The organism is Butyricicoccus sp. AM27-36, assembly GCF_003480945.1.
GTDB lineage: Bacteria > Bacillota > Clostridia > Oscillospirales > Butyricicoccaceae > Agathobaculum > Agathobaculum butyriciproducens.
On the sequence record NZ_QUJR01000010.1, the window covers coordinates 7838 to 64543 of the forward strand.

The window sequence follows — 56706 nt, forward strand, 5'->3', positions numbered from 1 at the left end:
CCTCTAAGAGAAAGGGGAGATACACAAGAGGGTGGAAACCGCAGGTGTCTACCCTCTTGTGCGCCCGCGCGGCGTCAGCGCACATTTCGTTCGCTTCTCAAGCGGCGGCTATATCTATATATAATAGGAATAGGCGAAGAAAAAAACACTTGAAATTTCCACACAATATGATATAATGGAAAAACTGAAATTTCAATGCCTTGCAAGCTTATGCTCGCAAGGCGTTCTTTTTTTGCCTTGCGGCATAGACGGTGCAGAAAAAACAATCCAAGTTAGACGAGTTAGGCTTTCTGCTGGCGTATCCGCTGCGGATTTTCGTGGTCGGTTCGTTCTGCCGCGCCGCATTCCGCAGCCGCATGGGCGCGCGCACGCACGCGGCTGATGAGGAGGAACAGGCGATTTCGGAAGGATTTGCTGGATAATGTCAGAAAATAGCGAAACTGGCAGAGTGCACAGAGATCGAATGCGCTGTTTGGTAATTTCGTTCAAAATCACGGAGCAAAAATTGAAATCTTAGCTGGTTCTTTGCGCGAAAAAGAGTATAATATTCTATGCAAAAGGTTATCACATTAAGAAAGGGTGGGAACAATGTCATATGACTTTCTGTTGACGATTGCGATCATCATGTTGTTCACAAAGGTATTCGGCCTTACTTCGGAGCGCGTGCATATGCCGCAGGTTGTCGGTGCACTGATTGCCGGTGTGTTGGTTGGCCCGAGCTGCCTCGGCTGGGTAGGCGAGACCGATTTTCTGGTAAAGGCCGCTGAGATCGGTGTAATCATCCTGATGTTTAACGCAGGTATGGATACTGATCTGGACGAGCTGAAAACCACCGGTTTTGCATCCTTCGTTATTGCGCTGATCGGTGTTATCGTGCCGCTGATCGGTGGTGTTGCATGCTATCTGGCGTTCGACAATGATCCGACCGACCCGATGAACATGCTGAAGGCTGCTTTCATCGGTGTCGTTCTGACCGCTACCTCGGTTTCGATCACCGTCGAGACCCTGCGTGAGATGGGCAAGCTGAAAAGTAAAGTCGGTACGGCAATCCTCGGCGCGGCTGTAATCGACGATATCCTCGGCATCGTCGTTCTGACCGTCCTGACCGCACTGACCGATCCGACTGTAAAGCCGGTTCTGGTGCTCGGCCGCATCGTTGCGTTCTTCGGTTTTGTGCTGGTTGTTGGTATCGTTATGTACCGCGTATTCCTCAAGATGGAGGAGAAGTGGCATCGTCATCGCCGTATCGCGATCTATGCGGTTGCATTTGCGTTCCTGATGAGTTACGTTGCGGAGCGTTACTTCGGTATTGCAGATATTACCGGTGCATACTTCGCAGGCATCGTAATGTGCCGTCTGTCCTCTGCGCGTGACTATGTTGCAAGCAAGACCAACGTGCTCGGCTACATGCTGTTCTCTCCGCTGTTCTTCGCTTCCATCGGTATTAAGACCAACCTGGAAGGTCTGACCAGCACCATGGCGATCTTCGCAGTGGTACTGACCATCGTTGCAATCCTGACCAAGATCATCGGCTGTGGTCTCGGTGCCCGCGTCATGGGCTTCCAGACCTATGATGCATTCTCCATCGGTCTGGGCATGGTATCTCGCGGTGAGGTTGCACTGATCGTAGCACAGAAGGGCGAGCAGGCCGGTCTGATCGACCCGCACATGTTCCCGCCGATCGTACTGGTCGTTATCGTTACTACGCTGGTAACGCCGATTCTGCTTAAGCTCGGCATGAGCAAGCAGACTCCGGCAAACACGGAGTTCAATGCACAGGAAAAGGTGCAGATGCCCAAGGTAAGCCAGCACTGATTGCTGTCGCGGAACCATGGTTCCGCCGGCAAGCAGGAACGGACCGCAGGCTGTTCCAAAGTTGTCCGAAAGTTCCCGTACGGAAATTTTCTCCCTCTCAAAGTCAAAAATCCTGCGCTATCCTTGCGCGGTTTCTCGGCCGCGCTGCGCCGGTACATGCTCCTGGATTTTTGGAATTTGCACGGCAAATTCTATTGAACACGCGCAATGCGCGAAACAACCGTCTGTTTTGAACAGGCGGTTGTTTTTATATGCAAATATCAATTATTCGCTGTATTGAAGCCTTGCGGCAAGTATGCTATAATAGTAGCGTTTAATACTATCTCTTAATGGAGGAAACAACATGAAAGCAACGAAGCTTCTGCCGATTCTGGCGGTCGTGCTGTGCGTTCCGGGGATTGCGCTGCGCGCGCTGCACCTGCTGAACGGTTTTGACGTAAGCACCGGCTTGCCGACGGCAGGCGATAAATGGATCTGGTTCGTGATCGCGCTGTTCGCTATCAGTGCAATCGTATATGCTGTGCTGGCGCTGCCGCTTAAGACGCGCAATAGGGTACCGTTTGAGCAGCTGCTCGGCACGAAAGAGGCGCTGTTCCGCATGGCAGCTGTCGTTGCGGGACTGATTGTAGCGGCGGGCAGTCTGGGTTACCTGTATCTGACCATCACCACGGTAGAGCAGGACGCGGCTGCATGGGCGCGCGTTCTGGAGATCGTCTACGCGATCATGGGCGTGCTGACCGGCGGCTGCATGATCGGTCTGGCCAAGGCACAGGGCGTACAGATGACGGAAAAGAGCGCCGCAATGACGCTCGTACCGCTGTTCTGGAGCTGCCTGCATCTGCTGGTCAACTACCGCATGACCTGCACCGATCCGAAGCTGGCGTCGTTCGGCTTTGGTCTGGTTGCCGATGTGATGATTGTGTTGGCGTTTTATGAGCTGGCGCGTCTGCTGTTTGGCAAGCCGGCTCCGGCTATGCTGGCGTTCTTTGCCGCAGTGGCGGTCACCATGTCGGTGTCGGATATCGGCGGCTACGGTCTGGCTATGCTGATGGGCATCCCGTCCATGTGGTCGATCAAAATGGTGCTGCGCGGCATTCTGGGTGCAGCAGCGTGCGTTATGTTGGCTGCTGAGCTGTTCTGCCTGTGTCGCTCGGACGCAGCGCAGACGGCAGCCGAGGATTAACAGAGGAGGACAACGAAATGCTGTTTGTATGCTATCCCAAGTGCTCGACCTGCCAGAAGGCGAAGGCGTGGCTGCAGGAGCGCGGCGTGGCGTTTGACGAGCGTGATATCAAGCAGGACAATCCGACCGAGCAGGAGCTGCGTGCGTGGCACGAAAAGAGCGGTCTGCCGCTTAAGCGGTTCTTTAATACGAGCGGCCTGCAGTATAAGGCGCTGGGGCTCAAGGACAAGCTGCCGGCCATGACCGAGGACGAGCAGTATGCGCTGCTCGCGACCGATGGCATGCTGGTCAAGCGCCCGCTGATCATCGGAGAGGACTTTGCTCTTCCGGGTTTTAAGGTAAAAGAGTGGGAAGAAAAGCTGAAATAAGGCACAAAAACAGACGAACCCTTGTGGTTCGGCTGTTTTTTTGTTGGCAATATGAGTTAAGAGTGGAGAGTTAGGAGTGAGGAGTTGGAAATTGAGAATTGAAAATGGAGAATTAAGAGTGGAGAGATTTAACACCGAGCAGTGATTATACCCGCAGGAAATGGATAATCTGCACAAACCAACGAGTTGCGCGGCACTGTCATACTTCAGAGTACCTTCTCTTGCACTTCGGGCAATTCACCTTGTGCCGCGCCTGCGTAGAGTAGCCGACCTGTGTAGCAGTACGGTAAGCGAAATGCGAATATGCGGATACAACGCGGAAGAAAAAATCCTCTGCCGTACTCCTTTTCCTGCTTACGCAGTCTACCATCTGCACCCAAGGTAGGCTACCAAGGGAAACGGGTGTTCAAAGAGGGTAGAAACCGCCGGTGTCGACCCTCTTTGCTCCCGCGGCGAGCGTCGCATCTCTGCATGAAATTGTGATAAGAAAAAAGTGAGAACAAATGTTCACATATGTGTTGACAAACACGAGGATCTGGTGTAAAATATATCTTGCTTATCGGGCAAGATACGGAACGGTATCGAAGTGGTCATAACGAGGCGGTCTTGAAAACCGTTTGTCCGAAAGGGCGCGTGGGTTCGAATCCCACCCGTTCCGCCAATCACGAGATTGCGCGCGGAGGGTTCGATCGAGAATAACTCCGCGCACAACTCAATACCTTGACATGGAGACATACCCAAGCTGGTGAAGGGGCTCCCCTGCTAAGGGAGTAGGTCGAGAAATCGGCGCGAGAGTTCAAATCTCTCTGTCTCCGCCATGAAAGCTGCACTTTTTATTACAAAAAGTGCAGCTTTTCTGTATTTATAAATGGTAAACGATAACTTTTAGAACGACTTAATTTTCCTTGACAGCAATCGTGACAGCAACGGGCTAATTTACGGCTCCCAGACTGGAGATCAGCTCCTCCATACGGGCGGCACTGCTGCGCTGCATTTGGTCACTGACATGAGCGTAGGTTTTCAGCGTAAACGAAGCCGTGCTGTGGCCTAAATTCGTCTGTACGGTCTTAATATCATCGCCGTTTTCCAGCGAAATCGTAGCGAATGAGTGGCGCAGAGAATGAAACGTATAATCCCCCATACCGCAGGAACGCAGCAGACGCTTGAGGTGCTTGTACACGGTCTGGTGGTTGAGTGCGCGGCCAAATTCATTGGTGAAAACCAGATCAAACGAATTGTTCCACAGCGGTCCGGCGGCTAAACGCTGACGCTGCTGCTTGGTGTGCTGCTTCTGCAAGGTAAGCATGGCGGTGTCAGCCAGAACAATGCGCCGCTGCTTGTTCTCTTTCGGAGCAATGAGCGCATAGCTGTAATCGCCCTTCTTGCATTTTTGCTGGAGCTGCTGACGTACAACAAGGCTGTTCTGCTTCCAGTCAATGTCAGCCCAGCGCAAGCCGAGAATTTCGGATTGGCGCATACCGGAGAAAATATCGAGGAAGAACAGATAATAGAATTCATCCTTGCGGATCAGATCGAGAAACTGATTCAGCTCGGCAGAGGTGATCGCTTTGGCGCGGGTTTGCGTTACACGCGGCAGAGAGCAGAAGTCAGCAACATTGCGCTGTAAGATCTCATCGCGCTGTGCGGCGGTCAACAGGGCGTGCAGCGTGCCGAATACGGTGTGTACAGTCTTGGGGGCAAGTCCTTTACCGCCTGCGCATAAAGACGAAGCAAAGCGCTGTACCTCGCGGTGGGTGAGGTCGGTCAAACGGCGAGTACCCAGTGCGGGAAGAATATGCAGCCGAAGATTTTTCTCGTAACTGCGCTGTGTGGAATCGGTCAGCGTGGCAACATGAGTTGTCATGTATTCTGCGGCATATTCGGCTACCGTGATTTTACGCGGTTCCTGAAAGGTGCCGTTGTCAATACTGGAGGTTGCAGCACGCAGTTTCTCTGCGACTTCTTTCTGTGTTTTGCCGTAAATGGTATGACGACGAGGCTTTCCGGTTTCCGGATCGTATCCGGACACATACTGACCCTGCCAGCGGCCATCTTTCCGCTTGGTAATAGAGCCGCTTCCGGCTTCACGCTTTTTATTTTTTCGTGCCATAAGTAAAAGAATACTCCTTTCCGGCACATACAGTTCGATTGTATGTAAATAGTATAGCATAGGTATGCAAGTTTTGCACAAGCTGGGGATAAATGCTGTGCGTGAGATAAGCAGAGGGTAAGGTTTTAGACCTTGCCCTCTGCTGCATATTCAGGCGCTTTTCTTGGCGGCATCCTCTTTGAGCCATTGCATCAGCGCATCGTGCGTTACAAGCAGGCGGCGGCCTATTTTGAGTGTTGGGAAATCCTCGCGGTGAAAGAGCGCATAGGCAGCGCTACGGCTTATGCCGAGCAGTTCAGCCAGATCACGGGCGGATAAGGTGATACATTTTACTTGTGCTGTCATAGAATCAGACCTCCGTATTGCCTAAGTACTGCTGCATGAGCGACCGGACCGTGATAATACGGCCAAGCGGCAGTTCGAGTGGAATAGGAAGACCGGGTGCAATCTCTCTTAGGTGGTTCAGCGCATCGTGCTGTGCGTCTAAGTAAGAGCAATGTGAGATTTGACGTTTAGGAGAGCAGATGTACTTCTGAAACATTCGTTTGCCTGATCCCAGTTGTAGGCGATCATAACGGCATTGCTGCCCTTGAGAACATAGTAGCGGCCATTTTTGCTTTTATAGTTATTTTTATGCTTACCCATAATTTGTTTCTCCTTATTGGTTCGATAGTTTAATTCCAATGTACCCATTGTGGGTCTTGTCACCGATCCGTATTTTTTTCGGCTCGACTTTATTCGCAAGCTGGCTGCGCAGTATGCGCGAAAAGCGTGTCCGATCGGTTATGATCGGCAAGTCGTGTTTCACGCAATAGGCGGTGCAGGCTTCATGCAGGTCTTGTGTAGAAGTAAAGCTGTTGTCACCGGTCAGGATACAGCAATCATTTAGAAATGCAGCGATATTATGGTTCTCGGCCACAGGCGATGCATAGGACTGGGATAACAGTTGATCGACTAAAGCCTGTCCTGCAAAAATGTACTTGTCCGCAAGCAGACGGTGATATGCGTGGATTGCGCGGAGAAAGATGCCGTCCCGCTCGGCGAGGATTTTCTGCGTGAGTAGATGATCCTGCTGTTCCGTAGGGATAGAGAACCGAAAAGGTATCACCACCATGCGGGATAACAGCGCCGTATCTTCTTCGACCATCCGAATCGGAAAGTTCGATGCGAACACGAGATTGATCGCTGGTGCCATGGTTGCAAGCGGCTTATACTTTTCCTCCACTGTCATAAGATCGCGTCCTGTGATCTGTTTGAGCGTTGCAACGGCCTGTGCCGAGAGCGTACGATTAGGAAGATCACCGCAGATATTGAGCTTCTTTTCAATCAGGGCTGCACCGGAAAAACGATCGCCAAGACGGTAAAGATCAAGTGTGCTCACAGCTTCGGGATTGAACATAGAGCGCAGCAGCTCAAGCAGCACGCTTTTGCCGCTGTTGCTGACACCTTGCAGCAGGAAGAATACCTTACCATCGGTATCACAGGCAAAAATATAGCCGAGCATTTGCCAGATACGCATTTGCAGAGCGTAATCATTGCCGGTGATAAAACCTATAAAATTGTCAAAGTGCGGCGTACCATGGCACAGAGTAGGCAGCGATACATTCAGACAATGCGTGAAAAAGCAGGCAGGAGTATGTGGTGATATGGTGTTCGATACCATATCATAGATACCGTTCTGGATGCAGAGCAGCGAATGGTTGCCTGGTGGTTCAGCAAGCAGCTTGGAATTGCTGAGCAGGAAGACTTCGATGTCCTCGAAAACCCGCTTGCTGCTGTGTTTTTCGATGTCATCAGCACAGAGCGCGCGCATTAGGCGGCGTAGCTCACCAATCTGCAATAGGTGATACCAGCCGTTCGCATACCAGTAAATGTGCTCTTGGTAGATGCGGATTTTTCCAGTTGCGGCAATGTGGTTGGCGATAGTCGCGGCATTGGCCGCTTTGGGACGCTCTATTACGGGTGGACAAAAGGCTGTTTCCGTTGGCGCAGGCTGATTCTGTGGAATCGAAACTGCTGCCTGCTGTGCAGGTGCACAGGAAACTGGTGCCAGAGCGGGAACGGATATAGCCTTCTCGGGACTGTCTGTATTGTTGGCACACTCCTGTTGTGATATAGTAATATCAGAGGAATTGGAACAAAATGCAGACAGGACATTGTTCATCACATCTTCTGGCGATGCTGTCGGTGAATCGGCGGGTATTGCTTTGTTGCTTCCGAAGTTGATCGCATCAAAGAGGATGGGAATAGCGTATCCGTTTTTGTCCAGTGGGTAATTGTTTGATGTCGTAGGAATACCTCCTTGTTTTTGTACTTGTGAGGCCTCGATGACATAATACACTAAGTAGTAAGAAATACAAAATCTACGAAATCAGCAACAATTAGAGGTGTTTGTGAAAAGAGAACATTGTGGGTTAGCGCGAATTAGACATCAAAAGAGAATTTAGTTGTAATGAACTTTGTGAATCGCAAAATAGGAGAATAGAAATTCATATAAGTTTATGGATCAAAAACGAAAAAATTATTGACAGGAAGGAGAAAAATAGTATGTCTAATGAAAATAAAGTGCAAATAGAATGGGAGCAGTGTTGTGTAGCACAAAGACCTCGCAACATAAGTGGACAAACACCTATACAATGGGAAGTTAATCCGGAACTCTTTGGCAAGCGGTATCATGAGGAGCGAACAAAACATCGCCTTTCACATGAGCAGGTGAGAGAAAAGATTATGGATATGACGGGTGAAGATGTATCGGTGTCCTATTTACAGGAAATCGAGCAGGGGAAATGCAACAGCAGGGAATGGTGTCATTACCTTGCTAAGGTTTTTGATGTATGTCCGGAATATTTCGCAGGTGTGGTAGATTTTCGCTGGATTACAAGAGAAAAGGCTCATAATAGCGTTTACCCTGAGAAACAGACAGAAGAAAAGCTGATAAAGGCTATTTCGTTTGAAGATGAATTGCGGCCATCGTTGCAAGCGCAGGAAAAGTTTGTTGAGAATTTTGTTGAAGAACAAAATGAAATGACATGGCAAAAGTCAAAAGGTCAGCAATCAGAATCTATATATGCAGACGTTTTTTATCGTTTAGCATATGCAACTCCTGAAGAACAGAAAAATTTTATGGATCTCTGGGAATTACAAAAGCAATATGTGAAAAACAGAGAGAAGGATCAACGTAAAGAAGATGAATTGCGAAAAAGTTTGACAAAGAAATATACATTGCATAAGGAAAATCCTGAAATTGAAAAGCGTATAGGATATGCTTTTTATAAGTTAGCAAAAGAAAATGAAGGATTGTTTAAGGTTCTGTATGAAGTGGCATCAGATTCCAATAGCAGAGCGCAGTTTCAAACGATTATGATGAGAAATTATCAATACAAGGAGTGGAGCGATTAACTGTTAAAAGAAATGGTCTGTTCCGCGTTCTGCGTTCCGCATAGATACTTTTTCCACAGTGTATATTAAGAATAATAGTAATAATAAGTATAAGTGTAAAAAGTATACCGTCAGAACGCGGAACGCGGAACACAGAAGATTTCCCCCCCATTTATGTGTGCATAAATGGGGGATTTGTACTATTTCTGTAAATAAGCGTATTTTCAATTATATATTATCTCCATGAAGTATCAGCAACCCAACAAATACTGAATGGAGGAAACAAAAATGAAAGATACTCGAATTTGCGACAACTGTGGTGCAGAGCACCCGATCAGCAAGATGTTTGAGGTAGAGGGCGACTGGCTTTGCGAGGATTGCGCCGACCGTTTGGCCGTAGTCTGTGATCACTGCGGCGATCGCATCTATCAGGAAAGCGCCATTGAGGACGATCATCACACGCTCTGCGAGGGTTGCTTTGACGAGCACTATGTCCGCTGCCACGACTGCGGCTGCATCCTGCGCAGCTACGATGCTTACTTCGATGACGACGATCATTCCTATTGCTCGGACTGCTGGGACGGTCACGAAGGCGCGATTCACGACTACAACTATACACCTGATCTTGTGTTCCACGGCAAGGGCCTGCGGCACTTTGGCGTAGAGCTGGAAATTGACGAGGGCGGCACGGTGAACAGCAACGCACAGAAGTTGCTCGACATTGCCAACGCAAACGCCGAAAACTTGTACATCAAAACCGATGGCAGTCTGGATGAGGGTCTTGAACTTGTTACACATCCCATGACGCTGGAATACCACCTGAACGAAATGCCGTGGGAACAGGTACTCTGTAAAGCACAGCGCATGGGGTATCTCAGCCATGCCGCCGGCACCTGCGGCCTACACGTTCATATTTCGCGCTTGGCTTTTGGCTGTACTTACGAACAGCAGGAGGCCGCGATCGCCCGCCTGCTCTACTTTGTAGAGAAATTCTGGGCTGAGCTTCTGCGGTTCAGCCGCCGCACGCAGTCGCAGATGAATCGCTGGGCGGCACGGTATGGTATCCGTCTTACGCCGTCCGAGCAGATGAGCCACGCGAAGAACTCTTGCGCCGGACGTTACACGGCGGTCAACCTTACGAACTCTGACACCGTAGAAATCCGGATGTTCCGCGGAACCTTGAAGTTAAACACACTGAAAGCCACCTTGCAGATGGTAAATCATCTGGTCGAGGTGGCTGTTTCTTTGTCCGATTATCAGGTGCAGGACATGAGCTGGTTTGACTTCCTCGACGAAATCAAGGAACCGGAACTCATTCAGTATCTCAAGGAACGCCGCCTGTATGTCAATGAACCTGTCACCGCAAGCGAGGAGGAATGAGTATGTGCAGTCTGTTCGGCTTAATCGACTTCAAAGGTGTGCTCAACACCCATACGAAAAATAAAATTCTGAATACTCTTGCAAGAGAGTGTCAGGTGCGCGGCACGGATGCGACCGGCATCGCGTATAACTTCAACGGCCGTCTGCGCATTTATAAGCGCCCCCTTCCCGCTCGGAAAATGAAGATTCACATTCCGCACGGTGTAAACGTCGTGATGGGACACACCCGTATGACGACTCAGGGTAACGCGCAGTTTAACCAGAATAACCACCCGTTTCTCGGCAAAGTTGACGGAAACAGCTTCGCCCTCGCACATAACGGCGTTCTCTGGAATGATAAAGAACTACGCATGGGAGAAAATCTTCCGCTGACGAGCGTCGAAACAGATAGCTACGTTGCGGTGCAGCTTTTAGAGAAAAACAAGACCCTCGACTTTGACAGCCTTAAAGCTATGGCTGAAAAGGTCGAGGGTTCTTTTGTGTTTACCGTTTTGGATACAGACAATTCCATCTGGTTCGTAGTCGGAGATAATCCGCTGTGCATCATGTTCTATGATGGTTACTTGCTCTACGCTTCTACGAGGGATATTCTCTGCAAAACCATCAAGAAGTTAAAGCTGACCGCACCCTCTGACATTCTGGAGCCAAAGGAGGGTGAGATTTTGAAGATCGACCGAGCGGGACATATCACTACTAGCAGCTTTATGCCGAAAACCAGCTATGAACATTGGTGGCGACATTATCCATATTACCGCAGTTACTACGAGGACACGCCTGCGAACCACGATGATCTGTTCAGTGTAGCAAAGGCGTTCGGCATAACGGCGGATGAAATTCAGGCATTACTCGACTACGGCTGCTCCGAGGAAGAAATCGAGGAGATGCTCTACGATCCTACTCTGCTGCACGAAATGACCGGAGAACTGTTATACGCATACTAAGAGGGGAGGACGAACAACATGGGCTTATTCAGTGTAATCTGGGTACTCGGTGAAGTGCTGGAAGCATTGGACGAGTTACTCGATCTGACCGATGATGTGTAGTTTCAAAAACGCCTGACTTTTGGCACATTGCTTTTGAAACGAGTTTTGGCACAAAAACTGCCCTCGGAATACCACATTCCGAGGGCAAATTTTTTTGTTTCATAAACGAAGATTTTTGCAATAGGAGGACGATATGAAGCACTATAAATTCGGCTATGCCCGTGTCAGCACCGAACAGCAGAACCTTGCGCGGCAGCTCGATATGCTGTCGCAGTACGGCGTGGACTACATTTTCAATGAGAAAATGACGGGCACCAAACGCGACCGTCCGGAACTGAACAAACTGCTAGAGCGCATGATGGAGGGCGATACGGTAGTGATTGAGAGCCTGTCCCGCTTGGGCCGCAGCACAAAAGACTTGATCGAGCTGGTGGAGCTGTTCCGCGAACGTGGCGTGCATCTGGTCAGCCTGAAAGAGCAGATCGACACCTCCACACCGACGGGAAAGCTGCTGTTTACGCTGATGAGTGCCGTCGCGCAGTTCGAGCGCGATGTGATTGCCGAGCGCACCAAGGAGGGTTTGGATGCCGCCAGAGCACGCGGCCACATCGGCGGCAGACCGCGCACCAATGCACAAAAAGTCAAGCAGGCCGTGAAGCTCTATCATACCAAGCAGTACACCGTTCGGGAAATTGAGGAGCTGACTGGGGTGAAAAAGGCAACGCTGTATCGCAGCCTGCGCTCACTCTAACAACGGCTGGTTCTGTGCCTCCAATTTGGTATTGCACGCAATGATGCCGCATCGCTGGTACAGACACTCTATAATGACCACATCACGCGCGTTTCGCGGGTACAGCACAGCATGGCCTGCGGCTTTGAGAAGCGCCTGCGTTTCCTCTACCGTAAGCTGAAAGCCAAACGCAAGCTGTATCAGCTTGTCCCGTGTCGGTGTATAAGTACCGTCGAAAAGCTGGTAGCCATAGGTACGCGCCAAGCCTGCCGCACGGATTACTGCCGCCCTTGTCAGCTGTTTACGTTCCAGAAGGTCCGCTAACAGCTCCGGTACGGTTTTATTCTGCAACTCGTCAGCGTTCTCCTGAACAAAGGCTGCTGCATCTGGCTTGCTGCGCAGAATATCCATCAATTCGCCTGTGGTCTTTTCCATCTGTATCACCGTTTCTGTCATCTATTGATTCCCATTATAACACAGAACCTTTTCCGCTTAAAATCAAATTCTAATCTGATCTGAACTCATCAGTAAAACCGCATCGGAGGCATTACAGATGAACAACAATAAGAAGACTAAGAAAAAGCGTCACAACGGTGAGGGCAGTATCCGCCAGAAACCGAATGGACGCTATGAAGTCCGTATCTCCGGCCGAGATATGGAAACCGGTAAATCGACTCGTATTTCCAAGTACGCCGATACACTTGATGAAGCTGTTGATATACAACACGCTTTGAGTGTCGCTATGGTATAGACACCGCAGTATTTACAGAACAATACGACCGTAGGCGAGTGGCTGGATAACTGGCTGACGACTTATATGCAGCACACGCTCAAGCAGTCCACCTATAAGAGCTATGAAACCTATGTCCGCAAGCATTTCAAACCGTCGCTCGGCACTATCAAGCTGAAAGAGCTGACCCCGCGTACGCTCCAGATATTCTACAACTACAAGCAGGAGCAGGAGAACTTATCTCCCAAAACCATTTCCAATCTGAATATGTGCTTACATAAGGCTCTCGCACAGGCACAGTCAGAGGGACTGATTCTCTCCAATCCGTCCGGCAGTGTAAGCCTGCCGCCGCTCATCAAACCGCATATTGAGGTTTTGACCCGTGAACAGCAGGCCCGCTTGGTGCAGGCAAGCTATCAGTTCCGGTATGGCGTATTCGTGCGGATGACCTTGGTGACTGGCTTGCGATTGGGTGAGGTCGTCGGCCTGCGCTGGTGCGATATTGATTTCTATACGAATATGCTTCATGTCAACCAGACGCTCAATCGCTTACAGCGCTATGATGATGACGAGGCCGACAGCAAAACCGAGATCGTTACGCAGACACCGAAATCGCAGAACAGTATCCGCAGTATCTCTATGCTGCCCGAGCTAGTGATGGACCTCCAGAACTGGCGAACCGTGCAAATGCAGGATGCCGCCGCGCTAGGCACTGCCTACTTCGACAGCGGTCTGATTGCTACGCAGGAGAACGGCCTCTATGTCGAGCCTCGCCTTATGCGCGAATATTACCAGAAGATGCTTGCTGCGGCCAATCTGCCAAACTACAATTTTCATGCACTGCGGCACACCTTTGCGACCCGTGCAATGGAGCAGGGCATGGATGCGAAAACGCTTTCGATCCTGCTGGGACATTATTCTGTTGGATTTACGCTGGATACTTATGCTCATGTGCTGACTGACCAGAAATGGACTGCGATGCAAACGATGGCGAATATGTATAATATGGAGCCGCCGCTGCGTCAGCCGATCCAGTTCTTTTGAGAGAGAAATAAAGCTGCCCGAGCGGGCAGCTTTATTTTTTTGCCTAAATCTTATAGTAATTTCTTCAGCAATCGATCCATCTTTTCATACTGTCCTGCAGAATCTATTCTTTCTATTAAGGGGAATATTTCTATAAATGGATAGATTTCAGTGCCTAATATTTGCTTATCATATGCTGTTTGCAGTCGTTCCTTAGACTTGCATTTACCATACATAATACAAAGACCGCATACTAATTCATTTTCCTCGATTGGACTAATTGAAAATAAATACTTAAACACCAAATCTTTTACATAATAGCGTCGTACACTACTATAATCACTAAATTTTGCATCTACGATCATATATTGGGAATCGCCATTTTCTTCAATTTTAATCAGAAAATCTGGCACATAGTAATGACCGCCTTGCCTACAGTCATCTTCATTACCCGCATACACAGATATAGAATTATTTCTATACAACCCGATACCATTTACAGAGCGCTGATCTGTATCAAAAATTACAGGCTGATAATATAAAGTAATCCTTTTCTGACCATTTTTTAATACAAATGTATTTCGTACAGAAGTATTTTTGTATTTCCATCGTTTTGATACCGGATATACGCAACGTCTAGAAGACTCCAATGAATACCCTCTATCTCTGAAATAGCAAAGGAATTTCGCCAAAAGATAACTTTCATACAAAGCTGAAATTTTAATAAAGGAGAGCATAAAATGTTCTTTAGAAAAATTATATATTCCAAAACTAAACCATTGATGAATTCTAACGAATATTCGATTATATTGTGGAACGGAGAGAAAAATTGCAGTCGGTCTAGGGGGTACTATATGTTGATCTAGGGGGATACGAAGAATATCACTATACATTCCCCATAAATATGTAAATTTTTCAGACAATTTCTCCAACTGAGTCTTTCCATCTTCTATCATTTTTCTTGTTTCAGAAAACATAAAAAATGATGAATAAATGTACTCTGAGCTATAATCTTCATCATTGGGGATTTTACTTAATAGATTACAGCAATATCCTTGCAAAGATTGTACCGAATCAATCATATTCCTTAGAAATGCTAAAATCACTCTATTCTCATATATATCATATGAGCGTGTATTTTGAACAGTTTCTGTTTTCTGTGGTTGATACACACGATTTCCAATAAATATACCTTGCGTACTATTTACTTGCCGCAAGTACTCTGGATGCGTTGCTGTATATGACAGCGTTCCCTGCGTCACATATTGTATTCGCTCTAGTCTCTCAATTACAGACATCTTTTCCAACTTGAATCTGCTATTAGCTTTGAAATATCCATAACTACTCTCATATATAGCTGCAATCTCTTCTGCTAACAAAATCTGTGTCGCAAGACTACGGTACCCATTCTCTTTAAGCCCAGATGGTTTTTTCGGTTTGAGTTCTCCATTTAACAAAAGCCATTCTTGATTATTATAAACAAATCTAGCCATTGCTTCTACCGAATTATTAAGTTCCTCTCGTCGCACCAAAATCGGTAAATACTCTGAATTCAGCGTACATTCTTGTCCATCTACTAATATAAGCGTAATAGACAACTCCGCAAACCCATAACAATCTAGAAAAATTCGTCTATTGCTTATCCCTCGACTAGGAAAATAAATTCGTCCATTATTGTAAACAGAGGACTCAAGCACATCATTGACATATACACGAACATCAGCAATTCGGTTCAAATCTTCACAATTCAATCGCATTTCATAACTTAAATCAGCGAAAATTTTATTGTTATTGCCCGTAGAATTCTCTATAATATGCTCTAGTCCAGCTTGGCGATTATCTATCCACCTACAAACTTACCCCCAGAGAACTTGCAATGAAAATTATCCTGGATGTGATCGAGAATACCGGAATTACAGCCACCGCAGGTATTGGTACGAATCTTTATTTATGTAAAGTCGCAATGGATATCTTGGCAAAACATATCCCTGCGGATGAGAACGGCGTGCGCATCGCAGAGCTGGATGAGATGACCTACCGTCAAACCATGTGGTCGCACCAGCCACTCACCGATTTCTGGCGGGTTGGACGTGGATACGCCAAGAAGTTAGAGGCACACGGAATGTTTACCATGGGCGATGTTGCGCGAATGTCGGTATGCAATGAGGATCTTCTTTACCAGCTCTTTGGGAAAAACGCTGAGTTGTTGATTGACCATTCGTGGGGCTGGGAACCCTGTACCATCCAAGCGGTTAAGGCATATCATCCCAGTGAAAACAGCCTTGGTTCCGGTCAGGTCCTGCATTGCCCGTATTCCGCAGAAAGGGCTCGGTTGGTGCTGAGAGAAATGGCAGAGCAACTGGCACTGGATTTGGTGAGTAAGAAGCTGATGACCGACCAGATTGTTCTGACGGTCGGCTATGACATTGAGAACCTAACTGATCCGGCACGGCGAAATCGTTATCATGGCCCAATAGTCAAGGATCACTATGGCCGCGAGGTTCCAAAGCACGCCCATGGAACCGAGCGCCTGAACGATTATACCTCCTCTACAAAGAAAATCATGGGGGCAGCTACAGCGCTCTTTGATCGTATTGTGAATACCGACCTCATGGTGCGGCGACTTAACATCGTTGCGGGTCGGGTGATTTCAGAGAGTGAGGCGATGACCAGAGAGGGCGAATTTGAGCAGATGGATCTGTTCACCGATTATGCTGCCGTTGAGGCTCGTCGAAAACAAGAGCAAGCAGAACTGGATCGGGAGCGAAAAATGCAGGAGGTTATGCTCACTATTAAGAAGATGGTGCCCATACGAACTATGAATTATCGGCGCATAGACCGCACGGTTGCAGGACATATTCGACCCATCCGTTACATCTGTACCCTCAGTCTGTGAGGGGGAACATCGTATAGGAGAAGGCGGCAGCGGGATGAATCTGCTGTGGCTGCAGATAAACTTTGCGCGCTTCCAAGCTGAGGAGTTTACACTGAATTTGGGATGGCCGCTATGCCCGTGTCAGCCTGCCCAGTGGAAACTTCAGCAGCACACACGCTTCTGTAACGGCTGTGTCGGCTGACAGAAGCGTGGAATGGGCTGGAACTTTAATCAGTTTTTGTGGATACAGTGGTCAAAACATCCATAGACTCCCTTGAGCCGCTGGCGGCTCAAGGGAGTTTTTTACGATAAATTCAGATTCCTCGATAAATCTCGATTGAGATTTCACCTGTTTTAAGAAATTTAATAACTGTTATATTTTATTATTAAATTCTTCGCAACCCCTTGAAAACACTGGATTTGTCGCAGGTGAGCTTTCCCTTATTATTTCCCTTGTGTTATATCGTCCCATCAGTGTTTATGCACTCTGATAAGGGCAAATACAAGGGCAAGAAAAATCTATAAGACAGTATAACACAAAATAAAAGTGACATGGTGAACTGATTGAAATGCTTCTTAATTTTTGCTACTACTGATTGATTAAATGATAAGGAGATGGGATACGATGAGAACAATATTTGCAGAATACAATCCACAGTGCAACAGCATTGATGTATATACTAATACGGGCTATATACTCCGTATTGATTGTTGGGAAGCAGAAAAAAATTTAAGAACCACACCTGGATCTGATTGTGCTTTGACATCGCTTGCAATCGATGAGCCATTAGAATATGCAAGGTTATATCTTGATGGGAATTTACAGATGTGGGTAGATGCTGAAGATTCATTAGAGTTATGATTATTCCAATCAAAATCTACTAGAATTTATTAAAAATTAGCTTCATAATTTTAAAAGGACAGCCCTATTTCTATGAGGCTGTCCTTAAAAATACAATAGATAAACCTAGATTATTCTTGCTACTATCTGATTGTTAAATTTTCTGTATTCCATATTGCAAATCTCCCTTTTCGCAATATTTTATTAGTATGAATGCCAGAATCGCTGAAAAAACACGTGCCAATACCGTACTCCACCATATCATAATCTGTCCACCAAATAAAGGTGGTAAAACAAGCATAAATATCAGCATCAATACTGGTTCAATGAATGTAAGAATGTATGACAATCCACTTTTTTCAGTAGCATAAAATCCAGCTGTCGCTATTCTGGTAATCGCAACAAATGGTAATGACACTAAAAATATAGGTACAATTTTAGAAATCTCAATACTTACTTCATAAGAAGCTCCGAAAACCCCTCCAATATTTGCTCTGTTTACATACATGATAATTCCACCACAAACAGCAAGAATTATTGCAAAAATGTATGCCATTCTCTGAACTCCTCTCAGGCTTTCTTGATCCTTCTCACCATAAAAACGGCTCATTAAAGGTTGACTTCCATCACCTACGCCCTGCAATATGAGATATATGATACAGATAATATAGGATACACATGCATAAGTTGCAATAGCTTTTTCTCCCCCATAAGAAGCGGAGAATCGGTTTATAAACACCAATGAAATATTAGGAGTCAATGCTAGCCCAAATGGTGCAAGACCTACTCTGAATATAGCGCCACACATTTCTTTTACATTTTTTAAGGATACATACACATAAAACTTTTTATTATATAATGCGTATATGATTGCAATTGCTGCAGTCACACCCTGTCCGGCTATTGTAGCTGTGGCTGCACCTTTCATGCCCATTTCATATATCCATACAAAGATAAAATCCAGAACAATATTGGTTATGAATCCACCAACCATCGCAAACATTGACCAGAAAGAGTTTCCATAATTTCTAATGAATGGCATCATTCCAGTTCCAAGAATCTGCAATATTGCTCCAAGTGCTATAATTTTGATATAATCTGTCGCATTTGTTAATATAATTCCATCTGCTCCAAGCAATCCTAAAATTTTAGACGAAAAGGAGTAAATAATTATGGTACTGATAACACTTACTATTACAAGAAGCCACCAGCTTGTAGCAATAAATTCTTCTGCCCGTTTTCCTTTCTTTTCTGCTGCATTAATTGAGTAATAAACAGCTCCTCCCATACCAATTCCTGTTCCAAGAGCCTGAATCAAAGCCTCAATCGGATATGCAATATTAATAGCCGAAAGTCCAGCATCTCCTATGGTATTGCCTACAAAATATCCATCCACTATCGCATATATTCCTGATAATGCAAATGCTATAATAGATGGAATAACATATTTAAAAAATAATGATTTATGATTCATTTTTCTTACAATCTCCTTCCTTGAAAAGTCTGATAAACAGCTCTGTATTATCATTAAGACTTTCTATATTCTCTAATCCCATTTTTTCGATTACATATATTTCTTTTGAGTGCCGTTTTTCTATGATATCTTTCGTATATTCCATTCCTGATTCTGTGAGGCATATCAGCTTATTTCTCTTGTCTGAATCATCAGATACCATATTGATGTATCCTTTTTTCTGAAAATCTTTTAGTATCGTATTTACCGTTTGCTTAGGTATATTCCATTCTTCACTTATCATTTTCTGCGTGCATCTTCCATTACTTTCATAAAATGAATATAAAGCAAAAACTCCATTTGAAGACAGTCCCTGATCCTTTGACCATTCCTCATACATTGCTGTACATTCTTTCCATAAAGCATAATATCGTTGCAACTGTATTATCATATTATTATCTTTTCTCATCTTTTTCCTCCTTAAATTAGTACGAATCCGGACTTTTATATTATAGTCCGAGTTCGTACTAATTGTCAAGATTTATTTATATACTTTTTCTTTATATAAACAATCAATAGTCCCTTACTAAGGACAGGAAGATTATGAAATTTCCCTGTCCTCTTTTAATAATATCCTCGTTCTTCCATCCAGTCTTTCACATAACATCTGATTCCAATATAAATAATATGCGACAGTAATAGCAATACAATAAGATTTATCGGATTAGCGTTTTTAATCCATTCTCCAAAGTAAATTACAACAGCTGTACTCGTTATCGCTACTACGATACTGATGATATCCCAACAATATTTCCGGTAGATTTTTCCTACCTGATAACCAATCCCGATTATCAGCCACCCGGTTATTACGAATAAAATTGCCATGACAGTACCGGCAATCAGCCAGTACACAATCCCGGAAAGAATACTGTTAGGTATTCCACTGCTTAACTGTCCGAAAGAGTCTGCACCTGTCACAAACTCCCGAAATAAACTTCCCATTCCTTTTCCTAACGCACCGAAAAAGACGATACAGTCGTTAAGGAAAACCGGCGAAAGAATCGCAGTAAACAGTGTTGTTGTTATGCTGTACCATGCCAGTAGAAACAAGATACTTTCATAACCAATCGTCATATTTTTATATTTCTTTTCTAACTGGCTTTTACGGCTATCGCATTTTTCTTTTGCTTTCCGGTAAGCAGTACGGTCACATTTTTCACATTTCTCATAAGGCACTTTTTTCTCAACAGCTACCTCTACCGTCTTTTGGTGTGTCTGTGCATAAAGTTTTTCCTGCTCTGCTTTTTCATACTTAAATTTCCATGCCACGGCTTCTGCGTCGGCTCTTTTCCTGCTGTCTGTCTCGCTGGTCAATCGTTCCTCTGTTTGCCTTAATCTTGTCCGCAATGCTTCGATATTCTCGGCTCTGTTTTCGCTGTTCAATTTCTCGTTCAAGGTCAGCGATTCGCTTAGCTGCCTGTTTAGTTCCTGGATTGTCTGGTCTTTCTGATCCAGTTCGTCCTGCATCTGTTCGGTCATCAGCAGAAGTTCTTCCACCTGCCCGACGTTCTCTAAGTTTCTGCATTCGCTCATCGATCTCCCTCGCTTTCTCTATCTGCTGTTTAAGGTCAGCAATTCGCTGTTCTGTTTCTGCAATAAGCTGTTCTCGTTGTTCAGCTTCTGCGTTAATTTCTGCCATTGCTGATTCTCGTTTTCCAACTGTTCGATTCTGGTTTTCTGTTGCTCGATCTGTGAGAGCAGTTCTTCTGTATCTGGCAAAAGATTTAGCAGCCTGGATAATTCGCTGTTTAAGCTTTTTAAACTCTGGTTCTGCTCCTGAAAAGACAGGAGCTGCCTGTCCCGTTCCTGCAATTCCTGTACCATCTCTGCCATAAGATTCTGCTGTTCCTCGATCTGGTTTATCATTGTCTCCATCATGGGAATGACTTCCCGGCTTTCTTCTAATGTCACGCAATCGCTCCTTCCATTGTGTTAATGCACTGGATACTTTTCCAAAAGAAATCTGTATTTTATCCAGCAGTGCATTTTGTCTTTTTATGATCTGGTTTTCCTCTACTTTCCATGAAGTAGAGGATGTCTGTCCGTTTTGAAATTTCTCGTCAATTTTTCTGGCATCTGCGCCCTCATGGATCGTCGGTATCTCTAATTTTCCCTGCCTTGCATAAGAACGATGGTCAATGTGATTTTCCGTTTTCAAATGTGCATTACAGACGTTTGCCCATTCGCTCCGCCATAGCTCACAATTTTTCGGATTGTTCCACCCGGTAGCATCGGTTAATACACGTTTCCACTGTTTGCGGTTCCTTGTCCCGACTTTCTGGACTCCATTTTCATCAAGTACGGGGATTCGGATTCCATGACGGTCAGGGTTCTTTTTATCCTGCCACCAGTCCGGATGGGATTCATCCACCACAATATTTCCATTTTCATCTCTGACAAACTCCCAATCCTTGATTTCTTTGTTACCCCATGAGTGGTCTGAATTGAATGGTCGCAACGTCACCAATAAATGCACATGGGGATTACCATCTCCTTTATCGTGGATACTCCAATCCGCACACATTCCCTTATCTACAAAGGTCTTTTGAATATATTCAGTTGTATAATCAATCTGTTCCTGTCGGCTCCATTCTTTCGGAAGTGAGAACTCAAATGACCTGCCGAGTTGTGCATCTGAACTTTTTTCTATCCTCAAGACTTCATTCCATAAACGCTGCTTCTGAAAAGTAAGTTTGAATTTTTCCAGTGCAGCATTTTGGTTATCTGCCCTTTTATATCGGACAGATTTCTGGAACCGTCTGATATTTTCAGCAGGTACATTCTGCCATTCCTGTGGTGCATTTTCACACATCAGCAGGCTGGTATAAACGACTTCTTTTTTTGAAGTATAGTAGCTGATCCTGCCTGTTTCTTCATTTTTCATCACATCGCCATTGAGATAAGCAGACGCCGATATGATGGATTTTCCTTTGCTGCGTCCAACAATCTTTACTGTATAATGAAAAATCGCCATGCTCCGTTTCCCCCATTCTGCCGTATCCGGCTTTGATTTCCGGCAGGTAACGTTTTTCCTAAAAGAAAATGGTATCTGCCGGAGCACCCTCTGCGTAAGAGTGCCCTGTGCATAACAGCCTGCATGGAATGTGCCCCTCTGGCGAAGAGTGCCTCCTGCGGCATGAGCAGGTCTGGCTGAAAGCCCCGCCGACGGAACGAGCCCGGCAAGCGTAAGCGCAGACCGGTTGCCACCTGTGGCAAACTTATACGGACGACCTCTGGTTGTCCATAAGTGCGCCCTTCATAAAAAAGCAATGAAGGGAATGGAAACTCCACTCCCTCCGGCATTACACTTCCTCCGTATTCGCAACTGGCTCTTTTTGCATTGCCTTTGAGAAGAATTTCCCATTTGCTTCCTGCCTTTTTAAGAAGCCGACCAGCTTCGGAATATCTTCTTCCTCAATCGCAGAACCAATCACTGATTCCACCGCACCGCCAATCTGACAGAGCCTGTGGGTTCGTTTTTTTGTTTCCGCATCTTTCTGACGTTTCTTCAGTTCCCGTTTCTGTGCTGCGTACTGTTTCGCTTTTTCAAGGCTTTCCTGTTCTCTTTTTTCCAACTGGAGCAGACGCTCCTCATAACTCTTTGTTGATCTTGCCATAAATATCATCGTCCTTTCTTTTTTCTACCAAACATAAGTTTCCTGTTGTCTGTCAGACGAAGTACATGGTATAATCTGCTTGCGTGTAGGTATATCATGGCTTCGGTCTGATAAAACCTTTGGCGGTTTCTTCGGGAACCGCCTTTTTAAGTGGAACCGTTTCTTGTGACGGCTTTCACATTTCCTTTATCCCTTAAGTCCCTGCCCTCATTGGCTTCCATGAAAAGTTCCAGCATATCCGTTTTAATCAGGACTTTCCTCCCGACCTTTAATACCGGAAGTTTCTTCCACTCCACCAGTTTTCTCAGGGTGTTCCTGCCGATTCCCGTATAATCCGCAGCTTCCTCAATAGATAAGGCAATCTTTCTTTGCGTCATGTGACCACCTCCTTATAAATTGCATTATGCAATTTCTTTTGTGCTGTCAGTATAGCGTGTTTATATCATCTTGTCAAGCATTACGAAATTATATTGTTTATTGTTTAATTGCATATTGCAATATTGTTTGTTATGTGGTATAGTAATGACATACCGAAAAAGGAGGCACATCAGCATGAAAGATAAAGAATTACGCAAGCTGATCGGTAGCAGGGCAAAACAGCGCCGTACAGAATTGAATCTGACACAGCCTTATATCGCTGAAAAGATGGGTGTGACTGCATCTACGATTCAGAGATATGAAGCCGGAACGATTGACAATACAAAGAAAATGGTGCTGGAAGGTCTTTCAGAAGCTCTCCATGTATCTGTGGAATGGCTCAGAGGGGAAACGGACGAATATGAAACCGACATTACGGATAAAAGAGAATTACAGATTCGTGATGCCATGACGGATATTCTCAAACAGTTACCTCTTGACCTTACGAAAACAGAAGATGCTTTTTCCAAAGACCTACTGCTGTTAATGTTGAAACAATATGAACTGTTTTTGGATTCGTTCCAGTTCGCCTGCAAGAATTACAAAGGCAATACCAAAGAAGCGGACATTGCAAAAGTAATGGGGTTTGAATCGAATGATGAATATAACGAGATCATGTTTCTCAGGGAGATCACCCATACTGTCAACGCATTGAATGACATGGCAGATATTGTAAGGCTCTATTCCAAGAAACCGGAAACAGCAGAACAACGGCTTGCAAATCTTTTATCCGAAGTTATGTACGAGGATTCTGAATCGGTATAGTAAGATAATCGGAGTTATGATATACTTACACGCAAGAAGCATTTCAGCAGTTCCGATTGTCTGATATCGAAAGGAGACATACGATTATGGCAAAAGGATCTGTTAGAAAGAAAGGAAAGAAATGGTACTACCGCTTCTATGTAGAGGACGCAAGCGGCAAAATGGTTCAGAAAGAATATGCCGGAACCGAAAGCAAAAGTGAGACAGAAAAACTTCTCCGCAAGGCACTGGAAGATTACGAAGATAAGAAATTTGTTGCAAAAGCAGATAACCTTACCGTAGGTGAACTTCTGGACATGTGGGCAGAAGAAGAACTGAAAACCGGAACACTCAGTAATGGCACAGTGGAAAATTATCTCAGTGCAATCCGTTGCACTAAGAAACACCCGATTGCAGACCGTAAACTGAAAACAGTTACTGCCGAACATTTACAGGCATTTCTTGATCTGCTTACATTCGGTGGCGAATTTCCAGACGGAAAAGTGAGAAAAGGATACAGTAAAGATTATATCCATTCTTTTTCCGCAGTGTTGCAGCAGTCATTCCGTTTTGCAGTATTTCCAAAACAGTTAATCAGTTTCAATCCGATGCAGTATATTAAGCTGAAAAAACAGGCAGAGGAAGTTGACCTCTTTTCCGATGATGAAGTCGAAGATGGCACACAGCCGATTTCACATGAGGATTATGAGCGACTTATCAAGTATCTGGAAAAGAAAAATCCACCTGCGATCCTGCCGATTCAGATTGCATATTATGCAGGACTTCGCATCGGTGAAACCTGTGGTCTTACATGGCAGGACATCAACCTTGAAGATCAATGCCTGACCATTAAAAGAAGTATCCGTTACGACGGTGCAAAGCATAAAAATGTGATTGGAACGACCAAGCGAAAGAAAGTAAGGATTGTTGATTTTGGAGATACGCTGACTGAAATATTGAAAGCAGCAAGACGGGAACAACTGAAAAGCCGGATGCAGTACGGGGAACTTTACCACCGCAACTACTACAAAGAGGTGCATGTGAAAAACAGGGTGTATTATGAATACTATCACCTTGACGGAACACAGGAAGTCCCGGCAGATTATAAAGAAATATCCTTTGTCTGCCTCAGACCGGATGGCAGTCTGGAACTGCCGAGTACACTCGGCATTGCTTGCAGGTCAGTATCAAAAAAGCTGGAAGGATTTGAAGATTTTCACTTTCACCAGTTACGACATACCTACACCAGCAACCTGCTCTCGAATGGAGCTGCTCCGAAAGATGTACAGGAACTGTTAGGACATTCCGATGTCAGTACCACAATGAACATTTACGCTCACTCAACAAGAAAAGCAAAGCGGGATTCCGCAAGACTTCTTGATAAAGTAGCGAGCAACGCTTAAATAAAAATTTCCCTTATTTCCCTTGCGGATTCCTCACAAGGGTAAAAATAAGGGAAAATACATATCATTTCACTATCTAAGGGGCTAAAAAGCCTGTAAAATAAGGAAAACTCAGGAAATCTCTCCACAAATTCCGATTTGCCCTTGCATAAAGAAAAAAATAAATGTATAATTATTAGACACTTGATTGTGAGGAGTGCAGAGAAGAATGTCCATTGAAACGTCGAAAAAGAAAAAAGGCATCCAGATGCCCCACACGTACATTATTCTGTTTCTGATCGTGTTGGTTGTCTGCCTGCTGACCTACGTGATTCCTGCCGGCCAGTTTGAGCGCCAGGAGGATGCCAGCGGCCGTATGCTGATTGTACCGGGTACATACACTCAGGTGGAATCGTCACCGGTTTCACCGCTGGAAATCCCCATGGCTTTTGTGAGAACTCTGGGCAGCTCCAGCGTAAACGAGATCATCTTCTTTATTTTCATCATCGGCGGCGCCTTTGAGCTGATTATGCAGACAGGGATGATCACCGCCTTTTGTGCCAAGCTGGGCAAGATGTTTGCGGGAAAAGAAAAGCTGCTCATCCCCATCTTCATTACGGTCTTTGCCGTAGGCGGCTTCACCATGGGAATGTCTGTGGAGGTTCTGGTGTTTGTGCCTATTGGGATTGCAGTGGCCAAGGCAGTGGGCTATGATACCATCACAGGTACAGCCATGATCGCCATGGGCTCCATCGTGGGCTTTACGGCGGGCATCTATAATCCCTTTAATGTGGGTGTGGCTCAGTCCATCGCGGGTGTGACTCCCATGTTCTCCGGAGCCTGGTATCGCTGGATTATCCTGGTGGCGTTTATTGTTGTGACCAGCCTGTATATTATTCATTACGCGGAGAAGGTAAAGAAGAATCCCTCCAAGAACCTGATGGGGAACGAGGATTCCAACCTGGAGGATGTGGATGTATCTGCGATTGAAGTGACCGGACGGCACAAGCTGATCCTTCTGGCCGTTGTCATCGCGCTTGCCGTTTTGATTTACGGCGTGGCCTACTTGGGATGGTTTATCACCGAAATGGCTACTTTGTTTTTGGTGCTGGGTGTGGTATGCGGTATTCTGGCCGGGTTCAGCGGCAACAAGATCTGCGATCTGTATGTGCAGGGCATGGCCAATATCACCTTCGGTGCGATGATTGTGGGAGTGGCCGGTACGATCAATACCGTTATGGTGGACGGCATGATCATTGATACCATTATCAATGCCTTGGCCAATGCGATTGTGGCACTGCCCAGCTCGGTAAAGATCATCGGTATGTTCCTGGTGCAGAACATCATCAACCTGCCCATCAACTCTGGTACGGGCCAGGCGGCAGCCACCATGCCGATCATGGCGCCTGTGGGCGATCTGGTGGGCCTGACCCGCCAGAGCACTGTGCTGGCCTTCCAGCTGGGTGACGGCCTGACCAATGCCATCTACCCCACTTCGTCCACCATGCTGGGATTTTTGGCTGCGTCCAAGATTCCCTATTCCGTGTGGCTGAAGTACGTCATTAAGCTGGTGATTTTGCTCAGCCTGGTTTCTATGGCCTTCCTGGCTTTGGCTGTGGTGATCGGTTACTGATCCGTTTAGAGCTGGCCGCCGCAACTGCATGGCGCGACGGCAGAATATTATAAATTTCAAAGATATAGGATGGGACATGCCATGGAAGAAATTCAGAAGCAAATTGCGAATATCGTTTCAGAGCTGATGCCGCAGCTGTGCGCGCTGAGCGACGAAATTTTTGATTACGCCGAGCCGGGTTATGAGGAGTACCGCTCCTCAGCTGCGCTGACAAAGTGGCTGCGAGCCCACGATTTTGAAGTAACCATTCCCTACGCCGGGCTGGATACGGCTTTTTGTGCCGTGTACCGCCACAAGGGAGGGCGGGCTGCCGGAGGGCGCGCAGTAGGATTTTTAGGGGAATATGATGCGCTGCGGGGCCAGGGACATGGCTGCGCCCACCATATGCAGACCCCTGCCATGATCGGCGCGGCAATGGCCCTGCGGGGAGTGCTGGAGTCTTCGGACCAGCCCTTTGAGATCCATGTGATCGGGACGCCCAGCGAGGAGTCGCTGGACGGAGGCAAAAACGAGATGGCCGCCCACGGCGGGTTTGACCATATTGATGTGGCCTTCATGGTGCACGGCAGCACATTGACCCAGCTGGAGACGCCCTCTCTGGCTCTGATCGAGATGGATGTGGAATTTCACGGCAAAACCGCCCACGCGGGTATTGCGCCTTATGCTGGGCGCAGCGCAGTGGATGCGGTGACCATGCTGCAGACAGGGCTTGGGCTCATGCGCAATCACCTCAAGGATTCCAGCCGGGTGAGCAATATTGTGCTGGCTGGGGGGACGGCAGTCAACTCCGTGCCCGATTTTGCCAAGGTTAAGGTAGAGATCCGCCACTCCTCCATGGCGTATCTGGAGAGCGTGGAGCAGTGGACCCGGGAGATTGCCCAGGCTGCTGCCATGGCTACCCAGACACAGGTACAAATTACCCCTGTGGCGCATATTTACAACACCACCATCAATGATGCCATGGGTGCGCTGCTGATGGAGTGTGCAGAAAAATTTGCGTGTGACGGAATTGCTCCGCCCCGGAAGGACTGCGGTTCTACCGATTTCGGCGCGGTGACCCACCGGCTGCCCAGCTGCTGCCTGCGGGTAAAGACCATCGAGACAGATGATCCTCCTCACACGGACGCATGGGTAAAGACCGGGAAAGAGGCGCGGGCTCATCAGGGCATCTATGACGGTGCTGTGTGCTGTGCACTGGCTGCCTTCCGCCTTGTGACGGATGAGGCTGCCTGGCAGGATGTGTACCAGTGTTTCCTTGCGCACCAAAAGGAGAATTGAGGAATGGAAGAACTCTCACGGGAATGCCTGATGGAGACACTGGATGTGTTTTCCGGGCTGAAGCGCATCGGCGGTTCGGAAGATGAGCACCGTGCCTGCGGCTATCTGATCAAGAAGCTGCAGGAATGGGGCATTCCATGCCGCGTGTATGAGTGTGACGGATATGTCTCCACTCCTATAGAAGCGTCAGTTACTGTAGAGGGGATGGATCAGACCTTTGAAGCCCTTCCCCGTTCCTTCTCCGCCCATTGTCCGGACGGAGTGACCGCCCCCTTGTTTTATGATGTCCATGCCCACGACCAGCTGAAGCCCAGACAGGAGCAGGATTGGTACGCGGGGGCGCGGGGCTGCATCGTGATTGGGGACAATTTTTATGAGGACTATGTTCAAAAGCTGCGGGGATACGGTGTAAAGGGCCTGATCCATCTGTGGACCAGCGAGGAGCCTGTGCTTCACTACGAGACGGTCAGCCCTGTGTGGGGCACCGCGGAGCCTGAAAACGGAAAAACCTATCCTGATTTTCCGGTGGTGGGCCTGAGAAGCTGTGACAGAGAATCCATACTGCCCTTGCTGACGCCTGGAGCCTGCAGCCGTACCGCGACGGTGCGCAGCGTACTGCAGTGTGGATGTGTGCGTCTTCAGATCCCTGTAGCCGAGCTGGCCGGTGAAACGCCGGAGTATGTGCTGGTGGGCAGCCACTATGACTCCTGGGATTATGGTGTGACGGATAATGCCACCGGGAATGCCGCTGTGTTGGAACTGGCACGGGTACTGTCCCAGAAGCAGCTGCGGCGGGGTGTCAAAATCGCGTGGTGGCCGGCCCACTCCAACGGACGGTATGCCGGGAGCACTTGGTACTGCGATGAGCAGTTTGAGGACCTGGATGCCCGTTGTGTGGCGCTGGTCAACATGGACTCTCCCGGCTGTATGGGAGCGCAGGAGATCGGGTTTTCCACGTCCGGTGTGGCAGGGGATACCCTTGGGGATATCCTGCGTCGGTGCACCGGGCAGGCTGAGGTGGTGATCCGCCCGCTGGGGCGGGGATCAGACCTGTCATTTTTCGGGCCGCGCATTCCCATCCAGGTGTCCTTTGACTTTTATCAGGCGCCGCCCAACCGTGGCCGCTGGCACTGTGCAGGCAGCGGCGGAGGCTGGTGGTGGCATTCCGTGGAGGATACCATGGATAAGGTGGACCCCCAGCTTCTGATGAGGGATACACGGGTGCTGGTGGAGCTGGTAAAAGAGTTTGCTGATGAAGCGCATCTTCCCTTTGACGCGGCAGGGTGTCTGTCGCAAATGAGAGATACTGTGGCAGACATCCGGACCCATTGCGGCGATGACTTTGATTTCGCTCCTGTAGAACGGGCACTGGAGGAGCTGGACAAGGCCTGTGCCGGGCGTATCTGCTTTTCCAGTGACAGACAGGCGAAGGAGGCAGGAGGCCGGCTGACGAGACTGCTGTGCAGTGCCTGTGATGAATATCACTTTGACAACACATTTGCAGTGGGCCTGCTGCCCGGTCTGCAGCTGGTCAGGGGCAAGCACCGCAACGACCTGCCACCTCAGGAATTTTTGTATTGGCGGACAGCCTTCCGCCGGCAGGTGAACCGCTTTGTATCTGAGTGCACAAGCATTGTCCAAGCACTGAACAGCGACGCGGACAGTGTGGTATGATAGAGAAAGGGGATATGGATTATGCAGACCAATATCAAAGAGTATGACGAATCGTTTGATCTTACCCAGGCACTCCAAAAGAAGGGCACCAAGGAATATGGTTTTATTCATTTGGCCCAGCGGGCCAACGGTTCATGGGTGAATATTCCCATTATGCTGGCGGTGGGCGCCCAGGACGGTCCCACGTTGGTGGTGGATGCCTGCAACCACGGCGACGAGTATGAGGGTACTGAGGGAATTATCAAGACCTTTGAGGGGCTGGATGTATCCAAGATGAAGGGAAGCTTCATTGGAATCCCTGCCCTGAATGCAGAGGCCTTTGCCGAAATGAAGCGCTATAATACCCTGGACTTTGTGCCCCAGGATCTGAATCGCATCTATCCGGGCGGAACCGGCCCCATGACGGCTTATGTGTGCAGCTGGTACTGTGAGAACATCATCAAGAAGGCTGACGCGGTGATCTGCATCCACGGCGGCGGCAACAGCGAGTATCTGGAGCCTGTTGTGCTGTACTGCGGAGAGGAGTCTCCTGTGGCGTATAAGTCCCGTGAAATGGCCCAGTGCTTTGGCTTTAAGGTCTTGTGGAAGAACACCCGCTACGCGGAGAACAGCGGAATTGAGGATGAGTATGCCTATCAGATGGGCATTCCCTGCATTACACCCGAGATCGGCGGACAGTGCACCCGCATGTATCAGCGGGATGAGCACAAGCAGATGTTGGAGACCGGAATTCGCAATGTGATGACCCTGCTGGGGATTCTGGAGGGCAGCGTGCCCGCCAATGAGGGCGTACACCACTATGACATTGATTATATCTATAACCGCAACGGCGGGATTCATGTGCCTGTGAAGAAGGCAATGGATTCTGTGCGTAAGGGCGACACGCTTTCCATCATTACGAACCTGTTCGGAGAGGAAGTGGATCGGGTCATTGCTCCCTTTGACGGTGTGGTCATCGGGTACTGGACATATTCTGTCTGTCCTCCTCATGGCTGGGTATACATGGTTGGCAAGCCTGTGGATGGGGAGTAAAGCGCCCAGATCCATGCATCCTGCAAATCGAAGTGCCAGTTGAGTATCCTAGATACGAACAGGGCAGAAGCAGAGTGGGCTGTACATGGCCTGCAGAAATGAAAAAGGGCACCCTTTTGGATGCCCCAGTCTGTCGAAAAAGTCCAGCGAAAGCTGGGCTTTTTCGTTTGTAAACGGGAAAAATGAGTGGTGAGGGATGCTGAAACGGGGAAAAATGGGGCACAATGACCGGGTGTCTGGACATGCTGACAGCCAGCTTAGCTGGTGGTTTTGACTTGAGCTTATGCAATCAACAGCTTCTTATTGTTGGATAGACAACTTGATTTTCTGATAGGTGTTCCAATCAATGAGGTTTTGTTTGCGAAGGACCTCATTGAAGTAATCAAACCAGATTCGTTTCGTCAAAGCCTCGCGGCTTGGTTTTCTCATACGCAGGCCCCCTTTGCTACAGTATGCCTGATCTTTTGGGCGGTCATACCTGGCATGATGATAAAAAATGAATCTGCTCATTTTCCAAGGAGCAGGGCCTGTGCGAGGGTAATTGGGCCCCTTTTGGTGATCGACTGCACTGAGATTGTTCCGTAGGGTAAGGTTGTATCTCATATACCGCTCTTGTTGCTTTGTGGATGGCGATGGAACATATATTCCAGATCTGGCTCTTTTGTGGACAGGATTCCCGCTTGTAATCTCTGGTTGCTTAACATATGCCAAAGCGACGAGCAAACGGGGAGGGAAATATCCGCAAACGAAAGGACGGACGCTGGGAGGGTCGGTACACAGTCGGTCACGATCCAGAAACAGGAAAGGCCATCATTAAAAACGTCCTTGGAAAGACGCAAGCGGAAGTCAAGGAAAAGCTGAAGAAAGCCATCGAGGAAAATGTGGGCATCGACTACGGACGGGCCAAGACCTACACCGTGGGTAACTGGTTAGAAGTGTGGTATGAGAACTATGCCAAAATCAAAATGCGCCCATCCACCTACCTGACCTATCATGGCTACATCGAAAACCACATCAAGCCGCAGCTCGGCAAGATCCCGTTGAATGATCTGACGACGCTGCATCTGCAACAGTTCTACAAGAAATTGTTGGCAGAAGGGCGGGTAGAGCGAATCGAAGCACAGAAGCAGCCCAAGGGACTGAGCGCCAAAACAGTGCGCAACATCCATCAAATCATTTCCTCTGCCCTGAAGCTGGCAGTCGAGCAGCGGCTGATCGCCCACAATCCGGCAGACGGCTGTGCACTGCCGAAGGCGGAGCGCAAATCAGATTTGATCTTATCATCAATTCCGTTGATAGAATCTATATTTGTAGCTTTAGAAATCCAGCCTTTTGATTTCAGATATTCATAGATTTTCTTTTTAGTGACTTTGCCTTTTTGCTTGGAAACAGGGTGTATGAACATATCTTTAATCAACTGCTTTTTATGCTCTGTAGAAAGCGGTTGACCATCAATTTTTAATGGATTTAATTCGTTGAGCAACATATACTCGCTATATAGTAAAGAATCCTTAGGCAGAACAGGGTCACCTGTGTAAGTACAGCGACCAATTAAATTGACGAGAAATGCTTCAGCTGAATGATCAAGATCAATCAGTTGATTAAAGTTCCACGGATAAATTGTTTCTTTGCAATCAGTGTTAGAACGAACAGCCCAGTGATGTGCTGCTTTATCATTTAGTGGACCGACATAATACGGAACACGGAATTCAAATGTTTTTCTAATCTTCTCAGCGGGAGTGTAACCATCGCATTGCTGTTGTGCTAGAAATGGTAAATATAAAGAAGCGTTTTTCAATATTGCATCTAGTTCGCGCAGTTGAAGCTGATAGGGGATAACTCCATTTTCAGAGCTTCGCAAACGCGGCAGAAAAGAACCATCAACGATTTTTTGATATATAGTTGCAATGACAGGGGATTTGGATTCCGCCATTTCAGGCAAAGACTTTTTTAGGAATTTGCAAAAAGCCTCCTGTGAGCAAGTGTAATCGCCGCTTTTATGATGATATTGGCTATAGGCAGCATAATTATCAAGCTTGTCCTCTTTGTCACAAAAATAGAGTTATATCGTTCAATGCAGTGCGCCTTAATATAATCTTTAAGTGCTCTTAAGTCAATGTTATTTTGCTTATATACAGCAATTTTGGCATCGCAAAGGTATCTGTGCGTACCGATAATTTCCGCAAAGCGTGCGGCATCGTATACATCTTTGGCAGCAGTAACTACGGATATATGATCATCTAATACCTCACAAAGTTCATTGTAATTTGCGTCAAGATCATTTTGCAGCGTAATTTTCTTGACATCTTTAAATCGGTCATCACCGAACAGATTGGAGAGTGCAACAGACCTTCCTGCCAGCAATTCAGAAATGTAAAAGGGAGAAATTCCGGCTTCATTTTTGCTGGGCTTCTTTAGACCTTCGGTAAGTAAAGCTGCCTTTTCCGTAACTCGCATATTAGGAGTTTTCAAAATGTTTAGATAATTATCCATATTGTGCGGAACAAAATCCAATCCGTATGCATCTGATAAAAGAGTACAAAAATCATCGAACTTATCCCTTAAAGATGAGTCATTGTCCGATGTTTCCGATATTTCGTAGAGGAAATGTCCCCGTGATTTCATCAAATGATGTAGTGCAAGATAGACAAGACGGACATCATGCGAATCTGTGGAATGTGCTAATTCACTGCGAAGATGATATGTAGTTGGATACTGGGCGTGATAATCGCAGTCATTAAAATTGGAATCGGAGAATAGAGAATATTTAGAATTTATACTTTTATCTTCCTGCCATAAATCACTCTCATGCATACGGGCTAAAAATTGAGGATCCTTTTCATTTAATGCAGGAGCAAAGAGCATTTCTAAAATATCAAGACGTTGTTTTCTGCGCTGCAAGCGACGCCTTGCAGCACGATGAGTACGGCGCTCTGCAGCAGTTGATGCATCGGGGAACAGACGAACACCCCACATGGCTTTTCCTTTAGTTTTTAGAACATGATACATTGTATCCGTGACGGCCCAGCCGACAGAACTGCTGCCGGCATCTATTCCGAGATAATAAGGAATCTGTGTTTTTTCTTTCATTTTCTTTATCTCCCTGATTGACAAATTGATGATTGGGGTGGATAATAATAGTGTACCAATGATTTACTACCATTAGGTATTACACTACAAGTTCAAATAAGCTTTTAGCGCAAGCGCCGTGTATGCGGCTCCACAGTGTGTGGAACAAGAGATCTCTTAGGAGATCTCTTTGTATTTTGTCCAATTATTTTGCGACAATTTAACTTTTATTGGTTTAATATTACCACAATGGGCATCGAATAGCAATGTTTTACAATGTGTATAAACTACAAAATATAAAAGACTGACTGATACCACATAAGTATATCAGTCAGTCTTTTTGTTTTCTTCATCAAAACGGCGGCGGAATATGCGAATGATGCGCAGTATGTCCTTCTGCTCGTCCAAAGTCATGGAGGACAACTGTGCGTCGATTTTCCGTTTGATCTCATTGGTTTCCGGTTGTTTCTGTGGGACTTCCTCGGCAGGAACGATCAATTCATAAAACGATATGTCCAACGCAGTGGCGATACGGTTCAGCGTTTCAATCGTCGGATTGCGCAGACCGCGTTCGATTTGTCCCAAGTGTGCAGCGTTCAGATCGGCTTTGAAAGATAATTCTTCCAAGCTGATGCCCTGTGCGTTGCGGAAAGTCCGGATTCGTTTGCCGATTGCAGCCGAAATATCAGTCATTGGCAACACCTCTCATACCATCATAGAGGTAGTTGTTCCAATCGGCAAATTGATATATACACTTGCAAATAATGATTGTTATATCATTTACAAATGAGGCTGGAAATGATATACTGTGCATAAGAAAGCAAAGGGGAGGGGATCGCGTGAAGTGTCCAAAGTGCGGTTCGGAAAATACGCAGTATGTGGCTGTTCATCATTCTGGCAGCAGCGGATCGTTTACAGATGCCTGCTGCGGTATGATGATTTTCGGGCCGATCGGCATATTGTGCGGCCTGTGCGGAGCAAGTCCGGGATTTACCGATGATTACTGGGTGTGCCATTCCTGCGGTAAAAAGTTTCAAGCGGGGACTGCGAAAGCAGCGGAAAAGGCTCGGCAGGAGAAAATTCAACAAGAACTTAATGCAAAAGCCAGGCGAAAAGCATTGCTGTCGGCAGCGAATCCAGTAATACTCCAGAATATCGACAACGAAGTGATAGAAGCTGAAAACCGCTATAAGGCTTTGAAAGCTCGCCTGAAAGCGGATAAGCAGGCATTTTTGCAAGAGTACCCGGCGTGTAAGGTACAGAATACATTCCGGATGATTGGGAGAGGAATCATCATTGCATTGACGGGCTTTATAGCATTTCTGGCTATTGATATGGACGAACTGATTACGATAATTATCTGGTTTCTTGCTGCAATGGTGATTGGAGTAATGTGCATGATGCCGCCGTATTACATAAAGCTATCACCAGCCTTAACCGAGTTAAACGAAGCAGTCGAAAATGCAAAGAAATATAAAGAGTATTTAGATAGACTGAAAAAGGCTCGTGATGAAGAAAACGGTGTATGAATGGCTGATGGCAGTCGGCCATCGAGCAGGCTGTCATCAACGCGCAGATAGGAGCTTTTACTGGAAAGGCAGGAAGTTTCCGCTGTGTGCCCGCTGTACAGGTGTTCTGGTTGGATATATTCTCGCTGTGCCAGCGTATACGGTTTGTAGAAAGAACGTGAGCGTGTATGCCGTTTGCTGTATCCCACTGGTGATAGACGGTTTAACGCAACTGTTGGAGTGGCAGGTATCTACCAATCGCAGGAGATTTGCCACAGGCGTTTTAGCGGGATATGGTATCTGCTCCATGGCGATAACGTTGCTGTTATTCGTAAAAAATTTAATGCTAAGGAGTTGGTAAAAGATGTTCTGTCCAAATTGCGGTACGGAAATTAAGGAGAAGAAAACATTTTGTCCGAAATGCGGCTCTCCGCTGGGCGTAGAGGCAGTTCAAGAGGACACAAAGACGGTGGAAGCTGCTGCAAGCACAGAAAACGTTCATGAGAATGTAATACCACCACAGGGAGCGCCAGTACCATCGAAAAAGGGCGGTAAAAAGAAGTTTATCATCGGCGGTATTGTGGCGGTTGTACTGATTTTGATTGCAGTGATGATTGGTACGTCTGGTGGTAATACAGGCTCGACCAGTACAGATACTTATATCGAAACGGTGCAAAACGGCTATCTCGGTGAATTTACCGATATGACGGTGCAGGAATTGCTCGGCAGCTACTATGAAGATCTGCTGGACTGCACAGCCGAGTGGGACGGCGGAGAGAACGATGATGGTCAGCAGATTGTTGAAGTAAAGTATACGGATGAAACCGTGGGCGACACAACGATTCAGTTCAAAATGCTGGATGAGCAGGTGTTCAAGATTTCTGCATTTGTTGATCCGAATGTAACGATTGAAAAGGCAAGCGACCTTCCGGCAGAGTTAAACAGTCTATACTTTATGGCTTACACCACAAAGCATGAAACAGAACTCGACAGCGCAGAGAAGATGAAAGTCTTTATTGATCAGCTGGATCAGATCTCCGGTTCTGCAGTGTTGTATGGTGCGGCAGCAAACTATACGGGTGATCGCGCACAGCTTTGCACGCTGTTTGGTGAGGACGCACTGGAAACCTCGGTTTCGTGGCTGCTGGATGCTTATGGTTATCTGGATATGAACGACTATGCACAGCAAGACACTGCTGATACGACAGCAGTAGAACCGGCATCGACTGCGGATGCTTCGTCGGCTGATTACATTTTTCCGAGTGATCGGCAGTACATCACCGAGGACGATATGGCAGGCTGGAATCAAAAGACGGCGCTGCTGGCCCGCAACGAGATTTTTGCTCGTCACGGCTATGTATTCCAGACGCAGGAAATCCAGAATTACTTTGCGGCTAAATCGTGGTACACACCGAATTCGTCGTATGATGGCAGTGGCTTGAACGATGTAGAAAAGGCGAACGTTGATACTATTTCTGCATATGAGCAGAAGATGGGCTGGGCCGAGCAGGATGTTTCGCCGACAAAGTTGGCGCAGGGTGCGGTCAGCAGCTATGTGGAGAGCCAAGGCGATTACTGTACGGGTTTTGATTATGTTGAACCGTATGCAGAGAACGAATATCTGGTCTGTGCAAAGATTGGTGAGTATGAATGGGAGGCCGAATATATTGTAGAGGTCAACGGCTCTGACGCATGGGTAATCGGCCGTCTGGACGGCGGTGTGTTTAGACCGGTATAAAAGCCAAAAGCCCGAGCGGGAAACCGCTCGGACTGACAGCAACGTGACAGCAATCACGATAAAAACAACCGAAACTGTATGTGCTATATGTACTCAAAAAACGGGATGATGAACTGAATAAGACGGAATAACACAGAAAAAGATGCAAAAAATCAAAACTTTGCTTTTCAAATCTCTCTGTCTCCGCCATGAAAGCTGCACTTTTTATTACGAAAAGTGCAGCTTTTTGCATTTATAGATGGAAAATGATAACTTTTAGAACGACTTAAATTTTCTTGCCAGCAATCGTGACAGCATTTGTTGTAAAACACCAAAAACATAGCATGGCTTTTATGAAAAAGATGAAACTTCAAAAACTTCGTAAAAAACAGTTGACAGCTGCGTGCTTATCGCGCTACAATAACATCGTCAGATAACGAGGACGTACTCGTAAAATAACGAGGACGTACACGTTAACCAATAAAGCACTGTTATGCCGATGAAAGTGAGGTGTCGTTCGGCATGGGAGTTACCATGAAGGAAATCGCCGAGCGTGCCGGCGTTCATCCGTCAACGGTCGATAAGGTCGTACATCACCGTGTAGGTGTCAGCGATGAGGTTCGCGCAAGAGTGCAGGCCATTATTAACGAGTTGAGCTATACGCCCAATCCGAGCGGCCGTGTGCTGCAGCGTCAAGGCAAGGTGTACCGCATTTCTGCCATTCTGGTGCAGGTGGATGCACTGCCGTACCTGAAAAAAGGTATCGAACGCGGTGTAAAAGAGCAGACTGGTTTCGATATTGAAGTCAGCTATGCAGTTACCGGGTTCCAGGAAGCCAAGAGGCAGAGCGAGTATATCGACAAGGCCATCAACGAGCAGTCCGACGGCATCATCCTCAGTCCGATCAACGCAGATTGTGTGCGTCGAGCGATTAACCGGGCGGCTAATGTAGGTATTCCTGTTATCACCACCGATTCGGATATCGACGGTTCGCGCCGTACCTGCTGTGTCAGCATTGACAGCGCAAGAGCCAGCCGCATTGCCGGTCGGCTGATGGGGCAGTTTCTAAACGGAAACGGCAAGATTGCCATCATTTCGAGTGCGATTGAGACAGAAAACAACAACTACTATGTGCAGATGCGTGAACAGGGATTTACGGATTTTCTGAAAGTGGAGTATCCGCAGATTGAGATCGTATCGCGCGTGGAGAGCTTCGAAAATCCGCAGATTACCTATGAAAAAACGGTGCAGCTGTTAGCAGAACAGCCGAATCTGCGCGGAATTTACATTACCTGCGGCGGCGTAGCACAGGTCGGCAGGGCGCTGATCGAAACCGGTCGTGCGAACGATGTTCGTGTGCTTTGCTACGAGGATTATCCCGAAATCGTAGAGCTGATGCGACAGGGCGTTGTAGATTGGACACTCGGCGGTGAAAAAGACGAGCAGGGCGCGCTTCCGGTCAAGCTGATCATGGATCAGCTCGTATTCGGTAGAAAACCCGTGATCGACCGTATTTTTACCGACATCCGTATTCTGGTTAAGGAATGTTTTTCATAAAAATATTTGCGAATCCCGCAGATATTTTTTTGTAGAGATTTACGAGTACGTCCTCGTAAATCGAAAAATCGGCTGATACAGCGATAAAAACATAAAATCCCGTCAAAAGATATTTGCTAAATAACAGCAGATATTTTTTATAGAGAATTACGAGTACGTACTCGTAAAGAAAAAATTGCATAAATGAGAAGAAATGACATACTTGAGGAGGAAATATCATGGAAGAACTGAAAATCGGTCTGGTAGGCACGGGCGCAATCGGCCGCACGCACATTGAGCGTATCAACAACACCCTGCAGGGTGCAAAGGTAGTCGGCTGCGCGGACGCAAATGTTGATTTCTGCAAGTCGGTTGCCGAGAAGTACGCCATCAAGGCTTGGGAGAGCGGCGAGGAGATGATCGCTTCGGACGAAATCGACGCTGTTGTTGTTACCACGCTCGATCCGTTCCACGAGCAGTACGTCATGGCGGCAATCAAGGCCGGCAAATATGTATTCTGCGAAAAGCCGCTCGCACCCGAGGCGGATGCCTGCAAGCGCATCGTAGAGGCCGAGATGGCCGCCGGCAAGCAGCTGGTTCAGGTCGGCTTCATGCGCCGCTATGACCCGGGCTACAATCAGCTTAAGAAAGCTATCGATTCCGGCAAGTACGGCCTGCCGCTCATGCTGCACTGCGTACACCGCAACTATGACGCACCGGGTTTTACCACCTCTATGCCGGTTGAGAACTCCATGATCCACGAAATCGACGTTCTGCGCTGGCTGCTCGGTGAAAACTACAAGACTGCCGAGGTCGTATTCCCCAAGACCACCCGCAACGCGGAAGGCGAGCTGCGCGACCCGCAGATCATGTATCTGACCACCGAATCCGGCGTGCGCATTGATGTAGAATCCTTCGTAAACTGCCGCTACGGCTATGACGTCCGCTGCGAGGTCGTCTGCGAGGAAGGCTGCCTGAATCTGCCGGAACCGGCAAACGCAATGATCCGTACCAATGATTCCCGCGTAACGCCCATCTGCCATGACTGGTCCGAGCGCTTCCCGGAAGCGTACAATATCGAATTCCAGTCCTGGATCAACGCCTGCAAGGAAGGCCGCGTAGACGGTCCGTCCGCGTGGGACGGCTATACCGCACAGGTAACTGCAAAGGCCGCTTCCAAGGCGCGTGACACCCAGTCCGTTGTTGAAATCAAGTATGACGCAATGCCGGACTTCTATAAGAAATAACTTATCTTCTCTTTTTATTTTCTACTTCTCTTTCGCGTGCCGCGGTGCATCGGACGCCGTGGCACGAGCGAAGAACACTCTGAAAGGATATGCAAAATGAGATTCTGCTTAAATACCGACTGTCTCGGCTACATGCCGTTTGAAGAAATGCTTGATACCGTTGCGGAACTCGGCTACGAGTCCATCGAAATCGCCTGCGGCAACTGGTCCAAAGCGCCGCATATTGACCTCGATGCCATGCTTGAGAGCGAGCAAGCCCGCAAAAGCTTTATGGACGCTATCGCAAAGCGCGGACTGGTGCTTGAGGTGCTCAACTGCTCGGGCAACCAGCTTGCACCGAACGAGGAGGGCAAGCTGCATCAGGAGGTAGTCGAAAAGACCTTTAAGCTGGCAGGTCTGCTCGGCGTCAAGAAAATCGTTATGATGAGCGGCTGCCCGGGCGGTTCGGCGGAGGATCACACCCCGAACTGGATCGTAACGAGCTGGCCGCCGATCACCACCAAGATTCTCAACTGGCAGTGGGAAGAGGTGCTCATTCCGTACTGGAAGAAAACCGTCGAGTTGGCAAAGGCCAACGGCATCGAGAAGATCGCACTGGAGAACCACGGCTGCCAGATGGTCTACAATCCGGAAACGCTCATTCGTCTGCGTGACGCAGTCGGCCCGATGGTCGGCATGAACCTCGATCCGAGCCATCTGATGTGGATGGGCGGCGATCCGGTCGCCGCAGTACACAAGCTGGGCGCGGACCGCATTTACCATGTACACGCCAAGGACGTCCGCATCGAACGCAACTATATCGGCCCGGACGGCGTGCTCGACACCAAGACCATCGACCAGTTTGCAAAGCGCACATGGAACTATGTTGCACTCGGTCACGGCCATGATGTCAGCTGGTGGAAGGAATTCCTGTCCTGCCTGAGCATGGAGGGCTATGACGGCCCGATCAGTCAGGAGATGGAGGATCTGACTATGCCGGCACTGACCGGACTGAAAAAGTCCACCACCGTACTCAAGGAAGCAATGCCCTGCGATCTGTAAAAAATAACGCTTCGGCGCTATTGAATAAAAATAAAAAAGAGAGACCCCTGAAGAGAAAAACGAGAGGAAAGAAAGGACAATTATCATGAAAAAGAGACTGTTAGCGATGACTCTGGCAAGCGCACTGTGTGCAGGTATGCTGGCGGGCTGCGGCGGCTCCTCTGCGAGCGACAACGGCGGTTCTTCCGCAGACAGCGGCAGCAGCGACGCTTACAACATCTCGGTTATCGTAAAGCTGACCGACGGCCACTTCAACAAGGTTATGGCAGGTGCGAAAGCATACGCCGATGAGCACGACAACGTAAACGTAGAGATTCAGTCTCCGACCTCGGCAACGTCCTATGATGAGCAGGTCAACATGATCGAGACCTCGCTCGGCAACCCGAGCATTGACGCGCTGGTACTGGCTCCGCTGCAGTCGAATTCTGCTTCCACGCTGGTTGCGAATACCGATAAGGTTGTAATCGCACTCGATACTGACTTTACCTCGGACAAGAAGCTCGCGTTTGTCGGCACCGGCAACAAGGACGCTGCCAAGAGCGGCGGCACGGCAGCCGTAGAAGCCGCCAAGGCGAACGGTGTTGACAAGCCGACTGTCCTTATCGTTACCGGCGTACAGGGCGACGAGACGCACGAAGCACGTCTGGCCGGCTACAAGGAAGGCGTTGAGGAAGCCGGCGGCGAGGTCATTGAGGTGCAGTACTGCGACGGTCTGGCTGAGAAGGCTGCAACCGCAATGGAATCCGTTATGCAGATGTATCCGGACGGCATTGATATTGTTCTTTCCTCCAACGATGACATGGCAATGAGCGTTGTTAAGATCATCAAGGACTCCGGCAACGCCAAGTATGCTGACACCATCGTCTGCGGCTTTGACGGCAATACCTCCGCTATCTCTGCCATCAAGGACGGTACGCTCGGCATGGATATCGCCCAGCTCGGCTACGACATGGGCTATAAGGCAGTGGAAGCTGCGGTAAAGGCGCTGGAAGGCGAACAGGTTGATTCCTTTATTGATTCCGGTTCCAAGGTCGTTGACTCCACCAACTGCGATGAGTACATCGACGACATGAAGGCTAAGGGTCTGTGGGAGTAATTCGCAGACCGGCTGCACGCTGTTAAATCTCTTTTTCCTTTGGAAAAACGGTCGGGTCTGACGCTCCAACGTTCCCAATCGTACCGCCTCGGGGCGGCGGTATTTGCCCAAGGGTGATAATGCTGAAACACACAGCGCACGGAACGAAGGTTCTGTGCGCTGTTTCGGTTCTTTGCTTGCAAAGCGGACATCAACAAAAAGTATCCACAGCCTGTGGATACTTTTGCGGCCGCACATCATATTATAAAAAGGAATCAGCCGGCCGGCTGATTCCTTTTTGCTCAATATCCCGTTTTAAGCAGTTTTCGTGCAGCCGCAAACGCCTTTTCCTCGCCCTCGTCGCGCAGAATACGCAGCAGGGATTCCAGTGCGGCGGCGGTATCCGGATGGATGATATAGTGATCGACCGAGTGTGCATAGTAATCATACGGATCGCTGTCGCGGTAGGCAGCACCGCGATAGGTCTTGCTGGCGGCTACGCGGTCGCAGAACATCTCTATTACATATTGAATGGGCATTTTCATGCCGCACATACCGGAGCCGTCGGCGGCGTAGTCGATCCAGTACTCCAGATGATGCTTATTCCGGCCCTTATGATGCAGCCATGCTGCGCTGTAGCCCTTTTCGCGGCGTTCGATCTCGTTCGGGCTGCGGTTGCCCTGATAATATTTTGCACCGGCGGAAAACTCCACCGGACTGAACTTGCTCAAATCGTGCGTCAGTCCCTGCCAGTATAATCCAACGCGCCAGCAGTGCCGGAGCACCAGAAAACGATGGTGCTGCACAGTGCGCAGATGTGAAAGCCATTTCATGGCATGCGCCCTCCTTTTTCGGACTGATAGTATTCTACCATGCTGTGCGGAAAAAGAAAAGCAAAAACAATGTGCAATGTGCCTTCGGGAACTCGCGCTTTACGTTTTTTGCGCATTGTGATAAACTATAGCAGTTCAGACAGATACTGCAGCGGGTGCATGCATACAGCACACAAATACCATTATCAATTTCATTTGCCATGCGGCAGCATGCCCGCGTAAAATTTCCGCGCTCTTTACGCGCGGTGCACTCTGCTTTAATTGTGCGGTGTTGCCTTATATGAATGGAAAAAGAAAAATTCCGTGCATATGGGAAAATACATAGAATCGGATGAATTTGTTTACATACTATCAGGAGGAAAAGAGGAAACTATGAAGGTACACAAGCGGCTGATCGCCGGAACGGCGGCTGCGGTCATGCTGGCGCTGACATGCGGCGGCTGCGGTGCGGAAAAGGAGCCGGTGACGATCACAATCTGGAACTACTATAACGGTGAGCAGCTCGAAGCATTCAACCGGATGGTGCAGAATTTCAACGATACGGTCGGCAAAGAGCAGGGGATCACGGTGGAAAGCGCCAGTCAGGGCAGTGTAAATGATCTGGAGACTAACGTGCTGAACGCTGCGGAAGGCAAGGTCGGTGCGGAAGAACTGCCGAATATCTTTTCCGGCTATGCGGATACCGCCTATGCGCTCGATCAGCAGGGCATGGTCGTGGACCTGAACGACTACCTGACCGAAAGCGAGAAAAGCGAGTACATCGAAGGCTATCTCATCGAGGGTGACTTTGACGGTGATGGCAGCATCAAGATTTTCCCGACCGCAAAGGCCACCGAGGTGCTCTATCTGAACGATACCGACTGGCAGGCGTTTTCGCAGGCGACCGGCACGACCTATGACGATCTTGCGACGGTTGAGGGATTGACCGCAGCAGCCGAGAAATACTATAACTGGACGGACGCGCAGACCGAAGCGCCGGATGACGGCCGTGCTCTGTTTGGCAGAGATGCGATGGCAAACTATCTGCTCATCGGTGCAAAGGAGCTTGGCTGCACGATTTTTGACGTGCAGAACGGCAAAATGACGCTTGATTTTGATAAAAATATTATCCGTAAGCTGTGGGACAACTACTATGTGCCGTTTATCAAGGGCTATTTTGAGGCAAACGGCCATTTCCGCAGCGATGACATCAAAACCGGTACGATCCTGTCCTATGTCGGCTCCAGCTCGAGCGCAACCTTCTTTCCGGACAGCGTAATGACCAGTGATGACGACAGCCATTCGATCGAGCTGAAAGTGCTGCCGAATCCGCATTTTGCGGGCTGTGAACCGGTTTCGGTGCAGCAGGGTGCGGGCATGGTTGTCACCAAAGGCGATGAGGCGGAGATCAAGGCGAGCGTAACCTTCCTCAAGTATTTCACCGCACCGGAGAACAACATTCAGTTCTCGATCAACTCGGGTTATCTGCCGGTCACCCGGGAAGCGAATAAAGAAGAAATGCTGGCTGACAGCGAGGTTGCTATGACACCCGAGGTCAAGTCCGTTCTGCAGATGGCGGTCAAGACGGTAAACGAGAATAAGCTGTACACTACCCGCGCCTTCGAGGGCGGCAAGAACGCGCGCAAGGTGCTGGAATACGCAATGAGTGATCTTGCTGTGGCAGACCGCGACGCGGTGAAACAGCGCATTGCAGCCGGACAGAGCGCGGAGCAGGCCGAAGCGGAATTCCTGACAGATGCATATTTTGACAGCTGGTATCGGGATACGCTGGCGCAGCTTCAGGCATACGAAGGATAAGAGAAACAGCTCGAGAGATCAGGTTTGAACAGGCGGTGCGGTATGAAGGCTTGCAGTAAGCCAACAGAAAAACGGGAAAGATCGGTCTTTTCCACTATATTTATATCGGTACTGGTCATTCTGGCGGTCGAGGTCACACTGCTGATCGGCTCCATCGCGGTAAGCCGCGTGCCGCAGCAGCTGGACCGGAATGCGGAGGATATTTTAGCCAAACAGGTTGAGAACCGCAGCAGTTATCTGGAGAATTTCCTCGTGCAGGCGCAGAATCTCGGTGATATGCCGAAGCGGATCAACGAGAAAACCGAAGCGCTACTGGCCTCCGGTCAAATCTCAAAGGATACGCTGGGACAGAGCAGTGCTTCGAGCGAGCCGCTGCTTGAAGCGATTGCAGATGATTTGGTGATGCAGCTGCGCAGCTCGTCGGTGACGGGTGTATTCGTTGTGCTCAATACATGCGATCTGGATGCCCGCAAGATCAATGGGCGTCTGCCGGGCATTTATCTGCGCGATCTGGACCCGGATGCGGCGGCTTCCGAGCGCAACGAGGATCTGATGCTGTCGTTTGCACCGGCAGGAATCGTTAAGTCCATGCGTATTTCGACAGACTCCTGCTGGCAGCCCGCGCTGGACTATGAAGAGCTTGATGATTTTGTGTATCAGCCGTTCAGGACCGCCTATCAGGACGGCGGCAAGCTGATGATGGCGCAGTACGGCCGCTGGACGACCTCGCCGTATGTTCTGCCGGGAGACAAGCGGGAGGCGATCGCGTACGCGCAGCCGCTCATCCTGCCGGACGGCACGGTGTACGGCGTTGTCGGCGTGGAGCTGCTGTGCAGCTATCTGGAGGAGCAGCTGCCGCTGACCGAACTGCAGAATGACGGCACCGGCGCATACCTGCTCGCCGTAACGACTGATGAAAAGCAGGCCGGCGGCATCCCGCTGCAGCCGGTGACGTTTTCTACGCAGGATCGTTCGCTGAAAAGCGCGCAGAGCATTGTCATGCGGAACAACGGTGCTGCCGGCACCATTGTCATCAATAAGACAAAATACTTCGCTTGTGCGGAACCGCTGACGCTGTACGACCGCAACGCACCATTTTCGGATGAGCACTGGCTGCTGCTCGGCATAGTGCCCAACAGCACGCTGTATAAAATCTCCAACGATATGCAGAGTCTGCTGCTGGTGGCAGTCGTGCTGACGCTGGCTGTCGGTCTGGTATGCAGCTATCTGGTCAGCCGTGGACTGGCGCATCCGATCCGGCAGCTGTCCGACGAGATAGCCGCTATAAAGGATAAGAGAACGGAGATCCCAAAGCTCTCGCGCACCGGCATCCGCGAGTTAGACGGCTTTTCCACTGCAATCACCCAGCTCAGTCAGGATATTCTGGATACCTCCACGAAATTCCTGCGTATTATGGACATGGCAAGTATTGAACTCGGCGGCTATGAAATCCGTGAGGACAGCGATAAAGTATTCGTGACCGACAACTTTTTCTCCATGCTCGGCATGCAGAACGCCAACCCGAATGATGTGACGCGGGAGCGGTTTGAGATGCTGATGGAGAATCTGGTGCTACAGAATGAGAGCTTCAGTCTGCAGGACGGCGGCTGTGTGTTCACCATTCCGCAAAAGGACGGCAGTGAGCGGTTTGTCATGCTGCGCATCACCGGCGAGGATGAGCTGCAGGTCGGTCTGGTCGAGGATGTGACTGCAGCGACACTTGAGCGCCGCCGCATCGAGCATGAGCGCGATTACGATGTGCTGACCGGTCTGTACAACCGCCGGGCCTTTGATGCACGGGCGAAAAAACTGTTCCGTATGCCGGAAAAGCTGGGGCATGCTGCGCTGCTGATGATGGATATGGATAACCTCAAGCATATCAACGACACGTTCGGCCATGACTGGGGCGACCGATATATCAATCTGGCGGGTCAGTGCTTTGCACAGACGCTGCCCCAGAATACCATTTGCGCCCGTATGTCGGGAGATGAATTCATTGTGCTGTTCTATGGTTACGATGAACGAGACGAAATCCGTCAGGTGCTGAACAGGCTTTCCGATGCAATGAAGGAGCGCACGGCGCTTCTGCCGAACGGCGACACCGTGCGCATCAGCATTTCCGGCGGTATCGCGTGGTATCCGGAGAACGGCAGGGATCTGGCTACGCTCAAAAAGTATGCGGATTTTGCCATGTATCAGGTGAAGCATGAGTCCAAGGGCGAAATGGGTGAATTTGATATCGGCGCCTATAATCAGGAGGTCTACGCAGCACAGCTGCGCAGGGAATTCCTGCAGATGCTGCGTGAGAGCAGTGCAGGCTACCATTTTCAGCCGATCTTCTCAGCGCATACCGGCAGGGTAGAGGCGTATGAGGCGCTGCTGCGTGTGAAAATGCCGCTTCTGAGTTCGCCGCTGACCGTGATGAAGCTGGCGCGCGAGATGGACAAGCTGTACGAGGTTGAGCGGCTGACCGCCTTCAAGGCGGCATCCACGTTTGTGATGATGCAGAACAGGGGGCGACTGCATAGGAACACCAAGCTGTTTCTCAACTCGATTGCCAGCAGCAGCCTGACGGATGAGGATGTTGCGGAATTCAAGGCGCAGTTTGCCGAGCTGCTGAATAATCTGGTCATCGAGATCACCGAGGAAGAGGAGATCGACCGCGAGGCGCTGGAGCGCAAGCGCAGGGCACTGGGCGATCAGGGCGCGTTCGCGCTGGATGACTGGGGCAGCGGTTACAGCAACAGCAACAGTCTGCTCGAGCTGTCGCCGGACTATATCAAGGTGGATATCACCATCATCTGCGATATCGACACCGATGCGGATAAGCAGCAGCTGGTCAAGGATATTGTGGAATACGCACACGGACGCGGCATGAAGATCGTTGCCGAGGGCATCGAGACCGAAGCCGAGCTGCGCAAGGTTATTGAACTGGGCGTTGATCTGCTGCAGGGATATTTTCTGGCGAAGCCGGCGGCGTCTCCGAGTGAGATCGCGCCGCAGGCGCTGAGCGTGATTCGGTGGATGAATCGGTGAGCGGGTCGCTTGCAAAGCGGGAGAAGCTGCGGTTTCCATCCGCAATTCCCGATGATGCAACCGGAACGAAAAAATCTTTACAATATGAAAAGTTCCCTCTTGACAAAAGAGCCGATATAGGATAGAATAATCACGTTCGATGTAAAGGCAAAACACTTTACACTTCGGAGGGAGGATCACCATGAAGGCAACACCGCTTGAAATGAGCCTGCTGTTTGACTTCTACGGCGAAACCCTCACCGAGAAGCAGCGCGAGTTGTTTGATCTGTATTACAATGAAGATCTTTCGCTTTCCGAGATCGCCGAGCACGCCGGCATCACCCGTCAGGGTGTGCGCGACAGCATCAAGCGAGCGGAGCACGCCCTTCATGAGATGGAGGACAAGCTCGGTCTGGTGGCCCGATACGGCGACACCGAGCGGTGCGCAGAGGAACTTCAGCACGAGGTTGAGCAGCTGCATGAATTGAACGCCGCACAACTGCACAGTGCCGAGGCGGACGAGATCGTTTCCCGCATGACGGCACTGCTCGAACAGCTCAGGCAGGAGGCTTAACATGGCATTTGAAGGGCTTACCGAAAAAATTTCATCTGCTTTTAAGCACCTGCGCAGCAAGGGAAGGCTGACCGAGTCCGATATCAAGGACGCAATGAAGGAAATCCGCATGGCACTGCTCGAGGCGGACGTCAACTTCAAGGTCGCAAAGGACTTCATCAAGACTGTTACCGAAAAGGCAACGGACGCGGAGATCCTCGAAAGCCTGTCTCCGACCCAGCAGGTCATCAAGATCGTAAACGAGGAGTTGGTTTCGCTCTTGGGCGGCCAGACCACTCGTTTGACCATATCGCCGAACCCGCCCACCATCGTGATGATGGCCGGTCTGCAGGGCGCCGGCAAAACCACCAACTGCGCAAAGCTGGCCGCTCTGCTCCGCAAGCAGCAGCAGCGCCGACCGCTGCTCGTAGCCTGTGACGTTTACCGTCCGGCAGCTATCGAACAGTTAAAGGTAGTTGGCAAGCAGCTTAACATCCCCGTTTTTGACGAAGGTCAGGGCGATCCGGTCGAGATCGCAAAGCACGGCATCGACTTTGCCCGCAAGAACGGCTATGATCTGGTTTTCCTCGATACCGCAGGCCGCCTGCACATCGACGAAAAGCTGATGGACGAGCTGAAAAACATCAAAGCAACGGTCAAGCCCACCGAGATCATCCTCGTGGTGGACGCAATGACCGGTCAGGACGCTGTAACGGTCGCACAGACCTTTGACGAGGCTCTCGGCATCGACGGTGTGCTCATGAGCAAGATGGACGGCGACGCACGCGGCGGTGCAGCGCTTTCGGTCAAGGCCGTTACCGGCAAGCCGATCAAGTTCATCGGCACGGGCGAGAAGCTCGGCGATATCGAGCCGTTCCACCCGGACCGTATGGCAAGCCGCATTCTCGGCATGGGCGATGTGCTGACGCTGATCGAAAAGGCGCAGGAGTCCTTCGATCAGAAGCAGGCAGCCGAAACCGCCAAGAAGATGATGGCCGGCAAGCTGACGCTGACCGATTTTTACGATCAGCTGCAGAAAATGAAAAACATGGGCTCGATGGAGGAAATGCTCGGCATGCTGCCGGGTGTGGACGCAAAAGCCCTCGCCGGTGCAAAGATCGACGAAAAGCAGATGGCGCATACCGAAGCCATCATCCAGTCTATGACCCCGAAGGAGAGAGATAATCCCTCCATCATCAACTACTCCCGCAAGAAGCGCATTGCAAACGGCTGCGGACTGTCGGTCGAGCAGGTCAACAAGCTGCTCAAGCAGTTTGAGGCCATGCAGAAGATGACCAAGCAGCTTACCAGCATGGCACGCAGCAAGGGCAAAAAGCGCCGCGGCTTTCCGGGACTGGGCAACTTCAAGCTGCCGTTTTAATCGCTATTCGTTTGTAAAGTAAATTTACAATAGATAAATTTCTATAACAGGAGGTGAAATTTCAATGGTAAAGATCAGACTGCGTCGCATGGGCGCTAAGAAGACTCCGTTCTACCGCATCGTTGTCGCTGATTCCCGTTACCCGCGTGACGGTCGTTTCATCGAGGAGATCGGCACTTACAATCCGCTGGCAGAGCCGGCTGTTGTCAACGTAAACGCTGACCGTGCTCAGGAGTGGATCAAGAACGGCGCTCAGCCGACCGATACCGTTCGCGGTATTCTGAAGAAGGCCGGTGTGCTGAATTGAGTGAGGTCGTCGAAATGAAAGAGTTACTGACTTATATAGTCGAAAATCTGGTTTCCGATCCGGCTGCGATTGCCATTACTGAGGAGATCGACGGCGATAACATCACCTACTCGCTGCGTGTAGCACCGGGAGATATGGGTCGCGTTATCGGTCGCCACGGCCGCATCGCAAAGGAAATCCGCACACTCATGAAAGCGGCAGGCAATCGCGAGAACAAGCGCGTCACAGTTGATATTCTCGACTGAGCCTGCGCGGATCGCGCCGAAGTGTTAATCACTTCAACTTGAATGAAGAGCCGGTGCCGTCAGGCGCTGGCTTTTTCCGAAAATCGCCGCAGCGCGGCGATTTTTTGTTTTTATCGGGCACCGATTATGCGGGGCACACGAGTTGCGTCAGCAATACGCTCTGCCTGGGAGGCACCCTTTTCGGCACTGACTCAACGGGGGGCACGAACTGCGTAAGCGTATTCGTCCCTAACGGGCGGGTGTTTTTCACTGAGATTCAGCGGGGAGTTGCGCTCTGTGGAGCGCGGGAGTTTGCCGCGCCCGCGGCGGGGGCAAAAAGGAAGGACAACCTACGGTTTTCCTTCCTCTTTGAACTCCTGCCTTTCCCTTAGAGGGCACGGCGAAATTTGCAGAGCTGAGACTCGCAAAGGAACGGCAGAGGATTTTTTCTTCCGTGTCTTTCTCAATCGTTTCGCAGTGCCAGATACCGGACTGCTACACAGGCGGTTTGCTCTCCGCTGAGTGCGGCATAACAGTGCCGCACAAACTCTTAACGTGTTGTGTTGGAAGGCACCTACGCAGTTAAATGGTGGTGAATGCCTAAATTTGCAGGTGCCGTGAGTAGTAACGGGTTAAAGAATTGCGCGACCCGTCCGCAGACGGCGAAATCCCCAACAGATAAACGAATTATCATCAATCAAACATCGCAGGAATAAAAACGCTCACAGGCAGGAGGAAAGAACGAATATGCCGAAGAAATTTTTAGAGGCCGGCAAGATCGTCGGCACGCACGGCGTGCGCGGCGACCTGAAGGTGCAGAGCTGGTGCGACAGCCCTGAGGTGCTGTGTGACTTTGACACGCTCTATCTGGACGAAAAAACGCCTGTGACCGTCGAAAAGGCGCAGGTTCACAAGAATGTTGTGCTTATGCACATCAAGGGCATTGACACGGTCGAAGCCGCCGAGGCGATGCGAAACAAGGTGCTCCACCTCGACCGCGAGGACGTAGAGCTGCCCGAGGATCTCGTGTTCATTCAGGATATTCTGGGCTTCAAGGTGTTCGATCTGCGCGTTGACCGCGTAATCGGCCGCATCCGTGACGTACTGACCAGTAATCCGGCGCATGATATGTACGAGATCGCCGGTGAGGACGGACGTCTGATCTACATTCCGGCCATCAAGCCGTTCCTCAAGGAGATCGACATGGAAGCCGGCGTGATCTATGTTGAGAGCATCGAGGGTCTGATCGAATGAAAATCGACATTATGACGCTGTTTCCGGAGATGATCAACGCGGTTATGCGCGAAAGCATTATCGGACGCGCCCAGGACAAGGGTGTTGTCGAGGTCAAGGCAACCAACATCCGCGATTATGCGCTCGACAAGCACCACAAGGCGGATGACGCGCCCTACGGCGGTGGACGCGGACAGGTCATGCTGGCTGAGCCGCTGTATCTGTGCCATCAGGCGCTGAGTGACGGTGAGCATGTGCACACGGTGTTCCTCTCTGCACAGGGACAGCCGTTTAACCAGCAGAAAGCGCGTGAGCTGCTCGCGAAGGAGCACTTTATTCTGGTCTGCGGCCATTATGAGGGCATTGATCAGCGCTTTATCGACGAGTGCGTGGACGAGGAGATCTCCATCGGCGACTTTGTGCTCACCGGCGGCGAGATTCCCGCGATGGCTGTCGCGGACGCGGTATGCCGCATGGTGCCGGGCGTTCTGCCGGACGAGGAAGCGTTCACGGCGGAAAGCCACTGGGACGGTCTGCTCGAGCATCCGCAGTACACCCGCCCGGAAAACTGGCGCGGCAGGGAAGTACCGGAGGTGCTGCTCTCCGGCCACCATGCAAACATCGAAGCATGGAGACGCGAAATGAGCCTGCGCCGTACGAAAAAGGATCGGCCTGACCTGTTTGCGCAGTTTCAGCCGCAGGATAAGCGGGATAAAAAGATTCTCGATAAAATTCACAGCGATGAGCGGTAAAAAGAACCCTTCGGGGTTCTTTTTTGTTGCGCAAACGCGAAAAGAGAGCCTGCTTACACAGACTCTCTTTCCGGACAGCTCCAAAAGGAAAATTATGCGTTTGTATCATTGGACTGCTCGAGTGCGGCCTGTTCGTCCGCAAGAGCAGCTTCGCGCTTTTTCTCCAGACGCGAGCCGATAAAATAGCCGACAGCGGCCACAACGACCGCCCAGACGGTTGTGCTCGGCGATTTCGCCAGAATATCGCCCAGACCGGTACCCTGCATCTTCTCACTGAGAATACCGACCAGTCCGCACAGGATATAGCCGACAGCGGCGCCCAGACAGGTCAGCTGGAACACATGGCGCTTCATGCCGAAGATCTTCACATCGGCAGGATCAATATCTTCTTCTTCCTCTTCTGGTTCCGCGTCGAGGATGGCGGGTGCATTTTCATCCTGCGCAGCGGGCGGGGTATCTTCGGCTGCGGCAGGCAGGGTTTCCTGCTCCTGCACATCGGAAACCGCCTGTTCTTCGTCCAGCGGCTGCTGGTTTTCGCTCATAGCGAGCACTTCCTCTCTTTTCCGGAGAAACGGCGATGGGTCACATCATATTGTTATTGCGCGTGCTCTCGGACGGAATGATGATCGCGGCGATAATATACGCCAGGATACCCGAACCGCCGAGGAAGCATACAAGCGCCCATGCCAGACGGATCAAAGTCGGGTCGAGATCAAAATATTCCGCGATGCCGGCACAGACACCGCACAGCATGCGGTTGGATTCACTGCGATACAATTTCTTGCCATTCATCGTAAAGTCTCCTTTTCTTTTATCATACGTTGTTTTGTGGATTTCGTCAAGTTACAGTTCAGACAGGGGCATCGGCGTTAGCGAGTGTGACTTGGGAAAGCAGGCTGATCTGGCCGGAGCCGGACACCGTGGCAGTTACGCTGCGGGGGAAGTCCAAACGAGAGGAACCCGTTTCGGTATCATAGCTGTTGTCATACTGTGCAGTGCCGCTGCCGTCCTCGTTGATTTGAACCAGCGGCGTGCCGTTCATCGTGACTGTACCCCAGTTGGTGCCGGCTTGTACATGGTACTGGTCTGCCGGTTCGGGTAGAAGTGCAGACAGGCGGCCGTCAGTTGCTGCAAGGGTGATGTTGTTTGCATCCAGCTCACCGGCGATGAGCGTACCGTTTCCGGCGGACAGTTCGATGGTTTCCGCGCGCAGACGGTCGCTGATGGTCACATTTGCCTGATGGTCGCAGGAAATGTGAACCTGCAGATAACTTGCGTTGTCAGGCAGGGTGATCGTGACCGGTTCATCGTTCGCCCAGAGTGAAGCGGTCCATCGTATACCGTTTACCTGCGTGTCTCCGAAATTAGCGCTTGCGCTGACGGCAAAGTCCGAACCATTCTCGATAGTAAAATTGCCGCCTTTAAGCGTCAGGTCGATGCGGGAGATATGATCGACCGACTGGATAGGCATATCGCCGTGCTCGATGGCATTCCGGCGGGTTTCGAGGTAATCCTGCACCCAGCTGGTGTCGAAATAGCTGTCGATCTCATCGTCCGGGGAAACATAATGATTGCGGATATTCTCAACCGTATCGGAAAAATCGCGTGCGGCATCGCTGAACGGATGCAGCGCACCATTATAGTACACGCTGTAAAACTGTCCGCCGAGCACATGACCGACCGTTGTCAGTCCGAGTCCGAGCACCAGCACGGCAGCGCAGGCAATAATGAGCTTTTTCATACATTTCCACCTCCTGTACGGCGGCATCTGTTGCGAATCCAGTTAAACGGCGCACGCAGCACGGCGACAAAGGCGCGGAACACCGGCGGCACAAACAGAATGCTCAGCTTGATGGACAGCAGTCCGAGCAGGATACCGGCGGCAAAGGCAGCCAGTCCGTTGCCGAGTGTGACGAGCGCGTTCGCCGGTGTCGCCCACAGCGTGCAGGACAGCAGGGCAAGGACTGCTCCACCGCAAATCAGCGCAAGCGGAATGCCGTACAGAATGAGCAGTACAGCGAAAATCACCGCGAGCACGGTCACAACGATCGCCAGAAGCACGCCAAGCACGGTTGCACCTGCGCCGAATACGAGCGGCAATCCGATCGGGATAGCGAGCAGCACCAGCACAATCAGCAGCAGCGGACTGATACCGCGCCAGCGGCGCTTCTCTTTTATCGGCTGTGCATGCGGTACAGCGGTCAGTTCGCGGTAATCCGCAAGAATCTGCGCCGCAACCTTTGCCGGCTCGCCGAGTTCCTCGATGGCCTTCGCCTCGTTTTCCGGGCCTGCGTCGTCAAAATATTCTTCGTAATAGCGCAGAGCGTTCGCGCGTTCCTCCTCCGGCAAAACCGAGAGCGCACGCCGCAGCGCTGCCATGTAATCTGCTCTGTTCATTCGTTCACCCCTCCAAAAAAGATCGTGTCGATCCCGCTGCGGTAGTTCTGCCAGTCGATGCGGTGCTGCCGCAGAGCGGCTCTGCCGTGCTCGGTGATCTGGTAGTAGCGGCGGTTGCGGCCCGCATAGGCCTGATCGTAGGTGGTCAGGCAGCCGTCCTTCATCAGCCGCCGAAGTACCGGATACAGCGTAGATTCGGAAATATCCAGTACCTTTTGTACGTCCTGCGTGATACGGTAGCCGTAGGTGCTTTCTCGCTCGACTACGGCAAGCACGATGCCGTCCAGCAGGGAGGACGAGATGGGATAGGACATATGGAATCCTCCTCTCCTGTGTTTCTAATAATATTATATTGGATATAATATAGTCCGTCAACGGGTATATCAAAAATAACTATGAAGGAATTGTAAATTTTGTGGGATCAGTGCAGGAAAAACACTGTTTTCACATTGTATTCGCGGAAAAGATAGCGTATAATGGTATCTGTATAAGTATGGGCAGAGGAAACGAACGAAAGGGCGAATCTAATAAATGAAACTGGCTGTATTATTCGGCGGTATTTCGAGTGAGCACGACATCTCGTGCCTGTCTGCCGCTTCTATTTTGCGAAACCTGAATAAAGATAAATATGAAATCTACCCGGTCGGCATCACCCGCGACGGCGAGTGGTTCTACTGCCCGGACTGTGATCCGGACCGCGTAGAGAGCGGTGCGTGGGAGCGCATGACCGGCAAGGTAAAGGTCGTTCTCGCACCCGACCGCGGCATGCACGGCATGGTGCTGCTCCGTGAGGGAGAGATCGAGATTGTCCGTCTGGACTGCGTATTCCCGGTGCTGCACGGCGTCGGCGGCGAGGACGGCACGATGCAGGGTCTGCTCGAACTGGCCGGCATTCCGTACGTCGGCTGCGGCGTAGCCGCAAGCGCGAACACGATGGATAAGGCACTGACCAAAAAGGTCGTTGAGGGCACCGGCGTCCGTCAGGCGCGGTACTATCTGGCGCTGAGATATGACTTTGAGCGCAATGCCGAGGCAGTAATCGCCGCGGCTGCGGAAACGCTGGGCGCGTTCCCGGTATTCGTCAAGCCGTGCTCGCAGGGCTCGTCCGTGGGCGTTGCCAAGGCGAACAATCTGCTCGAGCTGGCCGAGGGCCTGACCGAAGCCTTTAAGCTGGATACCAAGGTGCTCGTCGAGGAGTTCATCGACGGTCACGAGGTCGAGTGCGCTGTGCTCGGCAACCTCGAGCCGCAGGCCTCTACGGTCGGCGAGATCGCTCCGACGCAGGAGTTCTACACCTTTGATGCCAAGTACAAGGACGAAAGCTCGCGTCTGTACATTCCGGCACACATCACCGAGGAGCAGATTGCGGCCGTCCGTCAGGACGCTGTCCGCGTTTACACTGCACTCGGCTGCCGCGGCCTGTCGCGCGTAGACTTCTTTGTCACCCACGACAGCGGTGAGGTCGTTTTCAACGAGCTGAATGCGATTCCGGGCTTTACCTCGATCAGCATGTACCCCAAGCTGTTTGATTACGAGGGCATCGGCTATGCCGAGCTGCTCGACCGCCTGATCTCTCTGGCACTGGAGGAGCACAATGGATAAGCGTGCGATTGGCGTATTTGACTCCGGCTTGGGCGGTCTGACCGCCGTGCGCCGTCTGCACGCCCTGATGCCGCAGGAGAATATCATCTATTTCGGCGATACCGGCCGTGTGCCGTACGGTACGCGCGGCCGCGATATCATTACCAAGTATGCGAGGCAGGATGTGGCGTTTCTGCGCCAGTTTGACCTGAAATCCATCATCATTGCCTGCAACACCGTGTCCGCTATCGCGCTCGACCTGCTTTCCGAGGAGAACGACATTCCAATCATCGGCACGGTAGAGCCTGCCTGCCGCCGCGCCATGACCATGACGCAGACCGGCAGAGTCGGCGTGATCGGCACGGCGGCAACCATCCGTTCGGGTGCATATGAGAAGTATCTGCACAAAAAGGACGGCACGCTCGACCTGTTCACGCAGGCGTGTCCGCTGTTCGTGCCGCTGGTCGAGAACGGCCGCGTGCACCGCGGCGATGTGGTCATTGAAACGATCGTGAAGGAATATCTCACGCCGCTGAAGGACGCAGGTGTGGATACGCTGATTCTCGGCTGCACGCACTATCCGCTGCTTGAGGAGGTCATCGGCGACTTTATGGGTCCGGATGTGACGCTCATTGACTCGGGCGCAGAGGCGGCAAATCTTGCCTCCACGCAGTTTGACCCGAACGAGGGCACGGGTACGACGCAGTATTTCGTTTCGGACGATCCGCAGGGCT

Annotated in this window: 55 protein-coding genes, 2 tRNA genes and 3 pseudogenes (1 of these 60 running past the window's edge); 39 read left to right on the top strand and 21 right to left on the bottom strand. The window is 49.7% G+C overall.

The window, feature by feature from the left end:
* Nucleotides 1-251: 251 nt before the first annotated feature.
* The 6 genes from DW724_RS15665 to DW724_RS12610 all read left to right on the top strand — a co-directional run bounded on the left by DW724_RS15665 (nucleotide 252) and on the right by DW724_RS12610 (nucleotide 4184).
* Nucleotides 252-422, top strand: a complete 171-nt coding sequence (locus DW724_RS15665; RefSeq protein WP_158580337.1) for a hypothetical protein — start codon at nucleotides 252-254, stop codon at nucleotides 420-422.
* Nucleotides 423-588: 166 nt separating this feature from the next.
* Nucleotides 589-1815, top strand: coding sequence for a cation:proton antiporter (locus DW724_RS12585; protein WP_118361131.1), 1227 nt, complete (start codon nucleotides 589-591; stop codon nucleotides 1813-1815).
* Between the two features lie 343 nt (nucleotides 1816-2158).
* Nucleotides 2159-2998, top strand: a complete 840-nt coding sequence (locus DW724_RS12595) for a hypothetical protein (RefSeq protein ID WP_118761722.1) — start codon at nucleotides 2159-2161, stop codon at nucleotides 2996-2998.
* A gap of 17 nt (nucleotides 2999-3015) precedes the next feature.
* Nucleotides 3016-3366, top strand: a complete 351-nt coding sequence (locus DW724_RS12600) for an arsenate reductase family protein (protein ID WP_118761723.1) — start codon at nucleotides 3016-3018, stop codon at nucleotides 3364-3366.
* A gap of 572 nt (nucleotides 3367-3938) precedes the next feature.
* A tRNA-Ser gene (locus DW724_RS12605) sits at nucleotides 3939-4027 on the top strand.
* Between the two features lie 66 nt (nucleotides 4028-4093).
* Nucleotides 4094-4184: transfer RNA gene (locus tag DW724_RS12610), tRNA-Ser, on the top strand.
* A gap of 113 nt (nucleotides 4185-4297) precedes the next feature.
* On the opposite strand, the gene DW724_RS12615 is transcribed toward DW724_RS12610, so the two are convergent.
* From DW724_RS12615 to DW724_RS12625, 4 genes are all read right to left on the bottom strand, one after another.
* The gene (locus DW724_RS12615) at nucleotides 4298-5476 is read right to left on the bottom strand and encodes a tyrosine-type recombinase/integrase (RefSeq protein WP_158580339.1); all 1179 of its coding nucleotides are present in this window, start codon (nucleotides 5474-5476) and stop codon (nucleotides 4298-4300) included.
* A 150-nt stretch (nucleotides 5477-5626) separates the two neighbouring features.
* Entirely contained in the window at nucleotides 5627-5821 is a 195-nt protein-coding gene (locus DW724_RS12620) for a helix-turn-helix domain-containing protein (protein ID WP_118361125.1), read from the bottom strand.
* Between the two features lie 138 nt (nucleotides 5822-5959).
* Nucleotides 5960-6121 (bottom strand): hypothetical protein, encoded by a 162-nt coding sequence (locus DW724_RS15670; protein WP_158580341.1) that lies wholly within the window; start codon nucleotides 6119-6121, stop codon nucleotides 5960-5962.
* A gap of 13 nt (nucleotides 6122-6134) precedes the next feature.
* The gene (locus DW724_RS12625) at nucleotides 6135-7817 is read right to left on the bottom strand and encodes a DNA primase family protein (protein ID WP_147358664.1); all 1683 of its coding nucleotides are present in this window, start codon (nucleotides 7815-7817) and stop codon (nucleotides 6135-6137) included.
* A gap of 206 nt (nucleotides 7818-8023) precedes the next feature.
* Here DW724_RS12625 and DW724_RS12630 point away from each other — a divergent pair, with 206 nt between their 5' ends.
* From DW724_RS12630 to DW724_RS12645, 4 genes are all read left to right on the top strand, one after another.
* Nucleotides 8024-8875, top strand: coding sequence for a helix-turn-helix domain-containing protein (locus DW724_RS12630; protein ID WP_118761726.1), 852 nt, complete (start codon nucleotides 8024-8026; stop codon nucleotides 8873-8875).
* Nucleotides 8876-9142: 267 nt separating this feature from the next.
* Complete coding sequence (locus tag DW724_RS12635; protein WP_118761727.1) at nucleotides 9143-10234, top strand: amidoligase family protein; 1092 nt, start codon at nucleotides 9143-9145, stop codon at nucleotides 10232-10234.
* A 2-nt stretch (nucleotides 10235-10236) separates the two neighbouring features.
* Entirely contained in the window at nucleotides 10237-11175 is a 939-nt protein-coding gene (locus DW724_RS12640) for a class II glutamine amidotransferase (protein ID WP_118761728.1), read from the top strand.
* Between the two features lie 235 nt (nucleotides 11176-11410).
* Nucleotides 11411-11968, top strand: coding sequence for a recombinase family protein (locus DW724_RS12645; RefSeq protein WP_118761729.1), 558 nt, complete (start codon nucleotides 11411-11413; stop codon nucleotides 11966-11968).
* Here the strand turns inward: DW724_RS12645 and DW724_RS12650 are convergent.
* Nucleotides 11960-12382, bottom strand: a complete 423-nt coding sequence (locus DW724_RS12650; RefSeq protein ID WP_147358665.1) for a helix-turn-helix transcriptional regulator — start codon at nucleotides 12380-12382, stop codon at nucleotides 11960-11962. The genes DW724_RS12645 and DW724_RS12650 overlap by 9 nt on opposite strands.
* A gap of 118 nt (nucleotides 12383-12500) precedes the next feature.
* Between DW724_RS12650 and DW724_RS12655 the strand changes: the two genes are divergently transcribed.
* From DW724_RS12655 to DW724_RS12660, 3 genes and pseudogenes are all read left to right on the top strand, one after another.
* Nucleotides 12501-12698 (top strand): hypothetical protein, encoded by a 198-nt coding sequence (locus DW724_RS12655; protein WP_118761731.1) that lies wholly within the window; start codon nucleotides 12501-12503, stop codon nucleotides 12696-12698.
* Nucleotides 12699-12737: 39 nt separating this feature from the next.
* A pseudogene (locus DW724_RS16255) lies at nucleotides 12738-12992 on the top strand (phage integrase SAM-like domain-containing protein); the annotation flags it as partial.
* 39 nt (nucleotides 12993-13031) lie between these two features.
* Complete coding sequence (locus DW724_RS12660) at nucleotides 13032-13721, top strand: site-specific integrase (RefSeq protein ID WP_442861285.1); 690 nt, start codon at nucleotides 13032-13034, stop codon at nucleotides 13719-13721.
* Nucleotides 13722-13771: 50 nt separating this feature from the next.
* On the opposite strand, the gene DW724_RS15470 is transcribed toward DW724_RS12660, so the two are convergent.
* On the bottom strand, nucleotides 13772-15451 hold the full coding sequence (locus DW724_RS15470) for a hypothetical protein (protein ID WP_147358666.1): 1680 nt from the start codon (nucleotides 15449-15451) through the stop codon (nucleotides 13772-13774).
* Nucleotides 15452-15534: 83 nt separating this feature from the next.
* Here DW724_RS15470 and DW724_RS12670 point away from each other — a divergent pair.
* Nucleotides 15535-16596 (top strand): annotated as a pseudogene (locus DW724_RS12670) (DinB/UmuC family translesion DNA polymerase); the annotation flags it as partial.
* Nucleotides 16597-17179: 583 nt separating this feature from the next.
* Entirely contained in the window at nucleotides 17180-17437 is a 258-nt protein-coding gene (locus DW724_RS12675) for a DUF6061 family protein (RefSeq protein WP_009321643.1), read from the top strand.
* A gap of 133 nt (nucleotides 17438-17570) precedes the next feature.
* Here DW724_RS12675 and DW724_RS12680 read toward each other — a convergent pair whose 3' ends face one another.
* The 6 genes from DW724_RS12680 to DW724_RS12710 form a co-directional block, all read right to left on the bottom strand.
* On the bottom strand, nucleotides 17571-18890 hold the full coding sequence (locus DW724_RS12680) for an MATE family efflux transporter (RefSeq protein WP_002595210.1): 1320 nt from the start codon (nucleotides 18888-18890) through the stop codon (nucleotides 17571-17573).
* Entirely contained in the window at nucleotides 18880-19338 is a 459-nt protein-coding gene (locus tag DW724_RS12685) for a MarR family transcriptional regulator (protein WP_059027074.1), read from the bottom strand. Before DW724_RS12685 ends, DW724_RS12680 begins: the two co-directional genes overlap by 11 nt.
* Before the next feature lie 155 nt (nucleotides 19339-19493).
* Nucleotides 19494-20198: a DUF6040 family protein gene (locus DW724_RS12690; protein WP_021369328.1), complete on the bottom strand. Its 705-nt coding sequence runs from the start codon at nucleotides 20196-20198 to the stop codon at nucleotides 19494-19496.
* Nucleotides 20182-21903: a MobA/MobL family protein gene (locus tag DW724_RS12695; RefSeq protein ID WP_118761734.1), complete on the bottom strand. Its 1722-nt coding sequence runs from the start codon at nucleotides 21901-21903 to the stop codon at nucleotides 20182-20184. The genes DW724_RS12690 and DW724_RS12695 overlap by 17 nt, the downstream gene beginning before the upstream one ends.
* A 328-nt stretch (nucleotides 21904-22231) precedes the next feature.
* Nucleotides 22232-22546 (bottom strand): hypothetical protein, encoded by a 315-nt coding sequence (locus tag DW724_RS12705; protein WP_015540600.1) that lies wholly within the window; start codon nucleotides 22544-22546, stop codon nucleotides 22232-22234.
* Nucleotides 22547-22692: 146 nt separating this feature from the next.
* Nucleotides 22693-22923, bottom strand: coding sequence for a helix-turn-helix domain-containing protein (locus DW724_RS12710; RefSeq protein ID WP_002578307.1), 231 nt, complete (start codon nucleotides 22921-22923; stop codon nucleotides 22693-22695).
* 175 nt (nucleotides 22924-23098) lie between these two features.
* On the opposite strand from DW724_RS12710, the gene DW724_RS12715 reads away from it, so the two are divergent.
* From DW724_RS12715 to DW724_RS16085, 7 genes are all read left to right on the top strand, one after another.
* Complete coding sequence (locus tag DW724_RS12715; RefSeq protein ID WP_004841162.1) at nucleotides 23099-23728, top strand: helix-turn-helix domain-containing protein; 630 nt, start codon at nucleotides 23099-23101, stop codon at nucleotides 23726-23728.
* Nucleotides 23729-23814: 86 nt separating this feature from the next.
* Nucleotides 23815-25110: a tyrosine-type recombinase/integrase gene (locus DW724_RS12720; RefSeq protein ID WP_004841158.1), complete on the top strand. Its 1296-nt coding sequence runs from the start codon at nucleotides 23815-23817 to the stop codon at nucleotides 25108-25110.
* A gap of 247 nt (nucleotides 25111-25357) precedes the next feature.
* Entirely contained in the window at nucleotides 25358-26722 is a 1365-nt protein-coding gene (locus DW724_RS12725; protein ID WP_243105757.1) for a YfcC family protein, read from the top strand.
* A gap of 81 nt (nucleotides 26723-26803) precedes the next feature.
* Complete coding sequence (locus DW724_RS12730) at nucleotides 26804-28000, top strand: amidohydrolase (protein ID WP_158574692.1); 1197 nt, start codon at nucleotides 26804-26806, stop codon at nucleotides 27998-28000.
* 3 nt (nucleotides 28001-28003) lie between these two features.
* Nucleotides 28004-29674 carry a M28 family peptidase gene (locus DW724_RS12735; protein ID WP_118761735.1) on the top strand — a complete coding sequence of 557 codons (1671 nt, stop codon included), beginning with the start codon at nucleotides 28004-28006 and terminating at the stop codon, nucleotides 29672-29674.
* A 21-nt stretch (nucleotides 29675-29695) separates the two neighbouring features.
* The gene (locus DW724_RS12740; RefSeq protein ID WP_110435970.1) at nucleotides 29696-30706 is read left to right on the top strand and encodes a succinylglutamate desuccinylase/aspartoacylase family protein; all 1011 of its coding nucleotides are present in this window, start codon (nucleotides 29696-29698) and stop codon (nucleotides 30704-30706) included.
* A 965-nt stretch (nucleotides 30707-31671) separates the two neighbouring features.
* Nucleotides 31672-32058: a phage integrase SAM-like domain-containing protein gene (locus tag DW724_RS16085; protein ID WP_243105758.1), complete on the top strand. Its 387-nt coding sequence runs from the start codon at nucleotides 31672-31674 to the stop codon at nucleotides 32056-32058.
* Here DW724_RS16085 and cas9 (DW724_RS16090) read toward each other — a convergent pair.
* The 3 genes and pseudogenes from cas9 (DW724_RS16090) to DW724_RS12760 form a co-directional block, all read right to left on the bottom strand.
* A pseudogene (gene cas9, locus DW724_RS16090) lies at nucleotides 32022-32681 on the bottom strand (type II CRISPR RNA-guided endonuclease Cas9); the annotation flags it as partial. The gene DW724_RS16085 and the pseudogene cas9 (DW724_RS16090) sit on opposite strands and share 37 nt — an antisense overlap.
* Complete coding sequence (gene cas9, locus DW724_RS16260) at nucleotides 32657-33796, bottom strand: type II CRISPR RNA-guided endonuclease Cas9 (RefSeq protein WP_118761737.1); 1140 nt, start codon at nucleotides 33794-33796, stop codon at nucleotides 32657-32659. The pseudogene cas9 (DW724_RS16090) and the gene cas9 (DW724_RS16260), both read right to left, overlap by 25 nt.
* Before the next feature lie 306 nt (nucleotides 33797-34102).
* A complete protein-coding gene (locus DW724_RS12760) occupies nucleotides 34103-34468 on the bottom strand; it encodes a helix-turn-helix domain-containing protein (RefSeq protein ID WP_118729644.1) in 366 nt (121 codons plus the stop codon).
* A gap of 146 nt (nucleotides 34469-34614) precedes the next feature.
* Between DW724_RS12760 and DW724_RS12765 the strand changes: the two genes are divergently transcribed.
* From DW724_RS12765 to DW724_RS12795, 7 genes are all read left to right on the top strand, one after another.
* A complete protein-coding gene (locus tag DW724_RS12765) occupies nucleotides 34615-35304 on the top strand; it encodes a hypothetical protein (protein ID WP_118761738.1) in 690 nt (229 codons plus the stop codon).
* Nucleotides 35305-35311: 7 nt separating this feature from the next.
* Nucleotides 35312-35644: a DUF2085 domain-containing protein gene (locus DW724_RS16445; RefSeq protein WP_442861286.1), complete on the top strand. Its 333-nt coding sequence runs from the start codon at nucleotides 35312-35314 to the stop codon at nucleotides 35642-35644.
* 3 nt (nucleotides 35645-35647) lie between these two features.
* The gene (locus DW724_RS12775; protein WP_118761796.1) at nucleotides 35648-37021 is read left to right on the top strand and encodes a YARHG domain-containing protein; all 1374 of its coding nucleotides are present in this window, start codon (nucleotides 35648-35650) and stop codon (nucleotides 37019-37021) included.
* 501 nt (nucleotides 37022-37522) lie between these two features.
* Nucleotides 37523-38557, top strand: coding sequence for a LacI family DNA-binding transcriptional regulator (locus tag DW724_RS12780; RefSeq protein ID WP_118480893.1), 1035 nt, complete (start codon nucleotides 37523-37525; stop codon nucleotides 38555-38557).
* 218 nt (nucleotides 38558-38775) lie between these two features.
* The gene (locus DW724_RS12785) at nucleotides 38776-39783 is read left to right on the top strand and encodes a Gfo/Idh/MocA family protein (protein WP_118761740.1); all 1008 of its coding nucleotides are present in this window, start codon (nucleotides 38776-38778) and stop codon (nucleotides 39781-39783) included.
* Between the two features lie 96 nt (nucleotides 39784-39879).
* A complete protein-coding gene (locus tag DW724_RS12790) occupies nucleotides 39880-40824 on the top strand; it encodes a sugar phosphate isomerase/epimerase family protein (protein WP_118761741.1) in 945 nt (314 codons plus the stop codon).
* A gap of 85 nt (nucleotides 40825-40909) precedes the next feature.
* The gene (locus tag DW724_RS12795) at nucleotides 40910-41920 is read left to right on the top strand and encodes a sugar ABC transporter substrate-binding protein (RefSeq protein ID WP_118761742.1); all 1011 of its coding nucleotides are present in this window, start codon (nucleotides 40910-40912) and stop codon (nucleotides 41918-41920) included.
* A gap of 281 nt (nucleotides 41921-42201) precedes the next feature.
* Here DW724_RS12795 and DW724_RS12800 read toward each other — a convergent pair whose 3' ends face one another.
* On the bottom strand, nucleotides 42202-42732 hold the full coding sequence (locus DW724_RS12800) for a DUF5662 family protein (protein WP_118761743.1): 531 nt from the start codon (nucleotides 42730-42732) through the stop codon (nucleotides 42202-42204).
* A 372-nt stretch (nucleotides 42733-43104) separates the two neighbouring features.
* On the opposite strand from DW724_RS12800, the gene DW724_RS12805 reads away from it, so the two are divergent.
* The 8 genes from DW724_RS12805 to trmD all read left to right on the top strand — a co-directional run bounded on the left by DW724_RS12805 (nucleotide 43105) and on the right by trmD (nucleotide 51994).
* Nucleotides 43105-44529, top strand: coding sequence for an extracellular solute-binding protein (locus tag DW724_RS12805; protein WP_118761744.1), 1425 nt, complete (start codon nucleotides 43105-43107; stop codon nucleotides 44527-44529).
* 42 nt (nucleotides 44530-44571) lie between these two features.
* Nucleotides 44572-47565 carry an EAL domain-containing protein gene (locus tag DW724_RS12810; RefSeq protein WP_118761745.1) on the top strand — a complete coding sequence of 998 codons (2994 nt, stop codon included), beginning with the start codon at nucleotides 44572-44574 and terminating at the stop codon, nucleotides 47563-47565.
* A gap of 181 nt (nucleotides 47566-47746) precedes the next feature.
* Nucleotides 47747-48118 carry a YlxM family DNA-binding protein gene (gene ylxM / locus DW724_RS12815; protein ID WP_110435979.1) on the top strand — a complete coding sequence of 124 codons (372 nt, stop codon included), beginning with the start codon at nucleotides 47747-47749 and terminating at the stop codon, nucleotides 48116-48118.
* A gap of 1 nt (nucleotide 48119) precedes the next feature.
* Nucleotides 48120-49478, top strand: coding sequence for a signal recognition particle protein (gene ffh / locus DW724_RS12820; protein WP_110435980.1), 1359 nt, complete (start codon nucleotides 48120-48122; stop codon nucleotides 49476-49478).
* Between the two features lie 64 nt (nucleotides 49479-49542).
* Entirely contained in the window at nucleotides 49543-49785 is a 243-nt protein-coding gene (rpsP, locus tag DW724_RS12825; protein ID WP_110435981.1) for a 30S ribosomal protein S16, read from the top strand.
* A 14-nt stretch (nucleotides 49786-49799) separates the two neighbouring features.
* Entirely contained in the window at nucleotides 49800-50030 is a 231-nt protein-coding gene (locus DW724_RS12830) for a KH domain-containing protein (RefSeq protein ID WP_110435982.1), read from the top strand.
* A 726-nt stretch (nucleotides 50031-50756) separates the two neighbouring features.
* Entirely contained in the window at nucleotides 50757-51263 is a 507-nt protein-coding gene (rimM, locus tag DW724_RS12835; protein ID WP_116705292.1) for a ribosome maturation factor RimM, read from the top strand.
* Nucleotides 51260-51994 carry a tRNA (guanosine(37)-N1)-methyltransferase TrmD gene (gene trmD, locus DW724_RS12840; RefSeq protein WP_118761746.1) on the top strand — a complete coding sequence of 245 codons (735 nt, stop codon included), beginning with the start codon at nucleotides 51260-51262 and terminating at the stop codon, nucleotides 51992-51994. Before rimM ends, trmD begins: the two co-directional genes overlap by 4 nt.
* A gap of 92 nt (nucleotides 51995-52086) precedes the next feature.
* On the opposite strand, the gene DW724_RS12845 is transcribed toward trmD, so the two are convergent.
* From DW724_RS12845 to DW724_RS12865, 5 genes are read right to left on the bottom strand one after another with little or no spacing between them, the layout of a single operon-like run.
* Complete coding sequence (locus tag DW724_RS12845) at nucleotides 52087-52536, bottom strand: hypothetical protein (protein WP_118761747.1); 450 nt, start codon at nucleotides 52534-52536, stop codon at nucleotides 52087-52089.
* A gap of 40 nt (nucleotides 52537-52576) precedes the next feature.
* Nucleotides 52577-52786, bottom strand: a complete 210-nt coding sequence (locus DW724_RS12850) for a PspC domain-containing protein (RefSeq protein WP_110435986.1) — start codon at nucleotides 52784-52786, stop codon at nucleotides 52577-52579.
* A 58-nt stretch (nucleotides 52787-52844) separates the two neighbouring features.
* Nucleotides 52845-53735 carry a hypothetical protein gene (locus tag DW724_RS12855; protein ID WP_118761748.1) on the bottom strand — a complete coding sequence of 297 codons (891 nt, stop codon included), beginning with the start codon at nucleotides 53733-53735 and terminating at the stop codon, nucleotides 52845-52847.
* Entirely contained in the window at nucleotides 53732-54391 is a 660-nt protein-coding gene (locus tag DW724_RS12860) for a DUF1700 domain-containing protein (RefSeq protein WP_118480913.1), read from the bottom strand. The genes DW724_RS12855 and DW724_RS12860 overlap by 4 nt, the downstream gene beginning before the upstream one ends.
* The gene (locus DW724_RS12865) at nucleotides 54388-54705 is read right to left on the bottom strand and encodes a PadR family transcriptional regulator (RefSeq protein ID WP_110435989.1); all 318 of its coding nucleotides are present in this window, start codon (nucleotides 54703-54705) and stop codon (nucleotides 54388-54390) included. Before DW724_RS12865 ends, DW724_RS12860 begins: the two co-directional genes overlap by 4 nt.
* Before the next feature lie 217 nt (nucleotides 54706-54922).
* On the opposite strand from DW724_RS12865, the gene DW724_RS12870 reads away from it, so the two are divergent.
* Both DW724_RS12870 and murI read left to right on the top strand, forming a co-directional pair.
* On the top strand, nucleotides 54923-55993 hold the full coding sequence (locus tag DW724_RS12870; protein WP_118648179.1) for a D-alanine--D-alanine ligase family protein: 1071 nt from the start codon (nucleotides 54923-54925) through the stop codon (nucleotides 55991-55993).
* Nucleotides 55986-56706, top strand: the 5' portion of a protein-coding gene (gene murI / locus DW724_RS12875; RefSeq protein ID WP_117752043.1) for a glutamate racemase. 77 nt of this gene lie beyond the right edge of the window; only the first 721 of its 798 coding nucleotides appear in the window; it begins with the start codon at nucleotides 55986-55988; its stop codon lies beyond the right edge, outside the window. The genes DW724_RS12870 and murI overlap by 8 nt, the downstream gene beginning before the upstream one ends.

Excerpts from the sequence above, each read along its gene's own strand:
- DW724_RS12600 (WP_118761723.1), top strand. The coding sequence starts at position 3,016 with ATGCTGTTTGTATGCTATCCCAAGTGCTCGACCTGCCAGAAGGCGAAG.
- DW724_RS12705 (WP_015540600.1), bottom strand. The coding sequence starts at position 22,546 with ATGGCAAGATCAACAAAGAGTTATGAGGAGCGTCTGCTCCAGTTGGAA.
- DW724_RS12810 (WP_118761745.1), top strand. The coding sequence starts at position 44,572 with ATGAAGGCTTGCAGTAAGCCAACAGAAAAACGGGAAAGATCGGTCTTT.
- cas9 (WP_118761737.1), bottom strand. The coding sequence starts at position 33,796 with ATGAAAGAAAAAACACAGATTCCTTATTATCTCGGAATAGATGCCGGC.
- DW724_RS12675 (WP_009321643.1), top strand. The coding sequence starts at position 17,180 with ATGATAAGGAGATGGGATACGATGAGAACAATATTTGCAGAATACAAT.
- DW724_RS12730 (WP_158574692.1), top strand. The coding sequence starts at position 26,804 with ATGGAAGAAATTCAGAAGCAAATTGCGAATATCGTTTCAGAGCTGATG.
- DW724_RS12800 (WP_118761743.1), bottom strand. The coding sequence starts at position 42,732 with ATGAAATGGCTTTCACATCTGCGCACTGTGCAGCACCATCGTTTTCTG.
- DW724_RS12740 (WP_110435970.1), top strand. The coding sequence starts at position 29,696 with ATGCAGACCAATATCAAAGAGTATGACGAATCGTTTGATCTTACCCAG.
- DW724_RS12855 (WP_118761748.1), bottom strand. The coding sequence starts at position 53,735 with ATGAAAAAGCTCATTATTGCCTGCGCTGCCGTGCTGGTGCTCGGACTC.
- DW724_RS12715 (WP_004841162.1), top strand. The coding sequence starts at position 23,099 with ATGAAAGATAAAGAATTACGCAAGCTGATCGGTAGCAGGGCAAAACAG.
- DW724_RS12595 (WP_118761722.1), top strand. The coding sequence starts at position 2,159 with ATGAAAGCAACGAAGCTTCTGCCGATTCTGGCGGTCGTGCTGTGCGTT.
- rpsP (WP_110435981.1), top strand. The coding sequence starts at position 49,543 with ATGGTAAAGATCAGACTGCGTCGCATGGGCGCTAAGAAGACTCCGTTC.
- DW724_RS16085 (WP_243105758.1), top strand. The coding sequence starts at position 31,672 with ATGCGCCCATCCACCTACCTGACCTATCATGGCTACATCGAAAACCAC.
- DW724_RS12795 (WP_118761742.1), top strand. The coding sequence starts at position 40,910 with ATGAAAAAGAGACTGTTAGCGATGACTCTGGCAAGCGCACTGTGTGCA.
- ffh (WP_110435980.1), top strand. The coding sequence starts at position 48,120 with ATGGCATTTGAAGGGCTTACCGAAAAAATTTCATCTGCTTTTAAGCAC.
- DW724_RS12735 (WP_118761735.1), top strand. The coding sequence starts at position 28,004 with ATGGAAGAACTCTCACGGGAATGCCTGATGGAGACACTGGATGTGTTT.
- DW724_RS12790 (WP_118761741.1), top strand. The coding sequence starts at position 39,880 with ATGAGATTCTGCTTAAATACCGACTGTCTCGGCTACATGCCGTTTGAA.
- DW724_RS12695 (WP_118761734.1), bottom strand. The coding sequence starts at position 21,903 with ATGGCGATTTTTCATTATACAGTAAAGATTGTTGGACGCAGCAAAGGA.
- ylxM (WP_110435979.1), top strand. The coding sequence starts at position 47,747 with ATGAAGGCAACACCGCTTGAAATGAGCCTGCTGTTTGACTTCTACGGC.
- DW724_RS12845 (WP_118761747.1), bottom strand. The coding sequence starts at position 52,536 with ATGAGCGAAAACCAGCAGCCGCTGGACGAAGAACAGGCGGTTTCCGAT.
- DW724_RS12860 (WP_118480913.1), bottom strand. The coding sequence starts at position 54,391 with ATGAACAGAGCAGATTACATGGCAGCGCTGCGGCGTGCGCTCTCGGTT.
- DW724_RS12620 (WP_118361125.1), bottom strand. The coding sequence starts at position 5,821 with ATGACAGCACAAGTAAAATGTATCACCTTATCCGCCCGTGATCTGGCT.
- DW724_RS12865 (WP_110435989.1), bottom strand. The coding sequence starts at position 54,705 with ATGTCCTATCCCATCTCGTCCTCCCTGCTGGACGGCATCGTGCTTGCC.
- DW724_RS12585 (WP_118361131.1), top strand. The coding sequence starts at position 589 with ATGTCATATGACTTTCTGTTGACGATTGCGATCATCATGTTGTTCACA.
- DW724_RS12720 (WP_004841158.1), top strand. The coding sequence starts at position 23,815 with ATGGCAAAAGGATCTGTTAGAAAGAAAGGAAAGAAATGGTACTACCGC.
- DW724_RS12725 (WP_243105757.1), top strand. The coding sequence starts at position 25,358 with ATGCCCCACACGTACATTATTCTGTTTCTGATCGTGTTGGTTGTCTGC.
- DW724_RS12760 (WP_118729644.1), bottom strand. The coding sequence starts at position 34,468 with ATGACTGATATTTCGGCTGCAATCGGCAAACGAATCCGGACTTTCCGC.
- DW724_RS12870 (WP_118648179.1), top strand. The coding sequence starts at position 54,923 with ATGAAACTGGCTGTATTATTCGGCGGTATTTCGAGTGAGCACGACATC.
- DW724_RS12830 (WP_110435982.1), top strand. The coding sequence starts at position 49,800 with ATGAAAGAGTTACTGACTTATATAGTCGAAAATCTGGTTTCCGATCCG.
- DW724_RS12710 (WP_002578307.1), bottom strand. The coding sequence starts at position 22,923 with ATGACGCAAAGAAAGATTGCCTTATCTATTGAGGAAGCTGCGGATTAT.
- rimM (WP_116705292.1), top strand. The coding sequence starts at position 50,757 with ATGCCGAAGAAATTTTTAGAGGCCGGCAAGATCGTCGGCACGCACGGC.
- DW724_RS12650 (WP_147358665.1), bottom strand. The coding sequence starts at position 12,382 with ATGGAAAAGACCACAGGCGAATTGATGGATATTCTGCGCAGCAAGCCA.
- DW724_RS12785 (WP_118761740.1), top strand. The coding sequence starts at position 38,776 with ATGGAAGAACTGAAAATCGGTCTGGTAGGCACGGGCGCAATCGGCCGC.
- DW724_RS12630 (WP_118761726.1), top strand. The coding sequence starts at position 8,024 with ATGTCTAATGAAAATAAAGTGCAAATAGAATGGGAGCAGTGTTGTGTA.
- DW724_RS12850 (WP_110435986.1), bottom strand. The coding sequence starts at position 52,786 with ATGAATGGCAAGAAATTGTATCGCAGTGAATCCAACCGCATGCTGTGC.
- DW724_RS12775 (WP_118761796.1), top strand. The coding sequence starts at position 35,648 with ATGTTCTGTCCAAATTGCGGTACGGAAATTAAGGAGAAGAAAACATTT.
- DW724_RS12635 (WP_118761727.1), top strand. The coding sequence starts at position 9,143 with ATGAAAGATACTCGAATTTGCGACAACTGTGGTGCAGAGCACCCGATC.
- trmD (WP_118761746.1), top strand. The coding sequence starts at position 51,260 with ATGAAAATCGACATTATGACGCTGTTTCCGGAGATGATCAACGCGGTT.
- DW724_RS12680 (WP_002595210.1), bottom strand. The coding sequence starts at position 18,890 with ATGAATCATAAATCATTATTTTTTAAATATGTTATTCCATCTATTATA.
- DW724_RS12640 (WP_118761728.1), top strand. The coding sequence starts at position 10,237 with ATGTGCAGTCTGTTCGGCTTAATCGACTTCAAAGGTGTGCTCAACACC.
- DW724_RS12805 (WP_118761744.1), top strand. The coding sequence starts at position 43,105 with ATGAAGGTACACAAGCGGCTGATCGCCGGAACGGCGGCTGCGGTCATG.
- DW724_RS16445 (WP_442861286.1), top strand. The coding sequence starts at position 35,312 with ATGGCAGTCGGCCATCGAGCAGGCTGTCATCAACGCGCAGATAGGAGC.
- DW724_RS12655 (WP_118761731.1), top strand. The coding sequence starts at position 12,501 with ATGAACAACAATAAGAAGACTAAGAAAAAGCGTCACAACGGTGAGGGC.
- DW724_RS12685 (WP_059027074.1), bottom strand. The coding sequence starts at position 19,338 with ATGAGAAAAGATAATAATATGATAATACAGTTGCAACGATATTATGCT.
- DW724_RS15670 (WP_158580341.1), bottom strand. The coding sequence starts at position 6,121 with ATGGGTAAGCATAAAAATAACTATAAAAGCAAAAATGGCCGCTACTAT.
- DW724_RS12780 (WP_118480893.1), top strand. The coding sequence starts at position 37,523 with ATGGGAGTTACCATGAAGGAAATCGCCGAGCGTGCCGGCGTTCATCCG.
- DW724_RS12615 (WP_158580339.1), bottom strand. The coding sequence starts at position 5,476 with ATGGCACGAAAAAATAAAAAGCGTGAAGCCGGAAGCGGCTCTATTACC.
- DW724_RS12645 (WP_118761729.1), top strand. The coding sequence starts at position 11,411 with ATGAAGCACTATAAATTCGGCTATGCCCGTGTCAGCACCGAACAGCAG.